General features: G+C 36.3%; 56 protein-coding genes and 1 tRNA gene. 40 read left to right on the forward strand and 17 right to left on the reverse strand.

The features are described from left to right. Window positions 1-68: 68 nt before the first annotated feature. The 23 genes from J2Y40_RS04730 (at window position 69) to gcvP (ending at window position 19,411) form a co-directional block, all read left to right on the forward strand. A complete protein-coding gene (locus J2Y40_RS04730; RefSeq protein ID WP_309997433.1) occupies window positions 69-416 on the forward strand; it encodes a VOC family protein in 348 nt (115 codons plus the stop codon). 173 nt (window positions 417-589) lie between these two features. Then, window positions 590-994 carry a glyoxalase superfamily protein gene (locus J2Y40_RS04735; RefSeq protein ID WP_153393359.1) on the forward strand — a complete coding sequence of 135 codons (405 nt, stop codon included), beginning with the start codon at window positions 590-592 and terminating at the stop codon, window positions 992-994. Between the two features lie 95 nt (window positions 995-1,089). Beyond that, window positions 1,090-2,301, forward strand: coding sequence for a DUF763 domain-containing protein (locus J2Y40_RS04740; protein ID WP_153393356.1), 1,212 nt, complete (start codon window positions 1,090-1,092; stop codon window positions 2,299-2,301). Between the two features lie 222 nt (window positions 2,302-2,523). After that, on the forward strand, window positions 2,524-3,114 hold the full coding sequence (locus J2Y40_RS04745) for a Crp/Fnr family transcriptional regulator (RefSeq protein ID WP_153393353.1): 591 nt from the start codon (window positions 2,524-2,526) through the stop codon (window positions 3,112-3,114). Window positions 3,115-3,191: 77 nt separating this feature from the next. After that, the gene (locus tag J2Y40_RS04750; protein ID WP_309997438.1) at window positions 3,192-3,599 is read left to right on the forward strand and encodes a VOC family protein; all 408 of its coding nucleotides are present in this window, start codon (window positions 3,192-3,194) and stop codon (window positions 3,597-3,599) included. A 45-nt stretch (window positions 3,600-3,644) separates the two neighbouring features. Next, window positions 3,645-4,055, forward strand: coding sequence for a VOC family protein (locus J2Y40_RS04755; RefSeq protein ID WP_309997440.1), 411 nt, complete (start codon window positions 3,645-3,647; stop codon window positions 4,053-4,055). Window positions 4,056-4,406: 351 nt separating this feature from the next. Next, entirely contained in the window at window positions 4,407-4,868 is a 462-nt protein-coding gene (locus tag J2Y40_RS04760) for a hypothetical protein (protein WP_153393345.1), read from the forward strand. Window positions 4,869-5,012: 144 nt separating this feature from the next. Next, window positions 5,013-5,537, forward strand: coding sequence for a DinB family protein (locus tag J2Y40_RS04765; RefSeq protein WP_153393342.1), 525 nt, complete (start codon window positions 5,013-5,015; stop codon window positions 5,535-5,537). A 3-nt stretch (window positions 5,538-5,540) separates the two neighbouring features. After that, entirely contained in the window at window positions 5,541-6,317 is a 777-nt protein-coding gene (locus J2Y40_RS04770; RefSeq protein WP_153393339.1) for an alpha/beta fold hydrolase, read from the forward strand. Between the two features lie 74 nt (window positions 6,318-6,391). After that, window positions 6,392-6,823, forward strand: coding sequence for a VOC family protein (locus tag J2Y40_RS04775; protein WP_309997443.1), 432 nt, complete (start codon window positions 6,392-6,394; stop codon window positions 6,821-6,823). 74 nt (window positions 6,824-6,897) lie between these two features. After that, a complete protein-coding gene (locus tag J2Y40_RS04780) occupies window positions 6,898-7,311 on the forward strand; it encodes an SRPBCC family protein (RefSeq protein ID WP_153393333.1) in 414 nt (137 codons plus the stop codon). Window positions 7,312-7,346: 35 nt separating this feature from the next. Then, entirely contained in the window at window positions 7,347-7,595 is a 249-nt protein-coding gene (locus J2Y40_RS04785) for a DNA-directed RNA polymerase subunit alpha C-terminal domain-containing protein (RefSeq protein ID WP_309997445.1), read from the forward strand. A 103-nt stretch (window positions 7,596-7,698) separates the two neighbouring features. After that, complete coding sequence (locus J2Y40_RS04790; RefSeq protein ID WP_309997446.1) at window positions 7,699-8,565, forward strand: VOC family protein; 867 nt, start codon at window positions 7,699-7,701, stop codon at window positions 8,563-8,565. A gap of 92 nt (window positions 8,566-8,657) precedes the next feature. Further along, complete coding sequence (locus tag J2Y40_RS04795; protein WP_309997448.1) at window positions 8,658-9,491, forward strand: SDR family oxidoreductase; 834 nt, start codon at window positions 8,658-8,660, stop codon at window positions 9,489-9,491. A gap of 73 nt (window positions 9,492-9,564) precedes the next feature. Further along, the gene (locus tag J2Y40_RS04800; RefSeq protein ID WP_309997450.1) at window positions 9,565-9,993 is read left to right on the forward strand and encodes an SRPBCC domain-containing protein; all 429 of its coding nucleotides are present in this window, start codon (window positions 9,565-9,567) and stop codon (window positions 9,991-9,993) included. A 63-nt stretch (window positions 9,994-10,056) separates the two neighbouring features. After that, window positions 10,057-10,497, forward strand: coding sequence for an SRPBCC domain-containing protein (locus J2Y40_RS04805; RefSeq protein WP_153393317.1), 441 nt, complete (start codon window positions 10,057-10,059; stop codon window positions 10,495-10,497). 245 nt (window positions 10,498-10,742) lie between these two features. After that, window positions 10,743-11,201 (forward strand): DoxX family protein, encoded by a 459-nt coding sequence (locus J2Y40_RS04810; RefSeq protein ID WP_153393314.1) that lies wholly within the window; start codon window positions 10,743-10,745, stop codon window positions 11,199-11,201. Between the two features lie 335 nt (window positions 11,202-11,536). Beyond that, a complete protein-coding gene (locus J2Y40_RS04815; protein WP_309997455.1) occupies window positions 11,537-13,543 on the forward strand; it encodes a S9 family peptidase in 2,007 nt (668 codons plus the stop codon). Between the two features lie 175 nt (window positions 13,544-13,718). Then, window positions 13,719-14,297 carry an RNA polymerase sigma factor gene (locus tag J2Y40_RS04820; protein ID WP_153393308.1) on the forward strand — a complete coding sequence of 193 codons (579 nt, stop codon included), beginning with the start codon at window positions 13,719-13,721 and terminating at the stop codon, window positions 14,295-14,297. A 13-nt stretch (window positions 14,298-14,310) separates the two neighbouring features. Then, window positions 14,311-14,643 (forward strand): hypothetical protein, encoded by a 333-nt coding sequence (locus J2Y40_RS04825; protein WP_153393306.1) that lies wholly within the window; start codon window positions 14,311-14,313, stop codon window positions 14,641-14,643. A 91-nt stretch (window positions 14,644-14,734) separates the two neighbouring features. Then, complete coding sequence (locus tag J2Y40_RS04830) at window positions 14,735-14,992, forward strand: hypothetical protein (RefSeq protein WP_153393303.1); 258 nt, start codon at window positions 14,735-14,737, stop codon at window positions 14,990-14,992. Between the two features lie 276 nt (window positions 14,993-15,268). Next, a complete protein-coding gene (locus J2Y40_RS04835) occupies window positions 15,269-15,916 on the forward strand; it encodes a DnaJ domain-containing protein (protein ID WP_309997458.1) in 648 nt (215 codons plus the stop codon). A 636-nt stretch (window positions 15,917-16,552) separates the two neighbouring features. Next, window positions 16,553-19,411: an aminomethyl-transferring glycine dehydrogenase gene (gcvP, locus tag J2Y40_RS04840; RefSeq protein ID WP_153393297.1), complete on the forward strand. Its 2,859-nt coding sequence runs from the start codon at window positions 16,553-16,555 to the stop codon at window positions 19,409-19,411. 94 nt (window positions 19,412-19,505) lie between these two features. Here the strand turns inward: gcvP and J2Y40_RS04845 are convergent, their stop codons facing one another. The 8 genes from J2Y40_RS04845 to J2Y40_RS04880 form a co-directional block, all read right to left on the reverse strand. Beyond that, on the reverse strand, window positions 19,506-20,078 hold the full coding sequence (locus J2Y40_RS04845) for a hypothetical protein (protein ID WP_153393294.1): 573 nt from the start codon (window positions 20,076-20,078) through the stop codon (window positions 19,506-19,508). Between the two features lie 47 nt (window positions 20,079-20,125). After that, a complete protein-coding gene (locus J2Y40_RS04850) occupies window positions 20,126-21,043 on the reverse strand; it encodes a DUF4274 domain-containing protein (RefSeq protein WP_309997461.1) in 918 nt (305 codons plus the stop codon). 302 nt (window positions 21,044-21,345) lie between these two features. After that, window positions 21,346-21,576 (reverse strand): hypothetical protein, encoded by a 231-nt coding sequence (locus J2Y40_RS04855; protein WP_309997463.1) that lies wholly within the window; start codon window positions 21,574-21,576, stop codon window positions 21,346-21,348. A gap of 212 nt (window positions 21,577-21,788) precedes the next feature. Beyond that, a complete protein-coding gene (locus J2Y40_RS04860) occupies window positions 21,789-23,255 on the reverse strand; it encodes a S41 family peptidase (protein ID WP_309997465.1) in 1,467 nt (488 codons plus the stop codon). A 293-nt stretch (window positions 23,256-23,548) separates the two neighbouring features. Then, window positions 23,549-23,728 (reverse strand): hypothetical protein, encoded by a 180-nt coding sequence (locus J2Y40_RS04865; RefSeq protein ID WP_153393282.1) that lies wholly within the window; start codon window positions 23,726-23,728, stop codon window positions 23,549-23,551. Window positions 23,729-23,839: 111 nt separating this feature from the next. Then, window positions 23,840-25,285 (reverse strand): hypothetical protein, encoded by a 1,446-nt coding sequence (locus tag J2Y40_RS04870; protein ID WP_309997467.1) that lies wholly within the window; start codon window positions 25,283-25,285, stop codon window positions 23,840-23,842. A gap of 95 nt (window positions 25,286-25,380) precedes the next feature. Next, on the reverse strand, window positions 25,381-26,115 hold the full coding sequence (locus J2Y40_RS04875; protein WP_309997469.1) for a YggS family pyridoxal phosphate-dependent enzyme: 735 nt from the start codon (window positions 26,113-26,115) through the stop codon (window positions 25,381-25,383). Next, window positions 26,112-26,831 carry an ATP-binding protein gene (locus J2Y40_RS04880; protein ID WP_309997471.1) on the reverse strand — a complete coding sequence of 240 codons (720 nt, stop codon included), beginning with the start codon at window positions 26,829-26,831 and terminating at the stop codon, window positions 26,112-26,114. The genes J2Y40_RS04875 and J2Y40_RS04880 overlap by 4 nt, the downstream gene beginning before the upstream one ends. Window positions 26,832-28,117: 1,286 nt before the next feature. On the opposite strand from J2Y40_RS04880, the gene J2Y40_RS04885 reads away from it, so the two are divergent. Continuing rightward, window positions 28,118-28,453, forward strand: a complete 336-nt coding sequence (locus tag J2Y40_RS04885; protein WP_309997473.1) for an SMR family transporter — start codon at window positions 28,118-28,120, stop codon at window positions 28,451-28,453. A 183-nt stretch (window positions 28,454-28,636) separates the two neighbouring features. Here the strand turns inward: J2Y40_RS04885 and J2Y40_RS04890 are convergent, their stop codons facing one another. Then, window positions 28,637-29,611 (reverse strand): DUF6268 family outer membrane beta-barrel protein, encoded by a 975-nt coding sequence (locus J2Y40_RS04890; protein WP_309997474.1) that lies wholly within the window; start codon window positions 29,609-29,611, stop codon window positions 28,637-28,639. Between the two features lie 4 nt (window positions 29,612-29,615). Continuing rightward, window positions 29,616-30,044: a hypothetical protein gene (locus tag J2Y40_RS04895; RefSeq protein ID WP_153393265.1), complete on the reverse strand. Its 429-nt coding sequence runs from the start codon at window positions 30,042-30,044 to the stop codon at window positions 29,616-29,618. Window positions 30,045-30,238: 194 nt separating this feature from the next. Between J2Y40_RS04895 and J2Y40_RS04900 the strand changes: the two genes are divergently transcribed. Then, a complete protein-coding gene (locus tag J2Y40_RS04900; RefSeq protein WP_153393262.1) occupies window positions 30,239-31,315 on the forward strand; it encodes a sensor histidine kinase in 1,077 nt (358 codons plus the stop codon). Beyond that, on the forward strand, window positions 31,312-32,034 hold the full coding sequence (locus J2Y40_RS04905) for a LytTR family DNA-binding domain-containing protein (RefSeq protein ID WP_309997477.1): 723 nt from the start codon (window positions 31,312-31,314) through the stop codon (window positions 32,032-32,034). The genes J2Y40_RS04900 and J2Y40_RS04905 overlap by 4 nt, the downstream gene beginning before the upstream one ends. Window positions 32,035-32,224: 190 nt before the next feature. Here J2Y40_RS04905 and J2Y40_RS04910 read toward each other — a convergent pair whose 3' ends face one another. Further along, window positions 32,225-32,962 (reverse strand): DNA-formamidopyrimidine glycosylase family protein, encoded by a 738-nt coding sequence (locus J2Y40_RS04910; RefSeq protein ID WP_309997478.1) that lies wholly within the window; start codon window positions 32,960-32,962, stop codon window positions 32,225-32,227. Window positions 32,963-33,032: 70 nt separating this feature from the next. On the opposite strand from J2Y40_RS04910, the gene dgt reads away from it, so the two are divergent. Continuing rightward, window positions 33,033-34,388 carry a dGTP triphosphohydrolase gene (dgt, locus tag J2Y40_RS04915; protein ID WP_153399802.1) on the forward strand — a complete coding sequence of 452 codons (1,356 nt, stop codon included), beginning with the start codon at window positions 33,033-33,035 and terminating at the stop codon, window positions 34,386-34,388. Here dgt and J2Y40_RS04920 read toward each other — a convergent pair whose 3' ends face one another. Further along, a complete protein-coding gene (locus J2Y40_RS04920) occupies window positions 34,389-35,150 on the reverse strand; it encodes a hypothetical protein (protein ID WP_153393254.1) in 762 nt (253 codons plus the stop codon). Between the two features lie 91 nt (window positions 35,151-35,241). On the opposite strand from J2Y40_RS04920, the gene J2Y40_RS04925 reads away from it, so the two are divergent. Then, entirely contained in the window at window positions 35,242-36,174 is a 933-nt protein-coding gene (locus tag J2Y40_RS04925; protein WP_153393252.1) for an SPFH domain-containing protein, read from the forward strand. A gap of 184 nt (window positions 36,175-36,358) precedes the next feature. Here J2Y40_RS04925 and J2Y40_RS04930 read toward each other — a convergent pair whose 3' ends face one another. After that, window positions 36,359-36,970, reverse strand: a complete 612-nt coding sequence (locus J2Y40_RS04930; RefSeq protein ID WP_309997481.1) for a DUF4377 domain-containing protein — start codon at window positions 36,968-36,970, stop codon at window positions 36,359-36,361. A 265-nt stretch (window positions 36,971-37,235) separates the two neighbouring features. On the opposite strand from J2Y40_RS04930, the gene J2Y40_RS04935 reads away from it, so the two are divergent. Then, window positions 37,236-37,694, forward strand: coding sequence for a lipocalin family protein (locus J2Y40_RS04935; RefSeq protein WP_309997483.1), 459 nt, complete (start codon window positions 37,236-37,238; stop codon window positions 37,692-37,694). A 426-nt stretch (window positions 37,695-38,120) separates the two neighbouring features. On the opposite strand, the gene J2Y40_RS04940 is transcribed toward J2Y40_RS04935, so the two are convergent. Beyond that, window positions 38,121-38,465, reverse strand: coding sequence for a DUF962 domain-containing protein (locus J2Y40_RS04940; protein WP_153393246.1), 345 nt, complete (start codon window positions 38,463-38,465; stop codon window positions 38,121-38,123). Between the two features lie 129 nt (window positions 38,466-38,594). Then, a complete protein-coding gene (locus J2Y40_RS04945; protein ID WP_153393243.1) occupies window positions 38,595-40,271 on the reverse strand; it encodes an APC family permease in 1,677 nt (558 codons plus the stop codon). A gap of 175 nt (window positions 40,272-40,446) precedes the next feature. Between J2Y40_RS04945 and J2Y40_RS04950 the strand changes: the two genes are divergently transcribed. The 3 genes from J2Y40_RS04950 (at window position 40,447) to J2Y40_RS04960 (ending at window position 45,600) form a co-directional block, all read left to right on the forward strand. Further along, entirely contained in the window at window positions 40,447-43,410 is a 2,964-nt protein-coding gene (locus tag J2Y40_RS04950) for a tetratricopeptide repeat protein (RefSeq protein ID WP_309997486.1), read from the forward strand. Window positions 43,411-43,482: 72 nt separating this feature from the next. After that, on the forward strand, window positions 43,483-45,252 hold the full coding sequence (locus J2Y40_RS04955; protein ID WP_153393237.1) for a TonB-dependent receptor: 1,770 nt from the start codon (window positions 43,483-43,485) through the stop codon (window positions 45,250-45,252). Window positions 45,253-45,528: 276 nt separating this feature from the next. After that, a tRNA-Arg gene (locus tag J2Y40_RS04960) sits at window positions 45,529-45,600 on the forward strand. A gap of 152 nt (window positions 45,601-45,752) precedes the next feature. Here J2Y40_RS04960 and J2Y40_RS04965 read toward each other — a convergent pair. Together J2Y40_RS04965 and J2Y40_RS04970 are read right to left on the reverse strand one after the other, a co-directional pair. Then, window positions 45,753-45,989, reverse strand: coding sequence for a hypothetical protein (locus J2Y40_RS04965; protein WP_153393234.1), 237 nt, complete (start codon window positions 45,987-45,989; stop codon window positions 45,753-45,755). Window positions 45,990-46,014: 25 nt separating this feature from the next. Beyond that, on the reverse strand, window positions 46,015-46,164 hold the full coding sequence (locus J2Y40_RS04970; RefSeq protein WP_185151938.1) for a hypothetical protein: 150 nt from the start codon (window positions 46,162-46,164) through the stop codon (window positions 46,015-46,017). A gap of 209 nt (window positions 46,165-46,373) precedes the next feature. Here J2Y40_RS04970 and J2Y40_RS04975 point away from each other — a divergent pair, with 209 nt between their 5' ends. From J2Y40_RS04975 to J2Y40_RS05010, 8 genes are all read left to right on the forward strand, one after another. Then, window positions 46,374-48,341, forward strand: coding sequence for a hypothetical protein (locus tag J2Y40_RS04975; protein WP_309997490.1), 1,968 nt, complete (start codon window positions 46,374-46,376; stop codon window positions 48,339-48,341). Between the two features lie 65 nt (window positions 48,342-48,406). After that, window positions 48,407-50,317: a hypothetical protein gene (locus tag J2Y40_RS04980; RefSeq protein WP_309997492.1), complete on the forward strand. Its 1,911-nt coding sequence runs from the start codon at window positions 48,407-48,409 to the stop codon at window positions 50,315-50,317. A gap of 641 nt (window positions 50,318-50,958) precedes the next feature. Then, window positions 50,959-52,068: a hypothetical protein gene (locus J2Y40_RS04985; RefSeq protein WP_309997494.1), complete on the forward strand. Its 1,110-nt coding sequence runs from the start codon at window positions 50,959-50,961 to the stop codon at window positions 52,066-52,068. Next, window positions 52,065-53,162 carry a hypothetical protein gene (locus J2Y40_RS04990; protein ID WP_309997497.1) on the forward strand — a complete coding sequence of 366 codons (1,098 nt, stop codon included), beginning with the start codon at window positions 52,065-52,067 and terminating at the stop codon, window positions 53,160-53,162. The genes J2Y40_RS04985 and J2Y40_RS04990 overlap by 4 nt, the downstream gene beginning before the upstream one ends. 3 nt (window positions 53,163-53,165) lie before the next feature. Continuing rightward, window positions 53,166-54,476, forward strand: a complete 1,311-nt coding sequence (locus J2Y40_RS04995; protein WP_153393219.1) for a hypothetical protein — start codon at window positions 53,166-53,168, stop codon at window positions 54,474-54,476. A 63-nt stretch (window positions 54,477-54,539) separates the two neighbouring features. Further along, the gene (locus tag J2Y40_RS05000) at window positions 54,540-55,790 is read left to right on the forward strand and encodes a hypothetical protein (protein ID WP_153393216.1); all 1,251 of its coding nucleotides are present in this window, start codon (window positions 54,540-54,542) and stop codon (window positions 55,788-55,790) included. 32 nt (window positions 55,791-55,822) lie between these two features. After that, the gene (locus J2Y40_RS05005) at window positions 55,823-56,131 is read left to right on the forward strand and encodes a hypothetical protein (RefSeq protein ID WP_153393213.1); all 309 of its coding nucleotides are present in this window, start codon (window positions 55,823-55,825) and stop codon (window positions 56,129-56,131) included. A 38-nt stretch (window positions 56,132-56,169) separates the two neighbouring features. Beyond that, window positions 56,170-57,636: a hypothetical protein gene (locus tag J2Y40_RS05010; RefSeq protein WP_309997500.1), complete on the forward strand. Its 1,467-nt coding sequence runs from the start codon at window positions 56,170-56,172 to the stop codon at window positions 57,634-57,636. Window positions 57,637-57,671 lie beyond the last annotated feature (35 nt).

Raw genomic sequence — 57,671 nt, forward strand, 5'->3', positions numbered from 1 at the left:
GAGCCTTGCCGAAGCTTACTTTCAGCAGGGCTTTTTTTGACCTTGTTAATTCTAAAAACAGAATGAAAATGGTAAAAAGAATCGTAGCCAATATAAAAACAGAAGATTCTTCAAAAGCTGATCTTTTTTATCAGGACATTTTAGAACTTGATGTATTGATGGATCATGGCTGGATCAAAACTTTAGGAACCAATGAAGAATCAAAGATTCAGATCAGTTTTGCTGTTCAGGGCGGTAATGATACGGAGGTTCCCGATCTTTCCATTGAAGTGGATAACATTGAAGAAATCTACCATAAAATGATAATGTCCGGATTTGAAATCGTCTATGATATGACCGACGAAGATTGGGGTGTACGCCGCTTCTTCGTTAAAGATCCGTTTGGTAAAATAGTTAATATCCTTGAACATCAGTAAGCCAAATTATGAATGTCCCTTATAAGAGGTATTAAAGCATTCTGGCCAGCAATTGCTGATTGCGCTTCCTGCTCAGTGAAACGTCGCTGCAGGCAAAAATATCCACCAATTAATTAAAGAAAATAGTAATCCTCCCGTTAAAAAAAAAGAAAATTCTATTATAATTATTTATTATGAAAGCAACACAAATCATCCCTATTCTCAGAATCTTCGATTACAAAAAAGCGGTAGAATTTTACGTTGACTGGCTTGGATTCGAGATTGTCTGGGAGCATTATTTTGGTGAAAATACTCCTGTTTATATGGAAGTAAAAAGAGAAAATATTATTTTCCATTTAAGCGAGCACCACGGAGACGGTTCCCCCGGAGTTAGAGTGGCTGTCTGGGGAGAAGGGGTTCCTGCCTATCATAAAGAGCTGATTGATAAAAAGTACAAATACAACCGTCCGGCTCTTGAAAAAACATTCTATAATGCAGTATCTTTTACAGTTATCGATCCTTCCGGAAATAAAATCACTTTCGAGGAAGAATATAATGAAGAAAAACATAAAGATCTGGCATTCTATTCGGCGGGTTGATAGAATTTGAGGTTTCTTTTGCCGGACGTAACAGGTTATCCAAATCATAAAAAATCCGGAATATTAAAGTTAACTTTGAACCTTTAAATTAAAAGATGAAACGTTCAGGAACTGCAGATTTACCCTTACACTATGGAAAAGTACCACCATGGCTGTACGAACGTATGTCTGTTCTTGGCCTTTCCATCATAGAAGTGATCCTGATGGATTATGGTAAAGATGAGGTACTCCGCCGGCTGGCAGATCCGTTCTGGTTTCAGAGTTTTGGCGCAGTGATGGGAATGGATTGGCATTCCTCGGGGATTACTACGTCTGTGATGGGGGCATTGAAACGTTCCATTAATCCTAGCTCACAGTCATTGGGACTGTACATCTGTGGTGGAAAAGGCAAGTTTTCAAGAGAGACCCCTTCTGAATTAATTCAGATTGCAGATAAAACGGGTCTGAACGGACATGAACTCGTTAAAGCCAGCAAACTTTCCGCTAAAGTAGATAATACAGCCATTCAGGATGGCTATCAGCTGTATCTGCATAACTTTATTCTGGCAGATAACGGAAGCTGGAGTGTCGTTCAGCAGGGAATGCACGAATCAGACGGAACTGCCAGACGTTACCACTGGCATTCGGAAAATGTAAAATCTTTTGTAGAAGAGCCTCATACAGGAATCAACGGAATTTCAAGAGGAAAGATTCTTAACCTTACGGATGCAGAGGCTTCAGGAAACAGAAAAGGGATTCTGGATATTTCCCACACTGATTCTATAGAGGTGATGAAAGATTTTTCAAGACTTATACTTCCTGAGCATCATGATGTGCGGGCTTCAGATGTTGATTTGAAACGTCTCGGCGCTCTTTTATATGTTACCCGCGAACAGCAGCCTCAGAATTTTGAAGATCTCCTGATGCTGGAAGGAGTGGGACCAAGAACCATGCAGTCTTTAGCTCTGGTTAGTGAAGTGATTCATGGTGCACCCTCAAGATTTGCAGATCCCGCCAGATTCTCCTTTGCACACGGAGGAAAAGATGGGCATCCGTTTCCGGTTCCGACGAAAATCTATGATGAAAGTATAAGTATCCTCAGAAAAGGAATTGAAAAATCAAAACTTGGAAATTCTGATAAGCTGAATACTTTAAACAAACTTCACCAAATCGTTACCCAGACAGAACAGGACTTCATTCCTGATTTTGATATTCAGCAGGTAATTGAAGAAGAAAGACAGAATTCATGGAGGTTCGGAGGAAAAACGGTTTTGGGGGATGCACAGAAACCTCAGAATCCTAAGCCGATCCAGCTTTCATTATTTTAATGTATAAGATATTTCTGATATATTAAAATAAATATATGATGAGATTAAATATGTTTCAAGCAAATCTGTTTAATTATTAGAAAGATTATTAAATAATTTATCCTGCTGTATTTAAGTTGATTAAAATAAATTTTATTGAATTTTCATTAAATTGTTTAATTTTTTACATTTCTGGTTCAATTAAAAGTCATATTTTTAAAGACTTTAAAAATTTAGACACCAATGACCAGCAAAGCCTTAGAAATCTGCTATGATTTTCCCTTTTTTATGCAGGAAGAACTTGAAGAAATATTTCAGGCTCATGAAAAAGTATCATTCCAGAAAGGAGAAAGTATTCTTATTGAAGGCAAAACTGCCAATGAATATTATATCCTTGAAAAAGGGCTGGCCCGCTCATTTGTCAATGATTTTAACGGAAATGAAGTAACTACCCATTTCTTTGCAGACAATGAGATCATCATCGAAGTCCTTTCATTGTTTCAGAGAATTCCGTCTCAGGAAAATATTGTCTGCATCACCGACTGCGAATGCTGGAGATTCGATTATGAAACCTTTCAGGAGCTTTTTCATAAAATACCCAACCTCAGAGAGTGGGGAAGAGCATGGATGTCTAAAGAACTGTTTACTTATAAACAGCGTTCCGTGGAAATGTTTACCCTGTCCGCTACCAGGCGTTACCTTAATCTCTTAGAAGAGAAACCGCTCGTTGTGCAGTATGCTCCTCTGAAGCAGATTGCTTCCTATCTTGGGGTTACAGATACTTCCTTAAGCAGAATCCGTAAAGAATTGGTCTCTCATCCTAAGAAAAATTAAATCTTGCCTTATGGCAAGTTGACTTTCATTGAAGCTTGGTAATTTTGGTTAAAAGTTAAACGCTAAAAATTACAAAAATGAAAGTCAGTCAAACCTATGTAAACCTTCCGGTAAAAGACGTACAGAAAACCAGAGATTTCTGGAACAAACTTGGCTTTGCCATCAATGAGCCGTTTTCTGATGATAAGGCAGTATGTGTTATCATAAAAGAAGACACATATATCATGTTCTTAAAAGACGATTATTTCCAGACTTTTTCAAATAAACCTGTTCCCAAAGGAGATACATCCGAAGTACTATTGGCTTTGGGACTGAACAGCCGTGAAGAAGTTGATCGTATTGTAAATTCAGCCGTGGAAAATGGAGCTACACAACATGAAGAACCGCAGGACTATGGATGGATGTATCAAAATTCTTTCTGGGATCTTGACGGACACGGATGGAATATGACTTATGCTGATATGTCCCAAATGCCCACAGAATAATCCGAAAGATTTTACTTTTCAAAGTTAAACACTAAAAATTACAAAATGAAAATCAGTCAGATTTATGTCAATTTACCCGTAAAAGATGTACAGAAAACCAGAGCATTCTGGACGAAGCTTGGTTTTTCCATCAACGAACAGTTCTCAGATGATAAGGCGATATGTGTAATTATGAAAGAAGATCATATATACACTATGTTTCTGAAAGAAGAATTTTTTCAAACATTTACCAACAGGCCTTTTGCTAAAGGAGATACCACCCAAGTGCTTCTTGCAGTTGGAGTAGACAGCCATGAAGAAGTAGACCGTATTGTGAATACAGCCCTTGAAAACGGAGGTTCAAAATACAGCGAACCACTGGATTATGGGTGGATGTATCAGAGTGCCTTTGCTGATATAGATGGCCATCAGTGGGAAATAATGCACGGAGATGTTTCCCAGATGCCTACAGAATAACTCATCATCTATAAGATTTTCTTACAAAATCAAAATAATCCGCAAAACAAAAATCTGTTGGATTTGCGAGAATAAAATCATCACAAAAATCTGAGAACTCTGTGACATCTGTGGGAAGCAAAAAATATAGCTTATGTATTGAAAAGTACAATGCCGCATGGGTTTTAAAAATTGCAATGCTTTTAAGACACAAGAAAATTAAAGGTTTTCAGCAATTATTATAGAACAAGATAATCCAAAATCATTCGTGCATCCGTGGCGTAAAACTATTTATAACGAAGCAATTCAAAAGATTTTTTCAGTTACAGAAAGAAAAATGATCACAATCACCAAGAGCAAAAAGTATCAATTATGGAAACAAAGTCAAACGATATTGAAATTATAAAAAGACAGACATCCGCTACTTACAGGATAGTCTCTTTAAATACAGAAGGAATAACGGATGAAGAATCCATGATTTTCCCTAATGATGAAGCCAACTGCATGAACTGGATTTTAGGACATCTGATTTATATAAGAAATGCCTTTCTGAATATATTAGGTGAAGAATCAGTCTGGGATAGTGAAAAGTTCTCATGCTATAACAGAGGAGAAAATCCTTTGGATAGAAAAGATAAGTTTGTCACTTTTGAAGAACTGAAATCTTATTTTAAAGAATCTCAGAATAGGTTGGAAAGTGCTCTTAATATGATAGAACATTTCAAACCTGGTACCATTAATGATATTGCAACTTTATCACTGCATGAAATTTATCACGGAGGACAGTTCGGATACCTCAGAAGAATCCTGGGAAAACCTGGGGCAATAAAATAGAGCAAAAAAAGCTGCCTAATCTGCCGGATCTGCCGGAAAATAAAATTATCACAAAAATCTGAAAAATCTGTGGAAAGCAAAAATATACCACAACAGATTGCAGGTCTATAAAATAAGTTATTATTAAAACTAAAAAATACAAAAATGGACACGCCAAAATCAAAAAAAATGGAACTCATTATTCCTGCTTACAGGATGCATTCCCAGAGTTTTATGAATGTTCTGGAGGGAATTTCGGAAGAAGATGCTCTGAAAAGAATTGAAGGAAAAACCAATCATATCGTCTGGATGGCAGGAAACTTTGTGAATATGCGGTACGGCCTGGGCTGGGTTCTGGGACTTCGTGACGAAGATCCTTATGGTGAACTTTTTTTCCAGGGCAAAACATTGGATGAAAGTTTTAATTATCCGAGCCTCGCAGATCTGAAAAAGAGTTTTCATGAAATTTCTCCGAAAGTCTATCAGAAACTGTGGGAAGTATCTGATGAAGAGCTGGATGAAATCTTTGAAATCGGAATGAATGTTCCGTTTATTAAGGAAACAAAGCTCAATTTTGCAGGAATGTGCATCGGACGTGAAGATTACCTGTGCGGACAGATCGGATTGATGAGAAGAATTCTGGATTATCCGGGAATGAATTACGATGTAGATGAAAATCTAAAATACTGATCAATGGAGCCCAACGAAAAAGGATATAAAAATGTCAATGGGATCCGTATGTATTATGAGATCTACGGTGCCGGAAAACCTCTTATATTGATTCATGGAGGCGGTTCTTCTATCTTATTCGATTTTAAGGAAGTTATCACAAGACTGAACGGAAAATTTCAGCTGATAGGAATTGATCTGCAGAACCATGGGATGAGTGAACACCGCGATATTCCCGAAACCTTCGAACAGGACGCCCATGACGTAGCTGCCGTATTGAAAGAACTTCAAATTGAAAAAGCCGCATTCTGGGGATTCAGTAATGGCGGAAATACCGTCATGCAGATCGCTCATCTTTATCCCGAAATCACCGAGAAGCTTATTGTAGCCTCATCTTTTTTTAAGAAAAGTGGTATGATGGACGGTTTCTTCGAAAGTATGGCGGAAGCTACTCTGGAATCGATGCCAGAATCTCTAAAAATTAACTTTCTCAATCTGAATCCCGATTTTTCAAAGCTTGAAAACCTCTTTGATAAAGACAGCAAAAGAATGCAGACTTTTGAAGACTGGGATGAAAAAATTCTCTCGGGTATAGAAGTTCCCGTATTATTCGTCAGCGGTGATAAAGATGTGATGAAGCCGGAACATGTGGTGGAAATGTGGCGTTTGGTAAAAGGTTCCCAACTGATGATTCTGCCAGCAGGACATGGTTCTTATATGATGGCAGACTTTGAAGGAAATACAGATTCTGATCTCGTAGATCTGACTGTGCATGAAATAGAAAAATTTTTAAACTCTTAAAAACAACCAATGGCTCAATTATTTTGTACCGTTGGAACTAAAAAAATCAATAACAATTTTAAAACTTAGAAATTATGGCTAAATTAAATCCGTATTTAAATTTTGATGGGAAAGCAGAAGAAGCGTTCACTTTCTACAAATCTGTTTTCGGAGGAGAATTCCAGGGAGAAGTTCACAAAATGGGAAACGCCCCTGGAACGGAGAATCTTTCTGAGGAAGAAAAAAACAGAGTAATGCATATTGCACTGCCTATTGGTAGCGACCTGCTGATGGCTTCGGATATTGTTCCCGGATTTGGGCAGACCCTTACGGTTGGAAACAATAATTATGTATCTATTTTTCCGGATTCCAGAGAAGAAGCAGACAGACTGTTCAAAGGGCTTTCTGAAGGCGGAAATGTAGAAATGCCTATTGAAGACCAGTTTTGGGGAGACTATTTCGGAAGCTTCCAGGATAAATATGGTGTTCATTGGATGGTGAACTATAATGAAGAATATTCAAAATAATCTTATATTTAACTAAAATTATCAAGGGACGGTTCATGCCGGACCGTCCTTACTAAACATTAAAAAATAGAACTATGGACCCGATTAAAATAGACATCACAATTTTAGCCCCGGTAGATAAGGTCTGGAATTATTTTAATGAACCCAAACATATTACAAAATGGAATTTTGCCCATGAAAGCTGGCAGTGTCCAAGTTCTGTTAATGATTTGAAAGTGGGAGGAAAGTTCAAAAACAGGATGGAGGCAAAAGATAAAAGCTTCGGGTTTGATTTTGAAGGAACCTATGATGAGGTTATTCCCAATGAAAAAATCAAATATCATATGGAAGACGGGCGGAAGGTAGACGTTATTTTTGAGAAAATAGACGAAAATACAACCAAAGTCACTGAAATTTTTGATCCTGAGAAACAAAACTCTGTGGAAATGCAGCGGGAAGGCTGGTACGCCATTCTCAATAATTTCCATAAATATGTTGAAAACCACTAAAATACCCGTTTGCAATCATGATAAACTTAGTTATAATGGCCCAATGTTTAAGCTCTGTTTGTGCCGTTAGTCATGTTGTTAAAAATGATAATTTCCTGCAGGGAATCCTGGCAGCACCTGCAAGAAGAGCTTTGGAAAGAGAAAAAATAGACTCTTTGGAAAAGCTTTCGGATTATTCTGAGGAAGACATCCGGAAACTGCATGGTTTTGGTAAAAATGCTATGGATAAGCTGAAGAGCTACATGAAAGAACATCAGGTTTCTTTTAGAGATATTTATATCTGAAACCATTATTAAATCTGAATAAAATAGTCATGCTGCCTAATTATCTGTAAGGAATTCAACGGCATGACATATAAAACTATATCATCCCCCTAAATTTAAACTTATGAACAACGATATTTTTCCATGCCTCTGGTACGATGGAGATGCAAAAGAATCCGCTGAATTTTATTGTGACGTATTTAACGGAAAGATCACGGCAGACACTCCTGTTGTTATGAATATTGATCTGTTTGGCCAAAAACTGATGTTGTTGAATGGTGGACCGCATTTCAAAAAAAATCCTTCTATTTCCTTTATGGTCATCTGCACTACCGAAGACGAAGTACAGACCTACTGGGATAAACTGATGGAAGGAGGAATGGCCCTGATGCCTCTGGACACTTATTCATGGAGCAGCAAATACGGCTGGGTACAGGATAAATACGGAGTGACCTGGCAGATATTCCTTGGAGATAAACCAACAGAACAGAAAATAATTCCTACCTTAATGTTCATTCATGAGAATAACGGAAAAGCAATGGAGGCAATGGAATTTTACACCAAAACTTTCCCCAATTCAAGCATAGGAAATATTCTCAGATATGGCGATGGAGGAGAAGGACATTCAATTCCGGAGCCCGCAGAAAATGTACAGCATGCCCATTTTACCATTGATGGTTACAGCTTCTTCTGCATGGATAATTCCTACGATCATCAGTTCGATTTTAATGAAGGGATTTCCATGGTTGTCATGACTGATGATCAGGAACAGACTGATCATTTCTGGAATATCCTTATCTCTGATGGAGGAAGAGAAAGCATGTGTGGCTGGCTGAAAGACCGTTATGGAATGAGCTGGCAGATTGTTCCTGAAAAATTGATCCAGCTGATGAGCGATCCTGATCAGGAAAAAGCCCGGAAAGTAGTTCAGGCGATGATGAAAATGCAGAAAATCGTGATACAGGATCTGGAAAACGCTTATAATTCTTAAGGAAAAGATAAAATTTTCTTTTTGTGACTGCAGTTTTCTTCAGATCTTCCTTTCGGCTTACCGTTTGATGCAATTAAGATAAAGATTTGCTTATGAAAACACAGAACAAGTCACAATCTAAGTCAAAAGTCCCTAAGGAAGGATTATTTCCTGAGATTATAAGGAATGATTATCTGGGAAGCAGAAAGCTGGCTGATAAAAAAGCTGTCATTTCCGGTGGAGACAGTGGAATAGGACAGGCTGTAGCCGTTCATTTTGCACGGGAAGGCGCAGATGTAGCCATCATTTACAAAGAAAGTGATGATGACGCAAAAGAAACCAAAAGACTGGTAGAAAATGAGGGCCGGAAGTGCACTCTGATTAAAGGAGATCTTACCCGAAAAGCATTCAGAGAAAGATGTGCGGAGAAAATAAAGAACTTATGGGGAAACCTGGATATTCTGGTTAATAATGCCGGAATTCATACCTCAAAAGATACCCTTGAAAAGATCTCGGATAAGCAGATACAGAAAACCTTTGAAACCAATATTATCTCTATGATCTCACTTACAAGGCTTTTTTTGCCGGTAATGAGAAAAGGAGGGAGGATCATCTGCACGACGTCTGTTACGGCTTACCGCGGAAGTGATCACCTGATTGATTATGCAGCTACAAAAGGAGCGATTCTCTCTTTTATCAGGTCATTATCCACCAATCTGGCAGAAAAGAAAATTCTGGTTAACGGTATTGCTCCCGGACCAATATGGACCCCGCTCGTAAAAGAAACCCTTGATGATCTTTCCACATTTGGGAAAGATACCCCGCTGAAACGGGCGGGCCAGCCTTCTGAAGTTGCGCCGGCTTATGTTTTTCTCGCTTCAAAGGATGCAGAGTACATCACGGGAGAAGTCATTCATATTAACGGAGGTGACTTTGTGGGAGGATGAGCGGCTGGAAACTTTTATTAATATTAAATGCCGTATCTCTGAAAACCCGATATTTAAAATTTAAAAAATAACAATGGAAAAATTATCATTCAAAATACAGATTGAAGCACCCCCTGAAAAAGTATGGAATGTGCTTTGGGGTGAAATTACCTACCGGCAGTGGACAACTGCTTTCACAGAAGGTTCTTTTTATGAAGGGACACTGGAAAAAGGAAGCATTGTTAAATTTTTTGATCCGCATCAAAATGGGATGTACAGCCGTGTTGAGCAAAATATTCCGCATAAAGAAATGAAATTTCTGCACCTCGGAGAAATTTATAACGGAATAGAAGTTCCTCAGCAATGGGGAGATGCCACAGAAGCTTATCTGTTGGAAGAAACAGAGGATGGAACTGAACTGAAAACCGAAATTCAGGCTCCGGAAGAGTTCAAAAGTTTTTTTGAAGAAAAATTTCCTGCGGCCATGCAAATCGTTAAACATCTTTCGGAAAATCAGCTTTAAAAAACGAAGCAGATGGTCAGGATATTTACAGCTAATGTATTTCAAACCACAAAAATTTAAAATATGGAAACCTTATCGTACGAAACAGTAATCAATGCTCCGCAACAGAAAGTCTGGGATATTCTTTGGAATCCGGACACTTACACTGAATGGACCCAGTATTTTGGCCCGGAGTCTAAAATGACCTCGGACTGGAAAGTGGGCGGGAAAACTTATTTCCTTAATGCAGAAGGAGAAGGAATGGTTTCAACCATTGACAGTATAGAGGAACCCAATCAGATTATTTTCAAACATCTGGGAATGGTTGATAAAGAAGGAAATGAAGATACCCAAAGCAAAGAAGTAATGGAGTGGAGCGGGTGTTTCGAAAAGTATCTTCTGATTGATTTAGGAGGAAAAACAAAACTTCATACCGAAGTGCAGGTAGAAAAGGAATGGAGAGATCATTTGAATACAGGCTTTACAAAAGGCCTTGAAGTAGTAAAGAACCTTGCCGAAAAGTAATAACAGAATATTTAATACAATACTAACCTTGCAGACTTCAGAAACTGTGAGGTTTTTTGTTTTCTCTTAAAAATTTGAATACCAAATCCGGGATCAGGGGCGAAAACTATATATTGGGCAGAATTAATAAAAATAGATTCTCCCAGCTTTTGGAATTCATCCTCAATCTGTTCTTTATTGATCAAATAAGAACATAAATTAAATTTTAGCAGTATCTTCACAATCAGATATAAAGAACATTTTTCATGAAATTATTAGCCATTCTTTTCACAACTTTTATCCTTGCTCTTCTGATAACCTTACTATTTCAGGAAAAAGCAGATCTTGTATTTTCAGGAAACCTTGGAATGGCCGTGTTCATTATCTTCACCGGACTTTCACACTTTAAATTTCAGAAAGGAATGGTTATGATGATTCCCGATTATATACCAGGAAAACTATTTTGGGTATATTTTACAGGTGTTATTGAAATTGCGGCCGGAATAGGTTTAATGATTCCTCCTCTTCGTGAATTTACTGCCGTATCACTGATTTGTTTCTATATTTTGGTTTTTATAGCCAACATTCATTCATCCAGAAAACAGATCAATATTTTCAAAGCAGACTACACCGGGCCGGGGATGAAATATCTTTATACCCAGAGAATTCCGATGCAGCTGATCCTGATTGCCTGGACATGGTATTTTGGAATTTACCTGAATTGAGAGAAAGAATGCTTACGATAAGATTACGGCTGTAAAAGACACTGTGCTGCAATATGAAAATCTTAAAAACCTATATCTTGAAAAAGAAATTGAGAGGTGAATTTCTGAAATCCTATTTAATTGAATTTGAACCCGGAAATGAATAAGGTGTCTTTTCTCACTTTCTAATCCTTTAAAAAACTGCTTTTTCAATCCAAATTCAATTTTTTTTCATAAATTAGGGATAAATCATGTAACATTTTGATAGTGTGAAGAGTCTAACTAATAAGAAGCGTTTATTCTTTTATTGATTTAAAAGTGTAAATACAGATTATGGTTTAACTTAAAAATGATTTATGAATTTCAATGCTAAAATTTTCGGTGCGGCACAAATCGTACTATCTGCTATAATGATGAATGCACAAACTTCAACGACTAAGCTCCCGGGTGATCCCACTCTTCCGTCTTCCAAAGCCATTCTTGAGAAACTGGTTTCCTATGATAAAGGAAATTTTAAGTATAAAGTGGAAGATTATTTCGCAAGACCTAAAGCATCACAGTTTAAACTATCTCCTGATGGACAGTATCTTTCCTATAAAGAAAAAGACAAGGACAGCAAAAACCATGTTTACGTTAAAGATCTTAAAACAGGGAAAATTACCAAAGCTATCGTAGAAAAAGACGATCTCATTCAAAGTTACGGCTGGTTGGATAAAAAACGCCTTTTCTATACCCAGGATAAGGGAGGAAATGAAAATATCCATTTATATGCGGCTGATATTGATGGAAAAAACCTTAAAGATCTCACTCCGTTTGAAGGGATTACCCTGAATATTGTACGGCTGATTAAAGACACAGATTATGTGGTAGTGTCGATGAATAAAAATAACAAACAGATCTTTGAACCGTACAGGATTAATTTCAATACTGGTGAAATGACCCAGCTTTACGAAAACAAAGATGTGAATAACCCTATTGATGACTACCTTTTTGATAAAGACGGAAATCTAAGAGGATATTCAGTTCTTGAAGGTGGATTAACAACGAAAACGTATTATAAAGATCTGCAGACCGGAAAATTCAATCTTATCAAATCTACAGACTGGAAAGACAGTTTCAGTATTATCCGTTTTAATGATAATTCTAAAAATAAGGATGAAGCGTATGTGTACACAAATCTGGACAGCGATAAAGCAAGAATTGTATTGTATGATCTTAAGAAAAATACTGTCATTAAAGAAATCTATTCCAATCCGGTATATGATGCCGGCTCTATAAGTGTTGCTGGAAAAAGCAGGAATTATGAACTGGATTACATTAGCTACAGCGGGGTGAAAAGCGAAACGATTCCTGTAAGCAAATTTTATAAAGAAGTGGATGATCAGCTGAAAAAAGAATTCGGTGATAAAGAATTTGGAATTGTCTCTTCAGATGATAATAATGAAAAGCTTCTGGTGATTGTAAGCAGTGACAAGCTTTACGGAACCTATTATGAATATGATACCAAAACCAAAAAAACCAAGCTGCTTTACGATCTGATGCCCATGCTGAAAGAAGCTGATATGGCAGAAATGAGACCTATTGAATTTAAAAGCAGAGACGGCCTGACGATTCATGGATATATTACACTTCCGAAAGCAGCTCTTGAAGGTAAAAAAGTTCCTATGATCGTTAATCCTCACGGAGGTCCTCAGGGAATCCGGGATGAGTGGGGATTCAATCCGGAAGCACAGCTTTTTGCCAGCAGAGGATATGCAACTCTTCAGGTAAATTTCAGAATTTCAGGTGGATATGGGAAAGAGTTTCAGAAAGCAGGTTATAAGCAGATCGGAAGAAAAGCAATGGATGATGTGGAAGACGGCGTAAAATATGCGATCGCGCAGGGATGGGCAGATAAAGATAAAATTGCCATTTACGGAGGAAGCCATGGAGGATATGCAACATTGATGGGGTTGATCAAAACTCCTGATCTGTATGCGTGCGGGGTAGATTACGTGGGAGTTTCCAATATATTTACTTTCTTTGATTCCTTTCCGGAATACTGGAAGCCTTATAAACAAATGGTAAAAGAGATCTGGTATGATCTGGACAACCCTGAAGAAGCGAAGATTGCGAAAGAAGTATCTCCGGTATTCCAGATTGATAAAATCAAGAAGCCGTTATTTGTGGTACAGGGAGCTAACGATCCAAGAGTTAATATTAATGAATCGGATCAGATTGTAAAAGGAATGCGCGCGAAAGGCTATGAAGTTCCGTACATGGTAAAATATGATGAAGGCCATGGATTTGGAAAAGAACCTAACAGAATTGAGCTGTATAAATATATGCTTGGCTTTTTTGCCGAGAATTTCAATAGAAAATAAGCAGAAATTTTTATAATGTTGAAAACGGAGAGTGTTGTATGCTTTCCGTTTTCTTTTTGTTTGTCTGATCAAATTTAAAATATAAAAGTACTGATGAATAAACCATTTTATCGTAGATCATAAAATTTTTTTAAATTTATTAAAGTAAAATCAAAAGGCAGTCCGTCATATCAGTATGGAGGTTGTCGAAGAAATAACAATGCCACAGAAGGATAAAGAAAGTATTATCTCACAGACCGTTTCAAAGTACGGAGGAAAGCTGATGTCTTATATTCGTCCTAAAGTGAAAAACACCGAAGATGCAGAAGATATTCTGCAGGAAGTGTGGTACCAGTTCAGCAGCATAACCAATCTGTCAGAGATTGTCAATGTCGGAGGATGGCTGTACAGGGTAACGGCCAATAAAATCACGGACCGTTACCGCAAAAAGAAAACAGAAAACCTGGAAGACTTTGTTTATGAAGATGAAGACGGAGAGTTTTCTATCAAAGATATTCTGCTGATGGATGACAGTGCCGGCCCCGAAATTAAAATGTTTCAGGACGAGATCTGGAAAAAGTTATTTGAGGCCCTTGACGAACTTCCCGAAAAACAAAGATTAGTCTACGTAGAAAATGAACTGAATGACAAAACGCTCCAGGAGATCGCTGATGAGCAGGGCGAAAATATCAAAACCATTATCAGCCGTAAAAATTATGCTGTAAAGCATTTAAGAAACAGGTTGAGAAGATTATACGAAGATTTAAAAAGTTAGTAAAAAAGAAATTATGAATCATAAACACAAAAAAGGCTGGATTTTTTTATTGTTATGTCCGCCGCTGATCCTATTGGCAGTTACCTGGATCGTTATGCTGCTTTGGAACTGCCTGCTTCCTGAAATTTTGGGTGTGAAATCCATTACATTCTGGCAGGCGATGGGAATTCTGATCCTAAGTAAAATTCTTTTCGGAGGATTTCATTTTGGAAAAGGAATGAGAGACTTTAAAGAAAGAAAAATGAGAGAGAAAATGGAAGGACTTTCTCCTGAAGAAAGAGAAAAATTCAAAGAAGTGTGGAGAAACAAATGTTCAGGAGGATTCTTTAACAGAAACAACGAATAATTTAAAAATTTTAAAGAAGTAGTAAAGTAAAATTAAAATTCATTCGTCTATATAAAAAACAAGAAGTAGTAAAATTTAAAATTTTGAAAAAATGAAAAATTCAGCATTAAAAGGAGCTCTTGGAGCATTAGCTGTTGTGGGTGTTGCATTAATCGCTAAAAAAGCAATACAAAGAAAAAGATTTATCAAAGGTATTTTTAATGAATACGGAATCAAGGAAAGATCACCTTTCGGACTGGCAGATAAGATCAGGGAAATGAATGATGAGCAGTACCAGGAACTGAAAGGGAAATTCAAAAAGGAATTTGCATCCAAATGCTGCAGAAAAGATCAGAACTGCGAAGCATAAAAAAGTAAAATACTAAATTGAAATTGTTTAATTCCGGCGCGGGAAGCGAAGCTTCCCGCGCCGGAATTTTTTTGTTACTAAAATGAATAGTTCTGAATTAATCTCAGAAACTGGATACTAATTACAAATCTACAAACCTAACAGGTCTTCAGGACCTGTTAGGTTTTAATGGATCAAACCCCAACTATATTTCAATAAAATATCATGAAAAAAAACTTTGTCATCTAAGAAATCTGTTCGGGAATAAAAACTTAATCCTTATTTTTGCATAGCTCAATGAAAGATTACTACTATTTTCTCGGGATTTCTCAGGATGCTTCGGAAGAAGACATCAAAAAGGTTTATAGAAAACTTTCTTTAAAATACCATCCGGATAAAAACGAAAATGATGATTTCTTTGCAGGCCGTTTCCGTGAAATTCAGGAAGCTTATGAAACGCTGAGTGATCCGGCCAGAAGAAAAGCATATGATCAGAATTTAGAGAGCCATCAGAAAAGCTTCAGGTATAATATTCCGCCGGCTATCAAAACTTTTACGGCGAATAAAATTCATGCTAAAAAAGGTGAGGAGATTATTATCAGCTGGCAGACAAGCAATGCCGATGTGGTGAAAGTGTTGCCTTTCGGGCTGGAAAAGCCTTATGGTGAGAGAATATTTAAGATCACAGAATTTAAAGACGGAAAATTCCAGCTGCTGCTTCATGCTACCAACTCACTGCTTCATAAAACGGTGGTACAGGGAATTACCATTACAGAAGTCTTTGAAAATGATACTGAAAAATTCAAAAATACGGTAGAGGAAATGTTTAAACCTCAGCCCAGAACATTGGCGAACAGATATGGCCAGCCGAAAATTGTAATGCTGATCTGGGGAATTCTTCTTTTAATAATTGCAGTTTATGTGCTTTTCAATAACTTAGTATAAATCAAGCCATCTTTTTTCTGCCGGGACATTTCTTACATCTTTTCCCTTTCTTGAATTTTTTACAGCAGGATTTCTTTTCACAGAACATATCTTCATTATTGAATGCATATACAGGAGATAAAGGCGGTACTTTAAATGGAACTATCATATTCATGGTACAAATATATTAATTTAGAATAAATATAATTAATAAAAATTCATAAATATTACAAAACCTGATTATCAACATGTTTATCATTGAAAGGACACTTCATTTTTCGGATAAAAATAACTTTTCCAGCGTTATGCATTCTCCAAAAATGATACTTAATTCCCTTGTTTTCTAATAAATGGTCATTAATAAAACTGATCAGCTAAAGATACCATACTGATGAGGATTATTCTATAAATTCATACAGATCTTGTAAATTATAGAAGTGGATGTAATAATATGTTCTGCATATAGGATAATCCTTCTTTTGGGAAACTTAGTAAAAGATGTTTTTGAGTTTTGTTTATTAAAATTATATTAAATTGTTCATTTTAAAATTCATATTTTATTTTTATTGAAATATTGATAATTTCAGATTATTGTACAATCCTGTAAAAAATTGTAATTTTACGAATCTTTTTTACAACAAAATCTAATAAATAAAAATGAATACAGAACAGTTTGTGAACCGCCACATTTCCCTTAATGAAGCCGATAAACAGGCGATGTTGGAAAAATTGGGCGTTTCAAGTATTGAAGAGTTAATTTCTCAGACTATTCCTTCTTCTATCCGTTTAGAGAAAGATCTGGAGATCTCGGAACCGCTTTCAGAATACGAGATGCTGAACCATTCGAAAGAATTGGCATCTAAGAATACTGATTATACAAGCTACATTGGTTTTGGTTACCATAATACGCTTTTGCCGTCAGCCATTCAGAGAAATATCTTTGAAAACCCAAGCTGGTATACGGCTTATACTCCATACCAGGCAGAAATTGCACAGGGAAGACTTGAAGCTCTTCTTAACTTCCAGACTGTAGTATGTGACCTTACCGGATTTACACTGGCTAATGCTTCTCTTTTAGATGAGTCAACAGCTGCTGCTGAAGCAATGCATATGTTCTTTAACAACAGAACAAAAGATCAGAAAAAAGCAGAGGCTAATAAGTTCTTTATTTCAGAACTGGTGCTTCCTCAGACGGTTTCTGTGTTAAAGACGAAAGCAGAAGGATTAGGTATCGAAGTGGTGGTAGGAGACCACAAAACCCATGCATTTGATGCTTCTTATTATGGGGTTTTATTACAATATCCGGGTAAAAACGGTATCGTTTTAGATTATACGGAAGATATTGTAGAATATAAGAAACTAGATTTACAGGTAGTTGTGGCTTGTGATCCGATGGCTTTGGTTAAATTAAAATCACCGGCTTCTATGGGAGCAGACTGTGCAGTAGGAACTTCACAGAGATTTGGTATACCATTGGGATACGGAGGACCTCACGCGGCATTCTTCTCTTGTAAAGATGATTATAAAAGAGATATTCCGGGAAGAATAATTGGAGTTTCCCAGGATATGTACGGAAGACGTGCATTAAGAATGGCATTACAGACCAGAGAACAGCATATCAAAAGAGAAAGAGCAACTTCAAACATTTGTACAGCTCAGGTCCTTTTAGCGGTAATGGCCGGAATGTATGCGGTTTATCACGGTCCAAAAGGATTAAATTATATCGCTGATCAGATCCACTTTAAAGCTAATGCTTTGAAAAACGGTCTTAAAGCTCTAGGATATCATACGGTGGAAGAGCCAATCTTCGATACGGTGAAAATCCTTTTAAATGAAGATGAAAAAGGAAGATTGATGAGAATGATGCTTGATCACAGACTGAACTTAAACTACTTCACAGAAGGAGTGGTAAGTATCGCGATCAACGAAAGCACAACATTGGATAAATTGAATTATTTAATGGCTTCTTTCGCCCAGTTTAAAGATAAGCAGACTTTCAAACTAGAAATCAAAGAAGGATACAGCATTCCTGAGGAGAACTTAAGAAAAGACGAGATCCTTACAGAGCAGGTATTCAATAAATATCACACCGAGACAGAATTGATGCGTTACATCAAGCGTCTTGAGAGAAAAGACCTTTCGTTAACCCATTCTATGATCTCTCTTGGCTCTTGTACCATGAAACTGAATGCAGCTACAGAAATGCTTCCATTGTCATGGGATAACTGGGGTAGTGTTCACCCGTTTGTACCGGTAGATCAGGCTGGCGGTTACCAGGAAATGATTCGTGAATTAGAAAAAGACCTTGCAGAAATTACAGGTTTTGCAGGAACTTCTCTTCAGCCGAATTCCGGTGCTCAGGGAGAATATGCAGGATTAATGGTCATCAGAGAATACCATATTTCAAGAGGAGAAGGCCACAGAAATGTAGTGCTGATCCCTCAGTCTGCACACGGAACCAACCCTGCTTCTGCAGCAATGGCCGGAATGAAGATTGTTGTCGTAAAGAATCTTGAAAACGGAGAAATCGATTTCGAAGATCTTAAAGCTAAGACAGAACAGCATTCTGAGAATTTATCATGCGTAATGATTACGTATCCGTCTACTTACGGATTCTTTGACGCTAATATTAAAGAAATTACAAGCCTGATCCACGAACATGGCGGACAGGTATATATGGACGGAGCCAACATGAATGCTCAGGTTGGATTCACAAGTCCAGGAAACATCGGAGCAGATGTTTGCCACCTTAACTTGCACAAGACTTTTGCTATTCCTCACGGAGGCGGAGGCCCTGGAGTGGGTCCAATCTGTGTAGCTAAACACCTGGTTCCATTCCTTCCTTCCAATGCCAATATCAGAATAGGGGCTAAAGAAGCCATCGACGGCATTTCTGCAGCACCTTACGGTTCAGGATTAATCCTTAATATTTCTTATGCTTACATTAAAATGTTAGGAACTGATGGTCTGAAAAAAGCGACAGGACACGCTATTCTGAATGCAAATTACCTGAAAGAAGTTTTAGCAGAGCATTTCCCGATCTTATATTCAAACGAAAACGGAAGAGTGGCTCACGAATGTATCGTAGATTTCCGTCAGTTCAAATCTTTAGGAATTGAAGTAGCTGATGTAGCGAAGAGATTAATGGACTACGGATTCCATGCTCCTACCGTTTCATTCCCGGTTGCAGGAACATTGATGATTGAGCCTACAGAATCTGAAAGCAAATCAGAAATCGACCGTTTCGCTGAAGCATTAATCTCTATCAAAAAAGAGATCGATGAAATTGCTAACGGTGAAGCAGATCAGGCTAACAACGTACTGAAAAACGCTCCTCACACTGAACAGGTAGTTGTTTCAGACTCATGGGACAAACCATACAGCAGAGAAAAAGCAGCATATCCGCTGGAGTGGGTAAGAGACCACAAATTCTTTGCTTCCGTATCCAGAGTAGACGAAGCGTACGGAGACAGAAACTTAGTATGTACTTGTGAGCCGATTGAAGCTTATATGTAATCAGAATTTTTTCTAGATATAAAAAACTCCCTTTCAGTAATGAGAGGGAGTTTTTTGTTATTGTAAACGAAGCAATGTGTCTTCTGGTATAGAATTATGAATTATTGTCTATAATTCCAGCCAGGGCGGTCACCACTTCATGATGTTTTCCGTCCGGATATTTACCTGAATAGTTTTGGTTTAAGGCTGAAGAAGTATAGTTGTTGTTATCCTGAAGCTCTTTTGTTAAATTAAAAATATAGTTAAGCTCTTTAGCTTCCTCAACATATTTTCCGGATGGGAAAAGATTTTCATATTTCTCTACTAAATCATTAGCAGGAATAAATTCCTGAGTAGCTGTGATCATAATTTTACAGAAACCTGCTTCACTGTCAATAAGAGATTTGTAAGAATCTACAGCGGATTCCCAGATGTTGTCTTCACACACATCAGCATCAAATCCATATTCTAGCGCTTTGGAGTAATGATTGGTAGCACCCCAGTAATCGCTTTTAGAGAGGTAAATCATTGCGCCGATCTGGTTGTGATAGATTGCTTTGTTGTCAGGGAATTTTTCCAGTAAAGCTTTAGAAATATGTAAAGCTTCTTCATAATTTCCGGCTTGAATAGTATTCGAAAGTGTCCAGAAATCATTTTTTTCTTCTTCTGATGTAAAATTGATAGCCATGGTTTTAGTTTAAATTGTTTTAGTGTTAATTGTAAATATAATGTTGTTTAAATTCGGGTTTTTTCTATTTTATCATTTTCAATTTCGTTTAAGTAGTCGATATACTTTACATTATTCCACATGATTGCCAAATCAAGCGGAGTTTTTTTAGATGAATCCTTAGCATGAATATCGGCGCCTTTTTCAATTAAAAGAATAATAATTTTTTTCATTGTATCATCAAAATAATCTTGATTTTCGGCAAACCAGCCTGCAATGCCATGTAAAATAGTTCTGCCAAATTCACCTTTTTGATTTATTTTTCCACCGTTTTCGAGTATCAAATTAATTGCTGGAATTTTTTTGTTGGTAACTGCACTCCAAAATAAAGGCATTTTATCATATTTTTTATTCAAATCATAGCCTTTTTCAATGAAATATTTAATTGCTTCTGTTTGCCCGCTGCCACAGGCAATTTTAATTGGATAAGAATAACCGTTATTGATTTTTAAACTGAAATCAGCACCTTCTTTTTCTAAGGCAAACATCTTATTAATATCATCACAATTTTTGCAGAGAGCCATTATTTGCTCATCAAATGGGTTGTTGTTAGGGAACAATACTTCTTTATAATTTATAGTTCCTTTTACCTCCTGAATAAGTTCAGCAGGAATGTTACCTAAAGTCTCAGGAATAAATTCTTTTTCCGGAGAAAATGAAATGATTTCAAAGTATTTGTTTGAAACGATATCTCCTGCTAATGACTTCAGAAATTCGAAGGCTGCCTTTTCATGAGACTCCATTTTTTCTATATCCGGATTATTGTAATAATAACCGGGATGTCCCCGCCAGAAGATCATTACTGCAGTTGCCTTATCACAATTACGGTCTCTTAAGACTTTTTCCAATCCATCCAGCCCATTATCCCAGTTATAGTAAAATGCTTTTTTAAATAGTGTTTTCGTTTTTGCTATCGATGTGGCCATATTTTTTTTCTTTCAGGTAATTCATTAACGTTGTGCATATATTTTTCCAACTTACTCAAATCATGACCTTCAAAACCATGACTAAATGGAATAGCGCTTTCTGTTTTGCTCTTTTTTCTAAATGTCTTAAAAAAAAATAAAGAATAACTCTTCATGGTCAAAAAAACGGAAAGGTTTTCCCATTAGTTTTTTGGCGAACCTGATCCTGAGGGCTTAAGACTAATATGATATTCATTTTCATCATCTGTATAGTCTTTAAGCGCTTAAAAAAAGCTCATGGTTTTAATTTTTTTATTGGTGAGTTAGTTGCTATTGGTCATTGCTTTCCACAAATCAATCAAAAGCTTTTTAAAAATGGGTGGTTTGCTGTTGGCTTCTTCCTGTGAAGAACCTGATGTTGCCTGTGATGATCCCGGTTTTCTGAATATAACGTAATCTGAAATATTACCCGGATTGGGTACATCGAATTTAACAAGTAAATCAATGTAGTCATTCTTTTTTTCCATGACCGCCATTTTCCATAATGTACTCATGTAGTAATTGGTTTTTGAGTTTTAATAGGTTATTATGCCGCATTCGTATTTACGTAATGTGCGGGTCCCAAAAATAAACAAATATTTTTCTTTTAACCCCGAATTAAAATAAATATTTGTTTATATGGTTGAATAATACAGTAAAATATTTCTTTTTGTATGGATTGTATTTAATTTTTGTATCAGATGTTTCAGTTATTTATTTCCAACATTTACTTACCGTTCAATACAGTATTCACATACTCTGTCCATTCATATACAGGAATACTTCGATCTAAATAAAAATCAGGCTGCAATCCTTTTCCGTCAATCGTAAAATCCGGGATACGCATGCTTCTTGAAAGTGAGTATCCTAATTCAAATTCTTTGCATGGAGAAGGAACAAAATACATGTTGGAAACGTCTAAAACACCAAATGTTGTTGTTCCGAATAATTTCACCTTTTTACTTTGCTTGGCTGCCAGTAGAAATTGTTCGTCCGTACTTCCGTTTCTTTCATTAATGATGATCCCTACATTTTTAGGATAAGGATAAACAGTATCATATTTGGTAATGCTGACTACACCCTCATTGAGATTCACAAATTTTCCAGGCTCTTTTTCCAGTTTGTCGAAGGAAGCTTTGGCCCATTTTTTATTTTCTTCATCAAATCCGTATTCAGGTTTGTTGATGAAATCCATCATTCTCTGATTATTTAGTTTTGTGGAAAGGAATTCCACGCCTACCGTTCTGATTGGGTTGGTGTAAATCAATGGAAGAATCTTGCTGTAACTGCCGTCACTTCCCCCTGTCCCGTTGCGGATGTCGATTATAAGGTTTTCTGTGGATAGAATTTTATCTCTGTTCGCAGCAATCACGCTATCAATTTTCTTTTTCTCAGATGCCTGAAAAGACGGGATTCTGAAATACAATGTCTTTTCATTGAGCTTTTCCACATAAGGTTTATTGGCGCTTACCGATTTGAAATATTGGTCATATTTCGGATCATCCTTAACTTTCGGATAAACCCTTGAAAGGCTGAAATCCCCGATTTGTAAATGATTTTTTCCAATCATGGTTATCTCTTTGGATTCCACGGCAGAATGGTCGCGCATATAAAAAATAGAATTTGTTTTACCATTAGAAAAATCAAGTTTCAGTTTCACCTGTCCTTTTGTCCAGGTTTCTGCGCCGGATTCTATGATTAATCCTACATATTGATCTCCTTTCTTTTTAATCCCGATTTTATAAGGTTCGGTTTCCCAGATTCCTTCATAATCATCAGCTTTCTTTTGATCCAGATACTTTTTGAAATCCTGGGCTTCTATTGGGAATGTTTCCCAATTGGCAAACTGATTTTCCTGTTTTGGACTGTTATCAGCAGGTTTTGACGATGTCTGTTTATTGATATTCCTTATCGCAATATGGCCGGAGCGGAAAAAAGTCATCCATTCATATAAAGCAGGTCCGCACTCAGTGAATGTTTTAATTGATTTTACTTTTTCTGCCGTTCTTTTATTATGGTCTTCGTAGGCCTGCTTTCCTTTCTGTTTCAATGCATATTCAAAGCCGGCATCATTTTCTTCAAATGTTTTTTTTACCCACTCAAAGTTTTTTGTACAATCACAGGTCTGGGCGTATAGAGATGTTGTTGTTAATGTAAATAAAGAAGAAATGAATATAGCTTTTAAGTTGTTCATGATATAGTTTATAAAAAAGACATCCGGCAGGTTTGAAATATTACATCTTCAGCGGTAAGTATGGATAAGATGTAATAAAGTATAGAAGTCAAATCGGCCTAAATTTAGTCAATTTCTACTGAAAAACAATTTTACAAATCAGAGAATTAATCTGGGATGGAGGAATAAAAGAAATTAAAAGTTTAATTTCATTGGGCTGAACAATGTGAAATCTTTACTTCTTGGTACTTGATTCACAAAAAATCACCTCTCATGTATTGAAAGGTGATATGAATTGATTGTGTCCTGTTATTTTACCTTCTTCTATAGCTGTATGCTATAAAAATGGCGATTCCCATTGCGAGAAAGGTGATCATTGAAATAGTTTCAATGGAAGCTTCACTTCTGTTCATTTGTGAAGGAGCTGGCCTGTCACATGAAAAAAAGAATAATGCCGTCATCAGAAGGCATCCAAAGAGTAGTTTTTTTGTCATAAGTGTATTTGTTTGGTTATTAATAAATTATGAGCAAAAAATGTACCGGATTTTTTACAGTTTGTGAATTATGATAAAGGAATTGAATCCATTCTTGCTAAAGGAGCATTACTACTGTATTTCTTTTAATAACTCCGGCATATCCTTAATACGGACTATCTTAGATTTGCTTTGTGATTCCTGAGCGGCCAGTTGTTCTTCTTTCTCATCAAAACCGGGAATGTTGCGGAGAATCTCAGATTTCATCCCATAAACATGAGGATCTGACTGATTAAGCTGTAATGATTTATTAATCTCTTTAAGAGCCAGCTTATAATTTCTTTGTTTGTACAGATAGATATGAGCTTTGGTAAAAGGGAGTCTGTAATCCTTAAGCTGCGATTCTTCAGCCTTATTAAGTATCTTTAAAATTTCTTCCGGTCTTGCTGTAGTGGTTTCAAAATCATTCTTATAATGCCAGATAGCCAGAGCTAAAAGCAAACGCGGTTCTTCAGGATATTTTTCCAAAGACTCCTTAATGTAACTTCCGATTTCTTTTGCATTGTAACTTATCCCATGGGTAGGGCCAAGAATGTCAATTAAATTATTAAATTCTTTCTCCTGATTTTTGAAGCCGTCAGTCCGATAAATCCGGTTCAGTAAAAAATAATGTTTGGAAACATTATATCGGTTAATAATATAACCTAAGCTGTTTTTGGGGAAATAATTTAAAGCAATTTCAGTAAGGCGGCGGGCTTTTTCGTAATTCTTTTTTTGAAAATAGAAATTGGCCAGATCATTAATTTTATCAAAGATATAGAGACCGTCCTCATTTTTCTTTTTATAAAGATCATAACTTTGCAGGATTAATTTTTTATAATAATTTTCGAGTCGTGGATCTTCATGTAGATAGGTCAGTAAATTGATTTTCTCATATTGATAGTAATCAAAAATCTCCCCGTTAGACTGAACACTTTCAATATTGCAAACAAACTCGATAGGAGAGATCATATCAATATATTTTAAAGCTTCACGTAAGTTTTCTTGTCTGCTGTCTTCAGTCAGGTTATAATAATAAGCTGCGAGGGAAATACAGATTTTTTTTTTCTTTTCGTCATTATTTGGGCTGGAAGCTGCTTGGCTGACATCATTAAGTGCGGTAAGATAGTCGCTCAAAGCATTTTTATTATCACCTGTAAGATAGTACAGCTTTCCCCGTAATAAGGTAAAATCAATTAAATTGGTGTTCCTTCCATATTCGTTAACTTCTGCTTTGTGATCAATTAATCGGTTAATATCTGCCAGGATCTTTTCATAGGTCCAGTTTTCGAAAATCTGGTTAAACTGAAAATTGGGTGTAGAAGAATAAGTTTGTTTTCCTCCTTTAGTGTAAATATCAAATTGAGGATTAAAACTGATGTTCAGCCGTTTCCAGATTAGTTCATCATTATTGGGATCCGTTTTCAGTTGTTGGGTGAATCTTTCAAAATCTGCCTGTCTCATGGTGAAGGTATATCCCGGTTGGGCAGATAATAATGTTGAAATGAACAGAGAAAATATAGCGATCAGCTTTTTCATTCAGTTTAATTGAATAGGTTATTACGTATTGGATTACGATTTTTCCTAAAGTTAAATGGGAATGTGTATTTCACTGATTTATTTAAAAGATAGAACTAACTTTTCCCTTCATCCCAATAATAGCTATCCGGATACACCCTTGCTCCAAAAACAGCAGTTCCCACCCGTACAATTGTAGAACCTTCTTCAATGGCGGTCTCCAGATCTCCGCTCATACCCATAGAGAGCTCTTTCATTTCCACGTTTGGAATATTCTCATGAATGATTTCCTGCTGCAGGTTTTTAAGGATTTTAAAACAACTTCTTACTTTCTCTGTCTCCGCACTGAACAAACCGATGGTCATCAGCCCTTTGATTTTTAAAGTACTGAATTCTGCAACTTTTCTGGTCAGTTCCAAAGCTTTGTCAGGATGAACTCCAAATTTGCTTTCCTCTTGCGAAGTATTCACCTGGATCAGAACCTCAATATTTTTTCCTTCAGATAAAAGTCTTTGATGAAGTTTCTCAGCCAGATCCAGGCGGTCGAGAGACTGAACACAAACTACATCATACTTCAGAATATCTTTAATTTTATTGGTCTGAAGATGTCCGATAAAATGATTTTCATGGAGAATATCTTTAAGTTCTTCGTACTTTTCTTTCAGTTCCTGTACTTTGTTTTCGGCAATTAAAGTTTCATCATTCTCCAAAGCAATTTTAATGCGGTCAGCAGAAACCGTTTTTGTTGCCAGAAGCAACCTCACTTCTTTAGGATCTCTGCCTGCTTTTTCACACGCTTTTTTTATCCTGTCATTGATGATACTGATGTTGTGGAGGATGTCTTCTTTCATGACTGTGAGATTTTCTGGCTTTCCAGTTTTTTGATCAGAGAAGATTTTACAGAGGTTAGTGCATAATCTTTAGCTTCTGCAAAAGAAATTTCATATTTCCGCTCAATATTCTGGAATTCTTCAGGGAATTTAGACAGAAGATCATCATAAAAAGTATCCAGAAACTCTGCAGATGGCATTGTATAATTGATTTTTAGCTGAAAACGTCGTAACAAAGCCGTATCAATGATTTCTGAATGATTGGTTGCGCATAGCAGAAGAGCATTTTCAGGGTAATAATCAATCAATTGGATTAATGTATTGACCAGTCTTCTCATTTCGCCTACATCTTTGTCATCGCTTCCCCGGGCTTTTCCTATCTGATCCAGTTCATCCAGAAAAAGAACCGATCGTTCCCTGGATGCTTTGTCGAATATCATTTTAATATTCTGGGAAGTTTCCCCGATGCGGGACGAAACAATATTGCTGAGATTCAGGATGATGATGTTTTTACCCAAAGCATTGGCTATTGCTTTAGCGGTCATTGTTTTTCCACATCCGGAATTACCCTGAAGAAGAATTTTGTTATTCACGGGAAGGCCGTATTCCTGAAGTTCTTTCACATATGTATGTTCTTTGATAAGCTGTACGAGCTGTTCCCGGTTATGAGCATCAAGAAATACATCATGAAGGCCTACCTGTTCTTTGTCCTGAATAATAAGGTTATACAGATTCATGTTGATTTGAAAAATGATTCTTACTACAGACAAAGATAAGGCTTTATTGAATGAAGTACAGGTCCTGAAAGAGAATAAAAGGGTAGTCCAGAGGAGAGATAAAAGAGGTCTGATTGATTGACTTTGGAAACAGGTTAAAAAATTTCCACTGTCTGGGTATGGCTGAAGTTTAGGACTGAAGAAGAACCGTCTGATCTATGCGGGTTTGGAAATTTTCGGGGTCAATCTTATTTTTTAGTGGAGGATTCCAGTCTTGAACTTTGGATACTTTTTTCAAGAAAAAACAATAATTTTCAACTTTCAGCTGAGCCTGATTCTATTTATTCTCAAATTCCATGTACCGCTCGGTATTTCCAACGTTTAAAAATAATTTCAAGATATAAGAAAAGCCGTGCAAAAGCACGGCTAAACTATTGGGATATATAAAAATTTGTTATGAAGTTCAGTTTGAAGTTATGTTTTTGGGCCCTTTTACTCCAAGTGAGTAAAAGAGCGGATCTGATATAATCAGATTAAAAACATAAACAATACAATTAATATAGTTGTTCTATAGGCTCTCAGCTTTAATAGAACTTAGTTTCTTTCTTCTCTCTTTACAGTTGCGAAATAAGAAGAAAAAACTACTAAACATGTTGCGATGCCAATGTAAGTTACCATTTTGTTTTATTTTTAATTATTTGACTTTTTTTTATCAATTTTACAATTGCAATATTACAACTTTCAAATCACGTGCCAAAGCAAATAATCATGATGTATATCAGTGTGTTATATTCAAATATTCTTAATTTTTAATGAATTTTTATTTACATTAAATTAATGTATTATTGAAAATTTATTAATATCTTTATTAGCTTATCCGTAAGTTTTTGTAAAAATGGTAACACTTTAAGTGCTTCTATATTAAAGTTGATAAAACAAAAAATAAGAAATGCGATGCATAATACTGATGCATAAAGAAAATTTTAAACAAGAGAATTTCATCAGATGGTGATTTTTTATGTTAAGAAAATTTATTCTTTCTCCTGGAAATTGGTTATTTTAAACTTCTGTTACTGACAGTTTTTATGACATCTTTTTTGAATTTATTGTCACAGATCATTGAAATAATGTCATACTTCTGGCAGGCTGTCAGTATTTTAAACAAATTTTAAGGGGTAAATTCTCAATCTGTCTGCCAGCAAAATGAAATAGTTCATGCATTTCATACTATAGAAACCCTTCTTCAAAATTTGTTGGCTACTAGGGAAAGAAAACAGATTTCATTATTTTTGTACAAAATCATCCTTATGGGCCGCAGTTATATTTTTCTTGCTTTAGCAATTGTATTTGAAATCATCGCAACCAGTTTTCTGAAAAAATCTGAAGAATTTTCAAAGCTATGGCCTTCTGTAGTTACTGTAATAGGATATGCTGCTGCATTTTATTTCCTGAGTATTACGCTCCGGCAGATTCCGGTAGGGATAACCTATGCAATCTGGTCTGGGGTAGGAATTGTTTTTATCACCCTTATTGGTGTAATTGCTTTTAAACAGGTTCCCGACCTCCCAGCAATTATCGGTATTGCCCTGATTGTTATTGGGGTTATTGTTATTAATGTGTTCTCAAAGATGGGAACGCATTAGATATAGTGCGATGATAAACTTAGGGGTAATAGGTAATAGGTAATAGGTAATAGGTAAGGCAGTTAAGTTTATTGGTCGGGTTTTTCAGTTTGTTATAAAGATCGGGCGGTGATCTTCTTTAGAAAAGTAATGGTTGACGGATTATTTTTTTTGGAATTTTCTGAAAATTTCCCTGAGTTGGCATTACTTTGTCCGAGGTTTTCCAAATGGATTATAGGAAATTCCGACATCGAGGTAAAATGACGGCTGATATTTCGCTTCAAAAATATAGTCTTTAAAAGATTCCTCTTTGTCAAAAACTCTTGCTCGTGGGACAGCCCTGATTCCTGTTTTTAAAATTCCTACAAAGTTTCCACCAAGGTTATGTTCATACATCGCTCCCGAATTGATCTCAACCTGCCGAAATTCGTAAGTCCTGTTATTGCGGTACAGGTAAAAATTAGTATTGTCCATTTCTGTTCCCAGGGAGATCCTTCCATTGGCGAAAATATCTTTTCGGATCAGCATTTTTTTCGGAAGAAGAATATCGAGAACCCATCCGTTATTAAATTTGTTTTCATAAGTAAAGATGGGGAGCACCGGAATCTGTGCACTGGGATCAATAAAACCGGCAATACCGATAATCATTTTTGTTTTTGGTGTTGCTTTCAAAATCACTGAAGCTGTTACTGTTCCCCGGGCTCTTTCAAAATGCTGATTACTTCCATCTACAGAAACTGAAGCCGTATAAATGGCTGTTTTATTAAATAACCTTGAAAAATAATTAAAATTCACAGCCTCAGTATGATAATGAAAGTTTTTTTCCTGTTTTCCGGCTCCGGGCTCTACAGGATGTTCCGTATTCATTGAGGTGTAGCGGTAATTGAGAGAGGTACCCAGCAGCCAGTTTTTCTTTTTGATAAAATAAATATTGGCTCCGGCTCTTATCTGCTGAAAGCTTTTTACTCGATTGTCTGGCAGATCTGCACCCTGAAGCTCTGATGAAAACTTATAAGGTGCAGTCTGGGTAAAATCTACAATAAGATCGCGGTTCTGTGGAAATTTATCGGCAAAAAATGCCCTTACTTTTAAAGGAATACTGTCTTTTTTCTGAGCATTTACGATACTTTTAAAAGGAAAGATGGCAAGCGGAAAAAGAACTCTTCTCAATGTTTTCATGGTTTTATTTTAGTTGTTGGATGGCAGACTGGAAAAAATTGAACCGAAATATCCTGTCATAAAATATTTCAATGCTGTTCTCGATGATGAAGTTGGTATAGCGGGCGCTTCCAGCTGTCAGGTCCTCTTCTACAAAAACAAACCAGAGCTCTTTGAGTTCATTATATCTTTTGAATTCCTCAAATGCATTCCAGTCAAACGGCGTGGAATGTTTCATGTCATAAAATAAAATACCTTTCCGGATCCCTTTTTCTTCTATAATATTAATAGGATGGTGGATGTAGTTTAGGATTTTGAGATGTTCATGATAACATTCTGCAAAATGATGAAGATCAATAAGCTGTATTACTTTTTCTTCCTGTTGGGATTCTGTCATATAAAAACATTCTAAAGTGATTTCCTTTGCTAATTCCTGAAAAACGGCTAATTCCATAAGCATAAATTGAACAGGACAAAGAAATACAGAATAGACATGCTCCTGAATCTTTTTATACGAAACCGCTTTTATTTTATACGAAATCAGAGTGCGGGAAAATTGGTATAATAAAATACAGGGTTGGTATAATATTATATGAATAGTTTTCGTTATTCTCTATTTTTGTTCCAGTATTCATCACTCCGGAAAATATGAAATTAAGCAACTACAGATTCAAAGAAACACTTGTTATGGATTTTCTGACAGAAGGCCGGTTCAGACTTTCCAGACACCTGTTGTTTTTAATTTTCTTTTTTCTCCTGTTGTACAGTGCCAGGTTCTGGCATTGGTATTCTGGTATATATCAGTATTATATTCTCTTTTTTGTATATATAATGTTGATTACGATGGTTTACATTAATATTTATGTCCTTGTGCCCAGGTTCTTTTTCAGAGCAAGATATATTACCTATCTTATATTGCTGGTTTTAATGGGAGTGATTGGGCTAAACCTGATCGGATATGGATTTAAAACCCTGTTTTCCGATTTTAGGATTGTCAACATAAAAACAGAAGGTGAAAAGGGCAGTATCTATGAAGGTGTTCTGATGTGTGTACCCATCATTCTGACCACAACAACCGTAAAGCTTCTGCAAAAATGGATTCATGATAATAAAAGAATTATGGAACTCAGCAACCTTACCCTTCAGATGGAACTGAATGAACTCCGGAATCAGATTAATCCGCATTTTCTTTTTAATATGCTGAATAATGTGAAAGCACTGACCCGGACAGATCCGGAAAAAGCATCCACGGTGATCGTCAAACTCTCGGAATTCCTTAGGTATCAGCTTTATGAAAACAGTGAAGAAAAAACTTTGCTGACCTCAGAAATTGATTTCCTTTCCAATTTTCTTACTCTGGAAAAGATAAGAAGAGAGAATTTTTCCTTTGATATTGAAGCTGATACAGAAAACAAGGCTTCGAAAAGTGTTTTTATTCCTCCTAATTTATTCACTACTTTTGTTGAAAATGCTGTAAAACACAGTGCAGACATCAGTGGAAAAGATTCTTATATCAGGATCATCATCAGGGTTGAAAATAAAGAATTATTCTTTACATGTATTAATTCCAGGGATCCTAAATTCATCATATCCAACGAAAAGTACAGCGGACTGGGGCTTGCCAATATTAAAAGAAGACTGGAGCTGTTATATGGCAGTACATTTGATCTGAAGATTGCTTCCGGAGAAAAAGAATATACCGTAAATTTAAAAATTCCTGTATGAACTGTATTATAGTAGATGATGAACCACTGGCAAGAGCAGAAATGCGCTCATTGATCAACGAAATTTCAAAAATTGAGATTCTTGGAGAGTTTTCTAATGCCCCGGCTGCACTGGATTTTCTTAAAACCAATGATGCCGATCTTATTTTTCTGGATATTGAAATGCCAATGGTTACCGGACTTGAGTTTGCCGAAATGCTGCCGGAAGGAACACTGGTTATTTTCACAACAGCGTATTCCCAATATGCTCTCAAAAGTTACGAGCTGGAAGCGGTAGACTATCTTCTGAAGCCTGTTGATCCTAAACGACTTGAAAAAGCAATAGGGAAAGCTATTTTGTACAGCGAACTTTTATCTAAAAATACCATAAAAAATACGGTAGAATCCAATACGGAAGACTTTCTGTTCATTAAGGCAGACCGGAGATTTTATAAAATTAGTTTTTCGGATGTTAAATTTATTGAGGGATTGAAAGACTATGTTGTGATTCATACCCGCCAGCAGAAGCTTATCACGGCCATGAACCTGAAAACCATCCATCAGAAAATTTCATGTGAAGCTTTTTTAAGGGTCAGCAAATCTTATGTGGTGAATGTTGATTTCATTGATTCATTTGATAACCATAATATCTATATTGATGAATCTGAAATTCCGATAGGAGAGGTCTACAGATCAGGGTTCTTTACAAAATATGCAGGTGGGTTCCTGAGTTCTGACTAGCGAGTTCTGTGCAGTTAAAATGCTAAGGCTTTTCTGTGATTAAAAAATCTCCCACAGATTCTTCAGATGACACAAGTCTTTCTGTTTTAATTTTCCCGTAAATCCAGGATATTTTGCAAATCTGAAAAAAAATCTGCATCATCTGCGGGAATATGAAGGATGGAAATTGATTTTTAATCTAATAGTAATATCAGGAATAAAGCTTTTGGTCTTTTTCGCAGTAAAAGCTTCTTCGTTTTCCTAAGCCTGTTTGCTTTTTAATCAGTTTCAGTCCACATTTCGGACAGATTGTTTTCGTGTGGACCAGCCAGTGCTTTTTTAAAACAAATTCCTTTTTCCATTCCAGAAAATCAAAACTGTAGTTTCGGGCTTCAGCAATAAGGTCTTTCCGTTTTTTAGCCGGCAGTTTTCCTACAAGGCTTTCCGGTTGTACTCCGATTCTGAAAAGAACTTCATTTTTGATGATATTTCCTACTCCGGAAAAAATATCCTGATTCATTAAAGCATCGCAAACCATCATTCCCGGTTTTGCTTTCAGTTTCTGCTCCGCTTTTTCAGGGTTCCACTGATCGCTCATAACATCAGCTTCCCAGTCAATAGAAGACAGAAATTCAGAGTCAACAAGTTTTACAGAGCAGGTGTAAAAATACATGCTTTCTGACTGAAAGTGCAGTGATAAACGGAGGCTTTTATCCGGTTTGGTCTGTTCATCAGTACTATAGGAACCAAACATCAGCAAATGAATCCGGATTGCATGTTTCCTGAATATAAGGTAGGTCTGCTTCCCGAAAGTACGGATGTCCAAAAGAATCTGATCAATCAGAGGATCTTTGTCGAATTGAGCGTTACCCGAAGCTTCTGTCACGGTTTTCCCGACAAAATACTGCAGGCTTTCTTTCATGATGAGTATGGATGGACCTTCAGGCATAATTTTGCTTTTCAATAAAAATTCAAATACTATTCCGTAAAAATAAAATTTGGAGTAATTTTGAAAAATGATGAACTTAAACCAGATTTTTACCAATCAGCGTACAGGGAACAATCCACATACTAAAGCTTCAAGAACTGATTTTCAGAGAGATTTCGACCGAATTATTTTCTCTTCCGCTTTCAGAAGATTACAGAATAAAACCCAGGTTTTTCCTCTTCCCGGAAGTGTTTTTGTACACAACCGGCTGACTCACTCGTTAGAAGTATCATCGGTAGGAAGAAGTTTAGGAAGCATCATCGGAGAATTTATTTCCGAAACCTATAAAAATGAGTTGACAGAAGACTCCAGAAATTTCTATCTTCATAATTTAGGAAATGTAATTGCGGCGGCCTGTTTATGTCATGATGTGGGAAACCCTGCTTTCGGACATTCGGGAGAAGATGCCATTGCGAGCTATTTTGAAAGAAATGAAAAAGACCTGAAACCGAAATTCAATGAAAAAGAATGGGCTGATCTGGTGAATTTTGAAGGAAATGCCAATGCCATAAGAGTGTTGGCACAACGCCAGCAGGGAAAAGATGAAGGCGGGATTCAGCTTACATTTTCTACCTTAGCCAGCATTGCAAAATATCCCTGTGAAGCGGTGGCTAAGAAAAAAGGAATTATACACCGGAAAAAATTCGGGTTCTTCCAGAATGAGAAAGATCTGTTTTTAGAGATTGCCAAGGGTACGAGTCTGATTACAGAAAGTTCGGAACCATATATTTTCAAAAGACACCCGTTTGTATGGCTGGTAGAAGCTGCAGATGATATTTGCTATAATATTATTGATATGGAAGATGCCCACAGGCTGGGAATTGTATCAACCGCCGACTGTGAAAACCTGTTTTTCGAATTGGTGAAATCAGAAAGCAATGATATGGGCCGGGTGAAAAACAAGCTGGCTTCCATCTCCAATGAAAATGAGAAGATTTCTTACCTGAGAGCGAAAGCCATTAATGCTTTAATCAATAAATCGCTTGAGATTTACAGGAATAATTTCGAAACCATTCTTGAAGGAAACCTGGATAAAGCCCTTCTGGATGTTTACAAAGCTGACAACAGGGCACTGCACGATATTGAATCTTTCTCCATTGAAAAGATCTATAACCACAAAGCGGTCGTAGAGATTGAAAATGCCGGTTACAACGTAATGTATGAGCTTCTCGATCATTTTATTCCATCCATTCTGAAACCGGAAGATGAAAGAAAATCCTATGATAAAAAAGCCCTGAAACTCCTTCCGAGACAATTTGTGTATGAAGAAGGAACCGATTACCAGAAAGTTCTTGGAGTAATTGATTTTGTTTCAGGAATGACCGATAATTTTGCCACCGACCTTTACAGAAAAATCAAAGGGATTGATATCGGAATGACCGTTTAGTTAAAGCTGAAAAGGTATTTTTAAAATCAGGATATTATTTTGAGAATCAGGAGAATATTCATATTTTCCCGAATAGTCGTTTGAAATCGGGTAAACGGCTTTGACAGATAATTCGTCGTTGATCAACTCAAAGACTATTTTTTTGATGAGCAGGCTGTTTACTCCGCTGTTTTTCAGATAAAAAGCTTTAGAGAAATTTCCTTTAGCAATAAAAACAGCCTTCTTACCTTGTGCAATAAATGTTTCTATTTCTGAGATGAAAAATTCTCCTTTCAGATCTTTATTGGTTACAAAAGGTGCCAGCATCTGTAAAGGAAAAGAGAGTGCTACTTTATTCTTATCATAGATATCAAGGTTTGATTCCAGAGTGTCAAAGTCCCTGTTGGTTTTCTGGCTGCCTTCTTTCTTTCCAAAAGCCTCGGTATAAGTGATCTGAATATGTGTTTTTTTATCACCGAGTAGCTGTAAGGTAATACCGGTAGAAAGAAAGTTTTCAATATTTTGCTGCAATGGAATAATTTCCAAACCTGAAAATGAACTGATACCATTCGGGCTGCTGCTGAAAGAGTAGTTATTATAGTATGTTTTTTGTCTGATTCTTAAGAGTTCTTTGATCAGATTGGTCTTATTATAAATGAAATAATTGTATTCATGTTCTTTGTTATTTAAAAACAGATTATCCAGATGCGGGTAATAAGGCTGATGCTGCTGTGCCTGTAAGCCGGAAATTGCCAGTAGTAAAGCTAATAGAATAATTTTCATGGTATAGTTTAAGGTTATTAGTCGTAAATATAGCAGATTTAAAACTAAAATTATTTTATCTTTATCATAACTAATACTTAAAAATTAAACTATGAGTCTTTATTTAGCACCCATTATTTTTTTCGGACTGATTATTTTATTTGCTTCATTTTTTGTGGTTAAACAGGAAACAGCGGCTATTATTGAGCGTTTCGGAAAATTTCAGACTGTGAGACATTCCGGGCTGCATCTTAAAATTCCGGTTATTGACCAGATCGCCAAAAGACTGAATTTGAGAATTCAGCAACTGGATGTTATGATCGATACCAAAACACTGGATAACGTATTCATCAAAATGAAAATATCGGTTCAGTACCAGGTGATCAGGAATCAGGTAGGAGACGCCTATTACCGTCTGGAAAACCCGGAAAATCAGATTACCTCTTTTGTATTTGACGTTGTTCGGGCTGAAGTTCCCAAGCTAAAGCTGGATGATGTTTTTGTAAGAAAAGATGACATTGCAGTAGCGGTAAAAAGTGAACTTCAGGAAGCAATGAACAGTTACGGATATGATATTATTAAAGCTCTGGTAACCGATATTGATCCGGATGAACAGGTAAAACATGCCATGAACAGGATCAATGCAGCAGAAAGAGAAAAAACAGCAGCAGAGTATGAGTCTGAAGCTCAAAGAATAAGAATTGTAGCGGTAGCCAAAGCAGAAGCTGAATCTAAAAAACTTCAGGGGCAGGGGATTGCAGATCAAAGAAGAGAAATTGCTAAAGGTCTTGAGGAATCTGTGCGGATGTTGAATAACGTAGATATCAATTCTCATGAAGCATCTGCTCTGATCGTCGTTACACAGCACTACGATACCTTACATGCCGTAGGAGCAAGTAACCGGAGTAATCTTGTCCTTCTTCCGAATTCACCAACTGCGGCAAGCAATATGCTGAACGATCTGGTAGTGGCGATGACTACTGCCAATACCGTAGGAGAAGCCACTAAAGGAAAATATCCGGAACCACCTCAGAAAAACTCTTAATCTAAGAAATAAAGCAGAGAAAGGATAAGAAGGAAGTTCCTGAAGAACTGAAAAATAAATACATTTAAATTGTGTTGATGAAGTCAATAAAATAGCTGTTTAATATTCTGATCCGACACTAACTTCCATTCTCATTTTTCCAGCTTCCATCAAAAACGCCCGGCGAAGCCGGGCGTTTTTTTAATTATTTTTTAGTTTTAGAAACCTGTTCTATCAGGGTATATTTTATAGAAGAAGCATCAGCCGGAGGATTGGCAATTTTCTCTGTTTTCACTTTCAGAACATATTCATATCCAGGCTCGTAAGTGAATCCTTCAATCTGAGAGTAGAAATTAGTCCAGCTTTCTGAAGCACTCTCTTTTACCTGCATGCATTTCATACGTCCTGCCCCGGCAGAGCAGTCTACAGTTTGAGCTCCTACGATTAAGGTTTTTTCACCGGCATTGGCTGTATTTTTCTTCGTTTTGGAAACTTGTTTTACCAATGTATATTTTATAGAGGATCCGTCAGCCGGAGGATTGGCGATTTTTTCTGTCTTCACTTTCAGAACGTATTCATATCCAAGTTCGTAGGTGAATCCTTCAATGTTGGTGTAGAAGTTAGTCCAGTTTTCTGAAGCTTTTTCTTTTACCTGAAGACATTTCATTGGAGCTACTCCGGTACAATCGGCAGTTTCCGGTCCTACAATGAATGTTTTTTCATCGGCTCCTGCTGCATTGGCTGTTGTACATTGCGTTACGGTGAATAATGCTAGTGCAGGAACAGCTCCTTTTAGAATGGTTGTGATACTTTTCATAAACTTATTTTAAGGCCTAATTGACAATTACCATGCCGAAATTTTTTCTATAGATTTTCTCTGGTTCATTAATTTTTAACGATTTAATTTTAATATTCTTAATATTTTAACCAAAAGAAACAATTGTATAGAATTAAACAACATTAACGTGAATGTGGAGTAAAGAAATTAAAGTGTACCTATGGCCCTTTCTTGTAATTCGAATATTCCTCCCTCATAAGACAGTAATATTATTGTATCTTCGTTTTTCAAAATAAAAAGATCAATGAGGAATAGAATTGGAGCAGGTATATTGTTTTTTACAGCGGTTTTTCTGTGTAATGCACAAAAAATAAAAAAAGAGGATGTTATCGGATTCTGGAAACTGAAAGAGGCCGGATTTTATGAAGAGGGTAAAAAAGTGGTGAAAGATTTTGATGATTGCCGTTTGATGAGGAATTATTCCATCAGAGAAGACGGGTTTGCAGTTTATAACCGTATAGAAGGAAGTTCCGGGAATTGTACACCAACTGAGCCAAGACTTTCTTTCTGGAAAATAACTGAAAACAGGATTCAGTTTTATGTGGGAGATCAGGTTCTGGAAGAGTCTGTTGTTACTTTAAATAAAGATAAAACGATTACATTATCTTCCTATATCCCTGAGAATATTAAAGTTGCTGGAGATACCTTAGCAGAAAAAGTAATCAATACTGTTCATTATGATATTCTTGAAAAGCAATATTAATCATACGCATTAAATTTTGTAAGTATGAATAACATTACAGTTATTTATCTTATCAATCTGCTTGTCATTTTCCTATACTTTTTGAAAGAGGCTCAGGCTTTACATTTCAAAAAAAGTATCAATACAAACAGATTCCCCACAGATTGCACAGAATACACAGATTTTAGGGTTTTTAATTCTCACAGATCTTCGCAGATTCACCGCAAAGTCGCAAGGCTTTTAATGATTATGCTGCTTTTAGGGCGCAAGAAAACCGAAGATTTTCAGTAAGCTTTTATAACTCTGACTAATTAGCTGAAGGCTGGTCTACAGCTTCATCGAATCACCAGAGTTGAATCTACACTTTGCTGCCTGAAATGTGCTTTGCCTATAAATGAACTTTGCGTTTCAAAAAAACAGCAAATTTTCACACAAAATTCAATAGCATTATAATTTGGTGGATTCTTTCGGTTTGGCTTCAATACCTGTGAACTTCTGTTTTCCAATCAATAATTCAAAAAATAGCCTGAAATCCGAGATTAAGGACCATAAAGGATATCTGAAAGTAGCCGGTTTATTTTTTTCAATAACAGCATGACTGAACCATGCAAAACCGTATCCAAAGATCGGAATGTACCATAAAAATCGTTCTTTTCCGGAGCTGATGACATACCAGATGACCACAAAGATAAGCAGGGTTCCGATAAAGTGAAAAATTCGGGTTCCCATTTTCCTGTGCTCAGTAAGATAGAACTGATAAAATTCTCTGTAAGTTTTTATTCTTTCTGACATGGTGATGTAGTTTGATGTTGTTCAGTAAGTTAAAGCAATAATTCTGCCGATTTTGTATAGCGTTAAAAAGTAAAAGGGCGAAACTGCAGATCTGCCTTTTCGCCCTTTTTATTTTCTGAAATATATCGTTTATTTTATTTCTTTTCGAAGCTTACTGTTTCTGTAGCCATAGCCGAAGTAAATTACCATTCCTATGGCAAACCATAATCCGAACCAGAACCAGTTGTCGTGGCTCATTCCGGTAAGAAGATAAAGACATGAGCTTAAGCCGATCAGCGGGATCAGAGACAGATTCTTGATAAATGTAACAATACACAAAACAAGGTTGATCAGGATAAAGAAGAAGATCGAAGCTCTGAATTCACCTTCTTTGGGATCTTTCCAGTTCATAAGGTTATCGAAAAACTCCGGCTGCCAGTAATAGAAAGCGGCTAATCCACCAATGAAAATGACAGGGAAAATAATCTTTCCGTTTACATACGGAAGGTGAAATCTTCCTTTAATTTTTTCTTTGGCCGGAAGAAGCAATACTCCTGCACAAACTAATACAAATGCGAATATCGTTCCTATACTGGTGAAATCCAGGATGAAAGTTTTATCGGTAAATAAAATAGGGATTCCTACTACAATTCCTGTTACAATAGTGGCGTAAGAAGGTGTTTTATATTTAGGATGTACTTTCTGAAATCTCTGAGGCATCAGTCCGTCACGGCTCATCGCGTACCAGATTCTCGGCTGCCCCATCTGGAACACCAAAAGTACAGTGGTAATAGCAACGATAGCCACAAAAGAAACAACAAGTTCCATCCATGCTACATTGGCATTGGTTTTTTCAAATATAAAAGAAAGAGGATCTCCAACTCCGTCAAACTTCCTGTAATCTACCATTCCTGTAAGAACAAGGGTCAGGGCGATATAGATAAAAGTACACAGAACAAGAGAGATGATCATTCCTTTAGGTAAGGTTTTCTGCGGATCTTTGGTTTCTTCAGACAGTACACTTAAAGCATCAAAGCCAATGTAGGCAAAAAATACCCCCGAAACAGCACTCATTACTCCGGCAAAACCATTAGGCATAAAGGATGGTGTTCCTGTTACCGGGCTGACTGGAGTCCAGTTTTCGCTATTTACATATGCACAACCAACAAGTATTACCAGTACAATAACAGCCAGTTTTAAGATCACAAGAGAGTTGTTGAAATTCTTACTTTCTTTTACACCAACATAGCAAAGCCAAGTAATCAAGCCATTAATGACCAAAGCCGGAATGTCTACGATAAACTTCAGGCTTCCGATTAGCGGAGCGCTTTTCCATGCATTGAGTAACTCTTTATTTTCAGAACCGTTTTGGAAAGCTTTCCGGGCTTCAGTATAACTGCAGGTAAGATAATCAGGAATGTGCATTCCGAGACGCTCTAAAAAGCTGGTGAAATAATCAGACCATGAAAAGGCCACGTAAATATTGCCGAAAGAATATTCCATGATCAGTGCCCAGCCGATAATCCAGGCAATAAGCTCCCCGAAACTGGCATAAGCATAGGTGTACGCTGAGCCGGCCGTAGGGATTCTGCTGGCAAATTCAGCATAACATAACGCTGTAAATCCGCAGGCAAATCCACATATCAAATATAGAAGGATAACACCGGGACCTCCTCTGAAAACGGCTTCACCTAAGCTGCTGAAACTTCCTGCACCTATGATGGCCGCAATACCAAAAAATACAATGTCCCATACTCCCAATACCCTTAAGAGACCCGTTGAGGTGTCCGTATCTGAGTAGATTTTTCTTCTAAAAAGTTGATTCATCCAATAACTATATTTGATTTGAAAAAAAACAAAAGTAATGATAATTATAAAAGTATGTTAAAAAATAGCTAAATTTTCCATATTTTTCCTTAAACTCCCGCCGCAGACTTGTTTAAGCAATAAGTTTTCAATACTTTCGTTGATATAATAGACTAATTTTTTTATTCAAAAAAGAATGAAATCAAAAAAAATACTTTTAGCGGCTGCGGTCATTTATTTCGGAATTTCCGATGCTCAACAGTCTCAATATTTTACACAGAAAGAAAATTACAGATTCAATCTAGCTGAAAATCTTTATCAGACCAAAATATACAATGCTTCCCAATATGAATATGCAAGACAATATTTCTACAATCAGAATTTGTCACGTTCAAAAAAAGAGGCAGCACAGTTTTTTGATAATGTGATTGGGGTTATCCTTCAGAAAAATCATGCTGAAGAAGGATTAACGGCTTTCATGAAAGAATATCCGAATTCTGCTTATTTTGCTCAGGCCAATCTTCCGTTGGCGGATTATTATCTGGCTAAAAAAGATTTTGACAAAGCGTTGGAAACCTTGAAAAAGGTGAATCAGTATCAGCTTTCAAAAGAAGAAAATACACAGTATATTCTGAAATTGGGGTATGCCAAGTTCATGACCGGTGATTCTAAAGGGGCTACTGATGCTCTGGAAGAAGCCTATAAAACGGCTGATCAGTCGCAGAAAGGGGATATCGCCTATATGCTGGGACATCTTTATTATTCCAACAGGCAGAATGACCGGGCTTTCCAATATTTTGACTCTGTAAAAGACGACCCAAAATTCTCCAAGCTTGTCCGTCCTTATTATGTACAGATGTACTATAATGATAAGAACTATGATCAGGCTATTACTGAAGGGAATGCATTGCTGAACGAAAATATTTCTGAATCTTATAAAGCAGAAGTTCACAAGATCATCGGGGAAAGTTATTTCATGAAAAATGATTACACTTCGGCCTATCCGCATCTGAAAGACTATTTAAATGTACAGCAGAACCCGTCTGAAAATGACCTGTATGAAATGGGTTTTGTCGCAGCTCAGCTGAAAAAATATGATGAAGCGGTTTCTTATTATAACCAGCTTCTTAACAGTAATTCTGCGCTGGCTCAGAATGCTTACTATCAGTTAGGAAATGCTTATCTGGCGGTAGATAAAAAGCAGGAAGGCCTTTCCGCATTCCGTTCTTCTTATCAGATGGATTATGATGCAAAAGTAAAAAAACTGGCTCACGAACAGTACGCCAAGCTTAGTTACGATATCGGAAACCCGTTTGAAAGTCCGTCTGCGGTAATTCAAAGCTATATCAACAACAACCAGAATGATGCGAATGCTCCGGAAATGAGATCGCTTCTGGTAAAATCTTATCTGTATTCCGGAAACTACCAGGAAACCCTGAACGCTATTGATAAATTACAGAGTTCTACTCCGGAGATCAACAAGGTGGATCAGGAGGTTTCTTATCTTTTAGGAACGGAAGAATTCAACAAAGGAAATTATGATGAAGCGGAAAAATATTTCCTCAGAAGTTTAGGATTCAGCATCAATAAAGAATTTTATAACAGGGCATTATACTGGCTGGGACAGGTGTATTACCAGAAAGGAAATTACCCGTCTGCCATTGTACGCTACGAAAAACTGTTGAATGAAAATTTCCCTGAAAAGCAGCAATTATCATACGATTTAGGATATGCTTATTTCAAATCCAAGAAATTTGACCAGGCAGCAACTTATTTCAAGCAGTATCTGAACAATCCAAAGCCTGAATTCAAGAATGATGCGGAACTTCGTCTGGCAGATATTCATTATGCTAACAATGATCTGAATGAAGCGATTGCTATTTATGATAAAAATGAAGATGCTACAGATTATACCTTGTATCAGAAGGCTATGGCTTTAGGATTTAAAGGTGATACACAGGCTAAGATCACGAATATGAAGAACCTTTTATCCAAATATCCAAGTTCTGAATATTATGATGATGCGCAGTACGAAATAGGAGCAGCTTATGCAGCTCAGGATGATTATACCAATTCCAATGATTATTTCGGAAAGGTAATTAAAACGTCTTCGGATAAAGATCTTATTGCTAATGCTTCTATATACAGAGCGCAGAATTATATCGACCAGAATCAGAATGATAAAGCGCTTTCTGAACTGAAATCACTAGGAGAGCAGTATAAAAATACAGCGTACGCCAGCAAGATCGTTCAGGCTGCCAAACCTATTTTCACGAAAAACGGAGATGTTTCCGGATATGAAAATTTTGCTAGAAATATCGGGGTGAATGTGGATGCTTCTGAAATCGATGAGATCAACCTTTCAACAGGAAAACAATATTTCACGAAGAAAGATTATAAAAATGCAATTTCTTATTATGAGAAGTACCTGACCCAAAATCCTACAGGTGAGGGACTGTACCAGGCGAAGTATGAATTAGGAGAAAGTTATTACCAAACCAATAATTCAACTAAAGCTTTACTTGTTTTGCAGGAAGTGGCTGGAATTCAGAATGATTACCAGGATGATGCACAAACTCGTTTAGCTCAAATCTTTATCGCGCAAGGAAATACTGCTGAGGCTAAGAAGTACCTTGAAAACATCAAAAATTCTTCAGATGTCGGCATTAAAAACTACGCCAATGTTGAGCTGATGAAGCTGTATGCGGATGAGAAAAACTTCTCTCAGGCTGAAAAGCTGGCTGATGCTGTGATTGCCAATACGAAAAACTCTGCGGCAGTTATTGAAACTGCTAAAGTGATCAAAGCAAGAAGTTTGATGAATTCAGGGAAAGATAAAGATGCCCAGGCTTCGTATACTTCTCTTGAGAAATCATCCAATACATCGGTAGCTGCAGAAGCATTGTATGCAAAAGCGTACTATCAGAATAAAGGAAAGGCTTACAAGTCTTCTAATGAGACAATCTTTAAGCTGGCCAATAACTATGCATCAGAAGACTATTGGGGAGCTAAAGCACTGGTGCTGATGGCGAAAAACTATGTCGGACTGAAAGATAATTACCAGGCAAGCTATACCTGCGATCAGATCATTGAAAATTATAAAGATTTCCCTGAAATCGTAGCAGAAGCAAAAGAGGTTAAAAAGCAGATTAAAAAGTAAAAATGCAGTATCCTGTTCATGTAAACAGCCGTTGAAGGACTTTTACGTGAACACATAAATACACTCATAGTAATGAACAGAAAAATTCAATTATTATCCATATTATTCTTAGGGGTTTCGTCAGTAGCGTTCTCCCAGATCAAAGAAGAAAAACTGATTCTTAATAAGAAAAGAGAGCCGGAAGTGAAGAAGATCGAGAAGAAGAAAACTTCTGTAGAAACAATTAAGAATTATCCGCCGGAAGAGAAATCCCAGAATCCTGTAAAATATACGATTACAGATGTTCCTGCTGTTTCAGATTTTAAAACTTCTACCATTCAGGGGCAGGATGTAACTCCAAAATTTGAAGGAACGGCTCAGAATAATTATCTGCAGTTTGGAATGGGTAATTTCGGGAAGATTCTTGCGGATGCCAATATTTCCAAAACGCTTGAAAATAAGCTTGAAGTAGGGGCAGATTTCCATTTCCTTTCTACATTAGGTCTGAAAAAAGAATATGCATGGGATTCCAAGCAGAGTTCTACAGCGATCGGAGCTTACTTAAATTCATATGGTGAAAAAGGGAAATTTAACCTGAATGCACAATATGGACTGGATAATAACAGATATTACGGGATTTATGCCCTGGAGCCTTCTGCAGATGTTGATCTGAAACAGAGAGTCAACCAGTTCAAAGTAAACGGATATTATGATTTTTATTCGAATGAAATTCTGAATGACATCAGGGTAAAATCATCCTTCCTGAAAGATCATTTTGATGCTCAGGAAAACCAGGTATCCATTTTGGCGAATCTTTCCAAACATGCGGTGGAGATTGGAAAATCAGGAATCAATCTGAATGCGGATCTTGGAGTAGGTCTTGAAGCCGTAAAAACTGATTTCGGCATCGAAGATAAGAATTCATCCAATTTTGTAAATACCAATTTACTTCCGAAAGTAACGTTCAGAAAAGGAGATTCTTATTTGACGTTAGGATCTTCATTTGCTTTCCTGAATTCCAAGAATTCAAACGATTACTTTGCCCAGCAGAAAAATAATAAGACGTATTGGTTCCCACAGGCTGAATTCCAGTTTGCTGCTGCGAAAGAATTTAAATTCTACGGAGGGGTAGACGGTGGTTTGAAGCTGAATACATACGGAGATATGTTACAGGCTAATCCATTCATTCTTTCTGACCAGTTTTTAAAGCCTACAGAGACGAAATATCACTTTTATGTAGGATTGAGAGGAGATATTGATGAAACGTTCAAATACGACTTCTCTGCGGGTTACGGAAAGATGAGGGATATTATGTTCTTCCAGGCGAATAACCTTTTCAATAATACCTATTCGCTGAACCGTTCTGCCTATGATTTTGCCAATACATTCTCTGCCGTATATGATGACGGAAATGTAAGTGACATCAAAGGAAGTGTACAATATTTCCCGCTTGAAAATCTTATCCTTGATGGTGAAGTACGATTTACGAAATACGACCTGAAAAACTATGAGGATATTTATAACGTTCCTTTAGTGAATGCAAGCATCGGAGCGAAATATACGATGCTTGACAAAAAACTTCTTCTTGGATTTAAGGGAATTTTTGCAAGTGACAGAACGACTAATTCATTTGGTTTTGAAGGAGTAGCAGCGCCATCAGGAATGGTATTCCAGTCTACAGAAAACAGAAATGATAAAGTAGGCGGTTATGCTGATCTGAATCTTTCCGCAGAGTATAAAATCCATAAGAACTTTAGTGTTTTCGCTCTTGGAAACAACCTGCTGAGCTCTAAATACCAGACTTATAAAGGGTATAAAGTACTGGGAGCACAGATCCTGGGAGGGGTGAAAATCACTTTCTAAGCTTTAAAGAAATTTTAAAATAGATGAACCTTACATTTTCGGATGTAAGGTTTTTTCTTTTTTGATACATCAGTTTGTAAAATATTGATATGTAAATGTTTGTAGCAGTTTGTTTTTGTATTGAAACAGTTGTAAAGAACTTTCACTTTACGGTAATAAAAAGGATTTTAGAATTAAGCTTCTATAATTAGGGGAAATTGTAAAAAAATCATTATTTTCGCACTCGAAATCATAAGCAGCAGGCTGTTTTCAGTCTTTAATACTGCTCATGAATCTGGCTGCATAGTTTAATGGATAGAACTTCGGATTTCGGCTCCGACAGTGAGGGTTCGAATCCTTCTGCGGTCACTTTTAGCCCCTGTTTAGGGGCTTTTTTTATTTACGACCCCGGATATCCCAAGAACTTATAGCTATTTGCTGTTTTAAGCTATCTTCTGAATTATATTTACTAAAGAATAGCCTTTTTTGTTCCCTTTTAAAAACATACAACAATTGGTGTTTTATTCATCAGAAGTAGGAATTCTCTCTGAAAATTGAGGATAGTCAGGATTTTGAATATCGAAATGTACATCGGATGGCTCGCTACTTTTTGTATATCTCCAACACCAGAATTCTACTCCAGAATTGATTAAGTAATCAATCCATAATAGAAGCTTTTCTTCGTTCTCACTCCATTTAACAAAGTAATAACCGCTTTCCGTTGGTCTTTCATTTGTAAGTTCTACATGGTCAAACATAAGTTTATAGTTTTTTTTGTTATTCTTAGATCATGTAAATTACTATTGCACAAATATCTCCGGCCGTTGCAGAGAATTTTATATCATGAATATCAATATCATTGGTTGATAAAAAGAAATTGATTTTTTCCTCCAGTTTTGTAATGTCGCTGTCTACGAAAATTTTTACTCTCATGGTTTAAATTTTAATTGTTTCAATATGCAATATATAGAAAATCGCCGGATTTTATTTTTTAATAATTTGTTGTTCTTTATTTTGGACGGATGATTTCAATCTTGAATTTTTGAATATTTTTGCTTTAAGATAAAAGTATCATAAAAGCTTTCTGCAAAGAATTAGAACTAATAATTAATTAGCCATCAAAAAATTAAGCAACAGGCAAAATGAAAGAGAATCATCAAACAAATAAACCATTGGAAACAGACGAAGAAATTAAAAAAATAGAAGACATTCTAGGTATAAAACCTGGGCAAGACCATGAAAAATCAGATTATTTAACAACATTAAAGCTCAACGATGTAACAATTGATGATTTCTCCAAATTTTTGCCCTATCTCAGTAAGGTAGGAAGAGTAGATCTCACCAACTGTATCATTCCCAGTTTTTCCGACTTATTGAAGCTGGATCATTGCAGTTATTTTTATCTTGATAATGTAACATTCAAAAATAATGGTAGCAATATCATAAGGGACTTTCCGCATGATGTTCGCTTTTCCAATATGAGCTTTGATGCCTGTTGTCTGAATGGTATGCAGGCATCGGGATCAACAAAGATATTCAGGCATCTCTTTATTAAAAACTGTCATATTGATAATATTCAGGAGCTGAGCAATATCGGAGGACTGTATTCCTTAGAATTAGACAAAATAACCTTCACCTGTCATTCAAAAAAAATAAAAGAGAAATCTATCAGCATGATCGATGTTTCCAACTCGCAGTTTGATGATATTTCTTTTATACCCTTTAAAAAATCGGTAAGAAATATTGATTTTAAAAACTGCAGGATAGGAAGTTTTGAAGGAATTTCGGGATTTGAGAAGCTTGGAGAAATGGAGATAGACAGCGATACCATCGTTGAAGATACAGAGGGACAGGAAAATCCTTTTAATAAAGAAATGATCTGCAGTTTCGTGAAGGGGGAAAAACCATTCAGCTTAAGAAATGTACTGTCTCTAAGAAATTATATCAATGAATTACATTTTACCGGTTTTAAAGAAAAAACGATTGATGATCTGGGGAAATTTGAAAAGTTAACCAGCCTGTCATTGGGCAAATCCATATTGTATGTGGACGCTTTTTTACCTATTGCCAGACAAATCAGGAAAATAGAACTCAGAGACTCTGTCATCAAAAAACATACTTATTTCAAACACTTTTCTAATCTGACAGGTTTTGAATTAGCATGTTTTGAAAAAGAAAATGCAGATGTCCGGAGCTTTTTAAAACTGCTTCCTCTGAAAAAGCAGCTGAAAGAACTGGTGTTTTATGAAAGAGATGAATTACGGAATAGGCTGAAAACCTACCCGGTCGGACAGTTTACAGCCCTGGAATCTTTAAAAATCGGTTTTGAAGTTTCAGCGCAGACCGTTGAATCCATTCTGACTTTAAAAAAGCTCAAAAGGCTGTATGTAAGTATTAAAAAGACAAAACAGACTTTCGATATAGGAAGGTTAAAAAAGCTTGAGTTTTTAACTCTTATCTTAGCGGATATCTCAACAAAAGTACGTTTCACCGGATTTGAGCATCTGAAACGCTTACAGTCACTGGGGATCATCAGTGACAGAAAATTTGATCTTAAGACACTTCCAAAGATGAAATCTTTAAAAAGATTGAGCGCTTCTGGCTATGATTGCCATATTAAAGGGATGAATCGATTTCCTAATTTGGAATTTCTGAAACTTCACGGAGCAATGAAACTGGAGCTGAAAACCTTGAAAAAGCTGAAAGTTTTGGACCTTCAAAATAGTGAAATTAAAGATTTTTCTTCGTTCGAAATACAACCTTCCCTTGAAAAATTAGATTTGTCAGGTCTTCAGGGAAAAATTAATTTAGAAAGGATATCGAAATTTCCTAATCTGAAATGGCTCACCCTCTTAGAAAGTTATGAGGTAGATGATATTTCAGGCTTAGAACCTTTAAAGAAATTAGAACGTCTTGATTTATACAGAACAAAAGTGACAGATATACGCGTGCTGAATACTTTGCCGGATTTAAAGGAAGTCAATATAGCAGTGAGCAATTATGGAGAATTAAATTTAGAATCGCAGCTGGACCGTCCGGAAATAGCTATTTACAGTGGATTACCATTGCGTAATTTATCAATTTGGAAAAAGGATAAATTCGGGATTTAAAATCTTCTAAGATATTCATCACAGACTAATTAAGAATAAAACAAAACCATCAACTCAATATACCATTGGAAACAGACGAAGAAATAAAAAAAATAGAAGAGATTTTGGACATCACCTCTCAGGAGGGTGGCAAGAAGCCTGCCCCTATCAGAAGATTAGAGCTCAAAGATGTAACAATTGATGATTTTTCCAAATTTTTGCCCTATCTCAGTAGGCTGACCACTTTATATCTCACCAACTGTATTATTCCCAGTTTTTCTGATTTATTGAAATTGGAGCATTGTCATTATTTCTATCTGGATCATGTGACGTTCAGAAATTATGACAGCACAGTAATAAGGGATTTCCCGGGTGAGATCCGTTTTTCCAATATGAGTTTTGATGCCAGCTGTCTTAGAGGTCTCCATACATCGGTGGACAAAGTGGTTAAGGAGCTTACAATCATAAATTGTCATATTGATAATATTCAGGAGCTGAGCAATATCGAAGACCTGTACTCACTAAGTCTCCATAAGATAACCTTTACTTACAAACCAAAAAAAATAAAGCAGGGATCTATCAGAAGTATCCATATTTCCGATTCACGGTTTGACGATGTTTCCTTTATACCCTTTGATCAATCGGTATCTGATATTAGTTTCAATAATTGCTGGATAGGGAGCATTGCCGGACTTTTGGGGTTTAAGAAGCTTGAGGAAATCGGTATAGATACCGATACCACCGTTGAAGACACAGAAGAGCATGAAAATCCTTTTAATAAAAAAATAAGCTGTCATTTCGCGACAGGGGAAAAACCATTCAGTTTAAAAAACGTATTATCCCTTAAAAACTATATTAATCAATTACATTTTACCGGTTTTAAAGAAAAAACAATTGATAATCTTGGGAAATTTGAAAAGGTAGACCGTCTGCTATTTGATGAGTCCAGGTTTTATGCAGATGCTTTTTTACCCATTGCCAGGCAGATCAGGAGAGTTGAAATGAGCAACTCTGTCATCAAAAAACATACTTATTTCAAACATTTTCCCAATCTGACGAGCTTTGAATTCAGATGTCATGAAGACAATCATATACAATCCCGGAATTTTTCAAGACTGCTTCCGCTAAAGGATCAGCTGAAAGAGCTGGATTTTTATGAATCCCTTGAAAGTCCGGCAGCCTATCCGGTCGGACAATTTACAGCCCTGGAAACTTTAAAAATGGGTGCTGAAGTTTCAGTAGAAACCGCAGAGTCTGTCCTGACCTTAAAAAAGCTGAAAAAATTAGAGCTCAATGTTGAAAAAACGAAGCAGACTTTCGATATAGGAAGCTTAAAAAAGCTGGAGTTTTTAATTTTTAATTCAAGAGTTGGTTTCACCGGATTTGAACATTTGAAACGCTTAAAATCTTTGGAAATAGTGAATGAAAGTAAATTTGATATTACCACATTTCCCAAAATGAAATCTTTAAAAAGGTTGAATTTTTATGGGCATAATGGTAAAATTAAAGGGTTGAACCTGTTTCCTAATTTAGAATTCCTTCAGATTCATGCAGCGGGGAGACTGGAGCTGAAAACCATGAAAAAGCTGAAAGTTCTGGACCTGCAAAGTAGTAAGATGAAAGATTTTTCTTCGTTTGAAATCTTACCCGCCCTTGAAAAATTAGATTTATCAAATCTTCAGGATAAAATGAATTTAAGAGGGGTATCGAAATTTCCCAATCTAAAATGGCTCACCCTCTTAGAAAGTTATGAGATAGATGATATTTCAGGCCTAGAACCGCTAAAAAAGCTCGAGCGTCTTGATTTATACAGAACAAAAGTGACAGATGTGCGGGTACTGAACACTCTGCCCAATTTAAAGGAAGTTAATATAACAGTGGAGAATTATGGAGAATTAAATTTAGAATCGCAGCTGGACCGTCCGGAAATAGCCATTTACAGTGGATTACCATTGCGTAATTTATGGATTTGGGAAAAGGATGAATTCGGGATTTAAAAAGGCAATGATGTACAGATGTTTATAATGATCAGATAATAGAGCTCCAAAATATTCAGGTTATATTAAGTGTTATAACTGATGATCAATGTATAAATTTCCATAAGAAAATGATGTTATTTAAGTTTTTTAAGTGCTCCGTAAGAGTACTCTGTTCATAGAATTTGATAGATGATCTAAGGTGAGCTCCGTAGGAGCGACCTGATAATTATATTGATTAATATGCTGTTCTTAAAATAAAGCGGAATTATTCATCAACTTTGCGTTATTTTTTTTATTAGAAACAATTCAGATCTATTGAGTTATGACAATGTAAACCGTATGTAATCAAATATATATAAATTATGGTGAGATTTAAACAGGCTCTTACAATATATTCCGGCCCAATTATTTTCCAATACCGGTTTTTTGCTTTTATGAACGGTCTTCCCAACGAATATCTTTTATATCATAACGAATATGCATTTGAACAAAAGTTTATTTCCAGGCTTAATTTTAATTGATATATTGTGCTCCCGTTTTACATAAGTTTAAAAATAAATAAAAAGTAAAACAATAATTAAAAAAAATAATATCAATCCTGTATTAAAGAGGGTGTTTTTTTAAGATATCTTAAGTTGAGGATTAGCCAAATAAAAACCATGAAAACCAAATTGTACTTATGCCTGTTAATGGCAGTAGTAAGTTCTATTACAGTATCTGCACAGACAATGTCTCTGGCAGATCAATTCATAAGCTATTTCAATAATTATCAGAAAAAAGAATTAGCGATGATGACAACGTCCGATTTTAAATTCAAAAATGAATCTTCGGATGAGATTTTAAACAGATATGACTTTTTTACCTTTTATTTTGATGATTCTGAAACGTTGCTTTCCAAATATAAGATTATTAAAAAAACGACACAAAAGGATAAAACCTATTATGTGGTAGAAGAACAGTCACAGTTTTTTAAATTGCTCGACGTTAAATTTCCGAAATGGAATATGACCATCACCACAGTAGAAGGAGAAGTAGATGAAGTTGCGCTTACACCAACAGAGGGCTATGATGCTTATATGACGGAACTGAAATCCAAGACAGAAAAGTTTGACGCCTGGATGACTGAGCATTATCCAAAGGTGGATTTGGAAGAATTAACAGATCCGTTCCTCATTCTGGAATATTTGAATAAATACGTTCAATCCAAAGGAATTTCTTTATCCGGTTTGCAGAAATATGATGAGTCTACCGGTATACCAGAACTGTTAACAGATAAAGATTCAAAGTTTGACAACATGGCCTGCGTGCATCAAAATAAATTGACGGAAGCCGAAAGAACCTCTTTTTATCCTTTCAATAAAGCTAAAAAAGTACTCTTAATCTCCTTTACGGATAAAGATAAAGAATTGAATTATTATGCTGAAACTCCCAGAATAACCGATTTGGCAATCGCTCAATCGACTAAACAGCTTAATAAAGTCGATATTAACAGATTAACTGATATATTTTATAATTACGGGTATAAAAAATTGGAAATGACGGTTCGTCAGAAATACGATTGTCCTGAATTTAAAAATGCAATAGTTTTTCTAGATGAGAATGACAAACCTTTTGAATACATAGCACTGTCTTTTGATTGCGGTCAGATTGAGTTCAGTTCCCGAAAAATGAATTATGGCCAGGAATGCAATACCAAAAGAGAATTTCTGGAAGTGTTTTTTGTTTCCAAAGGAGTTGATATCTTTCCACAAACCCTTAAAAAACCATGAAAACCAAATTATATCTATGCCTGTTAATGGCAGCAATAAGTTCTATCACAGTATCTGCACAGAAAATGAGCACGGCAGATCAATTTCTAAGCTATTTCAACAACTATCAGAAAAAAGAATTAGCCGGTATGCTCACCCCTGATTTTAAATTCAAAAGAAAATTTTCAACAGTAATTACAGATAGAAAAGAATTTTTAAACAAATATTTAGAAGATTCCGAAACGTTAATTGCGAAGTTTAAAGTGATTAAAAAACCGGACGGAAAAAATCAAAACTATTATGTAGTAGAAGACCAGTCACAATATCTGAAACTGCTTGATGTAAAATTTCCTAAATGGAATATGACCATCACCACAGTGGCAGGAAAGGTAAGCCAGGTGATGTTGGCTCCTACAAATGATCATGATAATTACGTTACGGAATTGACTTCAAAGACAGAAAAATTTAATTCCTGGATGAATGATAATCACCCGGAAGTTGATTTGGAAAAACCAACAGACCTGTCTCTGTCTCTGGAATATTTAAACGAATATATTGAGTCTAAAGGCATCCTTTTATCTGATCTGCAGCAATATGATGAATCCACCGGAGCAGTTGTAACCATATCAGATAGCAATTCATTATTTGACAACATGACCTGTATGCATCGTAATAAATTGACGGAAGCTAAAAGGGCGTCTTTTTATCCCTTTAATAAAGCTAAAAAAGTACTGTTAATTGCTTTTAATGATAAAGACTGGAAACTGGATTATTATGCTAAGTCTCCTAAAATAATCGACATTTCAAAAGCAATATCGTCTAAACAGCTTAACAAAGTCGATCTTAATACATTAACTGATTTATTCTATAATTATGGGTATAAGAAAATGGAGCTGGTAAAAACCATCAGTCAGGAATTTGATTGTTCTGAATTAAAAAATGCAATCGTATTTCTTGATGAAAAAGGTAACCCTTTTGAATATATAGCATTCGCTTTTGATTGCGATAAAATTGAGTTCAGTTCCCAAAAAATCAGTTATGGTGATGAATGCACTACAAAAAGAGAATTGCTAGAGCAGTTTTTTATTTCTAACGGAATGGAAACCGGTGAATAAACTATGAAAAAATATATTATTCTTGCTACATTTCTGGCCGGATTGCCGGTATTGGCACAACAAAAAACCACTTCTAAGGCTAAAACTATTTCCCCGCGGATCAATATAGGAGCGCCAAACCCCAGAATTCTGGATAAGGCGATTAAAGAATATCCTATTTATTTTAAAGGATTCTCGGTGGTAATACAGGATGAGGCAACTGATGAACTGGGCAATCATATGCTGGTCGGACGAATCAAAGCATTGGAAAAAGACGAAAAGAAAAGAGATCCGCTCATCAATAAAGCAATAGATTTTTCAGTCGGATTTTATGATGATCGTGATATTATCATTTCAACTGATCAAAATTATAAAATTTTAAAGGTTAGGCCCACCTATCGGGCACAGACAATCAGCTATAATACAAAGCTTAAAAAATTTATCATTGGGGGCAATGAGTACGGTTACGGGAATTCAAAGGAGAGTTATGTCAGGAGATGGCAGCCTATGATTACAGTGGTGAATCTGGAACAGCACGGTGCTGCTTATGCTATTAAAAATGATTATTCCTGTTACCTGAAAGATTTGATTATTGAAGGAGATAAAATTCATGTTTTAGCTGCTTCTGAAGAAATCAGATATAATGAGAAGCTTGAAATCATTACTGTTGATCTGAATAAATTTCATGCTGATAAAGAAGCTTATTTACCTGAAATCTTAGATCCGATTTCCCATATCATCTCTGTAAATAATGATGTTGGTGGAATGGATATATCAGAAATTTCAAAGGTGGGCTCAGACTATTATTTTTCTACTTCTAATCTGGACCAGACTAATATGAAATACAAAACATATGTTTTCAAGTTTGATGGCAGAACCCTCCAAGATCAGACAGAGTTTAAATACTTTAATGATCATATATATTCCGATCCGGATTTGGTAAAGCTTAGCGGATTCTATATTGGCTCTTCAAACGACCCCATTTTTTTAACCCAGAGAATTGGGTTTAACGAAATGAATCTGACGAAAACAAATACCGATTTTTATATTAAAAAGAATATTAAAATTAAGTTATCTGATTATATCGAATGGGCAGAAATAGTAGTATTTACCAATGGTAACATCGTAGTGCTTTCACAAAACGAAAACAAAGTTTGGGAATATTCTGTTTATAATTCAGATTTGGTATTCACTAAAAAAATTAATTCCGGTCTCTCAGGAAATTATTATCCGGGAAAATTAAAAATAGCGGATGAACATACGGTGGAATGCCTTTTTTATGATACAAAAGGATTGAAGAATAATGCTGTGATACAACATGTTGCCGTAAACTAGCTTCAACGTAGTCCGAAAAGTTATTCTAGACTGGAATTTATTTAATATTAAAAAATAATTACAATGTCATCACTCTACGAAGTTGGTGTTATAAAACGCCAGGAATCAAAAATTCAAATCAGTGTTCAGGTTATTCATCCTGACAGCAATTACATTAATGCTTCGCCGGGATTTGCATTAATGCTGCTTTATCGTAACGTTAATAACGATTCTCCTATAAAAAAAGAAGTTGATTTTGATGATACCCTTGATGAATCATGGATGAGGGAAAATGCACGGGCTTTTATCCAATCGGTGGATCTGAAAATGGGGAAACCCAACAAAAGAGGGTGGAAGAATGGAGTTCTGGATATCACGGTAACACATCCTGCATGGCTGGAGCACCTGAAAGATATGAAGTATTGGGATTCAGCAGCATTTGATCCGGCACGGGAATACGATGCCTGCGAACCCAGATTTCCCATTAAGGACGAAACCCCTGTTGCTCCTTCAGACCTGACTTCAAAAGAAGGTTTTATGCCCATTTGGAAGTATATGATACCGGATTACCTGCTCAAAACCCCGAAAGATATTTTGTGGTTTCCTACATTGGGAGAGAAATATTATAAGGATTCCAATACGATGATTACCGATTTGTCTGACGAAAATCTGCAAAAGTGGGAGGGAACCCTTGTGAGAACAACAAAGTCATTTGGTATTTTACACAAACGTGAAACAGATTGGGGGATCATAAAGTGCGGCAGTGGTAGCATGGGATCTTCCTATATTGATGGCGAAATGACTCAAATGGTTTTGAACCCCAAGAAAAAGAATGGCTATGCAAGCTCTCCTGAATCTATTTTGAGATGGGGCAGACCTGTAGTGTATGAAACAGCAATCAATGGCGATACTATTTCTTTCAAACTGATGATCATGAGTGAAGATGATGACCGCATATTCCTGGAAACAAAAATGAGTGTGCTGAAGTTTATGCTAAAACGATTGGAATCCTTTTCCGGTAAGGAGTACCAGATAGAGGGACCTTTGTTTGAGAAACTAAACGCCATTATAAAAGAAAAAGACATTAGAGATACCCACACACTCTATCTCAGACACAGGGAGATCGCGGAACAGTTCATTGTGAGCTCAAAAATAGAAAAAATAAGGGATGTACCTTATCCGGACTTTTATCAATTGAGCAATGAAGAAATTATAGATCTCTATTCTTTTGAAAAATGGCCGGCTTATGAAATAACGGTTAAAGTAACAGATGCAAAGTGGCTGGAGCAATATCCTTTAGAGCCATTTTCTTACATTTTTAGTGAATATGATTAACAATAACCAAAACCTAATAAAGAAAAATAAACATGGAAAAAGCAGAAAAATTATCAGGCGACCAGCTTAAAGAAGTAAAAGAAATTCTTGCCAATACTGCAGTTGGAGAATTAGTGGAAGGTGAAGACTTTGCTGATTTAGCCTATACAAAAGTGGAATTCGGATATATTTATCTGAGAGAAGGTCATTATGAATCATTATTTAAAATGATAACAGACAGGAAGACCGTCTTTTTTGCAGCACAGCGTGGAAGCCTTATGCGTTTACAGGATGCCTTTACAGAAGCACAGTTCGAGGGAACTGTTGAGCAGATGAAGGCATTTCATGGCGACTGGCTATAAAAATTAAAGAATAAATGTTTTAAACTAATAATAAAATTATGAAAAACAATCATTTAAACTCAGAAGAAGCACAGAATACGTTGGCAGAAATTTCTGAAAAACTGCAGCCTTTGTTGGTGGGGGGAAGGGAGTATTTTACAGAAATTACAAAAACAAAGTATGGAAGTACGGGAGGAACGGTGAAATTTCGCGAAAATGGTATTGTATACAATAGTAACAGTTCCAATGAAATCGAAGAACATTTGGATAAAATAGAAGAAACAAGACTGCATTCACTGATTGATTTCTTTCCTGCTCATTCCAAAGTGAGATTCACGTTCAAAAAAGGAGAATCTATTGTGGCAGAAGAGTATACTGTTACCATGTATCTGGAAGATATTAAATACAGCATTGAAAACGAATCTTACCGGGATGAAAAAACCATCAAAAGTGAAATGCTGGCCCGTTTTTGCCAGGAAGCAGATGAATTGGGAATGTTTATCGACTCCACTGTGTATTATGATGATTCAACGATGCGTTCTTTTGATTTTATGAGGAACAGTAAAGATTTAGAATCCATTTATCACCTTGTTGGAGGAATGGAAGCCTTTTATTTCAAGTATGAAAACGGAAAAATAGAAGCACAGTCGGTTCCTGCATTCGAAGAACATGGATTAAGCCTGCTTGCCATTGATCATATTGAAGTAGAACCGGAATACAAAAAACGGCAGGATGCCTTTAAGCAAGGTGTACAGTTGCGTCAAGATTTTTTCCGTTCACTGGGAACTTTGGACGACCGTATTATTTATCTGCGTGTTGGTGGTTTCAGGGATTATTCATGGCCTGAAGACAGCACGGTACATAATTCCTGTAAAATGCGTGTCATTCACACTCCGGAAACAACTATATTGATAACAGACGGTTTATCGGATATTTATACTTCGTCACGTGATGATGCAAATCTGCAATATAACGGTATCGGAGCTGAATTTTATATGGAATTCTACGGAGACATTCCTTTTGAAGTGATGCATAAGCATTTTGCTATGGCCTTGATCAACAGTACTTCTCAGGTAGCCTTAGGTCATGGGGATATCAAGAACCTGATGCTTGCCCACCAATATTTTACCGTTGAGTTTACGGAAGATAACATTGAATTGTGGGTAAACCGTGAGAATAATGAAAACCATAACCTCAGAAGCTTTTTAACGCCCGGAAAATTCTTAAAAGATGGCAGTCTGGGAATAATGCTGGGAATGGAGTCTAAATTGGTTCCGCAAAAAGTGCAGCTTAACCTGGAAGAAGTTTTAATGATTTCTATCAAACCTTTTGATGCTAAGTGGCTGAAAAGAACAAAACTCAGAAGTAAAGATAACGACATCGTCAATGCCGCAAAAGGAGAGATTATTCAGGGATGGAAAGATAGTGGAGAAATGAATCTGGTTCCGCTGACTTACCAGCCGGAATATATTCAGACCGCACCGGAAGCCCAGGGAATGATTCTTGCCCCTTTGTTTCCTTTTTAACAACAATTAATTATTCAGGCCCATTCTTATTCTTT

The organism is Chryseobacterium sp. 2987 (genome assembly GCF_031456375.1).
In the GTDB taxonomy this organism is placed as follows: Bacteria; Bacteroidota; Bacteroidia; order Flavobacteriales; family Weeksellaceae; genus Chryseobacterium; species Chryseobacterium vaccae.

Excerpts from the sequence above, each read along its gene's own strand:
- J2Y40_RS04730 (WP_309997433.1), top strand. The coding sequence starts at position 69 with ATGGTAAAAAGAATCGTAGCCAATATAAAAACAGAAGATTCTTCAAAA.
- J2Y40_RS04735 (WP_153393359.1), top strand. The coding sequence starts at position 590 with ATGAAAGCAACACAAATCATCCCTATTCTCAGAATCTTCGATTACAAA.
- J2Y40_RS04740 (WP_153393356.1), top strand. The coding sequence starts at position 1,090 with ATGAAACGTTCAGGAACTGCAGATTTACCCTTACACTATGGAAAAGTA.
- J2Y40_RS04745 (WP_153393353.1), top strand. The coding sequence starts at position 2,524 with ATGACCAGCAAAGCCTTAGAAATCTGCTATGATTTTCCCTTTTTTATG.
- J2Y40_RS04750 (WP_309997438.1), top strand. The coding sequence starts at position 3,192 with ATGAAAGTCAGTCAAACCTATGTAAACCTTCCGGTAAAAGACGTACAG.
- J2Y40_RS04755 (WP_309997440.1), top strand. The coding sequence starts at position 3,645 with ATGAAAATCAGTCAGATTTATGTCAATTTACCCGTAAAAGATGTACAG.
- J2Y40_RS04760 (WP_153393345.1), top strand. The coding sequence starts at position 4,407 with ATGGAAACAAAGTCAAACGATATTGAAATTATAAAAAGACAGACATCC.
- J2Y40_RS04765 (WP_153393342.1), top strand. The coding sequence starts at position 5,013 with ATGGACACGCCAAAATCAAAAAAAATGGAACTCATTATTCCTGCTTAC.
- J2Y40_RS04770 (WP_153393339.1), top strand. The coding sequence starts at position 5,541 with ATGGAGCCCAACGAAAAAGGATATAAAAATGTCAATGGGATCCGTATG.
- J2Y40_RS04775 (WP_309997443.1), top strand. The coding sequence starts at position 6,392 with ATGGCTAAATTAAATCCGTATTTAAATTTTGATGGGAAAGCAGAAGAA.
- J2Y40_RS04780 (WP_153393333.1), top strand. The coding sequence starts at position 6,898 with ATGGACCCGATTAAAATAGACATCACAATTTTAGCCCCGGTAGATAAG.
- J2Y40_RS04785 (WP_309997445.1), top strand. The coding sequence starts at position 7,347 with ATGGCCCAATGTTTAAGCTCTGTTTGTGCCGTTAGTCATGTTGTTAAA.
- J2Y40_RS04790 (WP_309997446.1), top strand. The coding sequence starts at position 7,699 with ATGAACAACGATATTTTTCCATGCCTCTGGTACGATGGAGATGCAAAA.
- J2Y40_RS04795 (WP_309997448.1), top strand. The coding sequence starts at position 8,658 with ATGAAAACACAGAACAAGTCACAATCTAAGTCAAAAGTCCCTAAGGAA.
- J2Y40_RS04800 (WP_309997450.1), top strand. The coding sequence starts at position 9,565 with ATGGAAAAATTATCATTCAAAATACAGATTGAAGCACCCCCTGAAAAA.
- J2Y40_RS04805 (WP_153393317.1), top strand. The coding sequence starts at position 10,057 with ATGGAAACCTTATCGTACGAAACAGTAATCAATGCTCCGCAACAGAAA.
- J2Y40_RS04810 (WP_153393314.1), top strand. The coding sequence starts at position 10,743 with ATGAAATTATTAGCCATTCTTTTCACAACTTTTATCCTTGCTCTTCTG.
- J2Y40_RS04815 (WP_309997455.1), top strand. The coding sequence starts at position 11,537 with ATGAATTTCAATGCTAAAATTTTCGGTGCGGCACAAATCGTACTATCT.
- J2Y40_RS04820 (WP_153393308.1), top strand. The coding sequence starts at position 13,719 with ATGGAGGTTGTCGAAGAAATAACAATGCCACAGAAGGATAAAGAAAGT.
- J2Y40_RS04825 (WP_153393306.1), top strand. The coding sequence starts at position 14,311 with ATGAATCATAAACACAAAAAAGGCTGGATTTTTTTATTGTTATGTCCG.
- J2Y40_RS04830 (WP_153393303.1), top strand. The coding sequence starts at position 14,735 with ATGAAAAATTCAGCATTAAAAGGAGCTCTTGGAGCATTAGCTGTTGTG.
- J2Y40_RS04835 (WP_309997458.1), top strand. The coding sequence starts at position 15,269 with ATGAAAGATTACTACTATTTTCTCGGGATTTCTCAGGATGCTTCGGAA.
- gcvP (WP_153393297.1), top strand. The coding sequence starts at position 16,553 with ATGAATACAGAACAGTTTGTGAACCGCCACATTTCCCTTAATGAAGCC.
- J2Y40_RS04845 (WP_153393294.1), bottom strand. The coding sequence starts at position 20,078 with ATGGCTATCAATTTTACATCAGAAGAAGAAAAAAATGATTTCTGGACA.
- J2Y40_RS04850 (WP_309997461.1), bottom strand. The coding sequence starts at position 21,043 with ATGGCCACATCGATAGCAAAAACGAAAACACTATTTAAAAAAGCATTT.
- J2Y40_RS04855 (WP_309997463.1), bottom strand. The coding sequence starts at position 21,576 with ATGAGTACATTATGGAAAATGGCGGTCATGGAAAAAAAGAATGACTAC.
- J2Y40_RS04860 (WP_309997465.1), bottom strand. The coding sequence starts at position 23,255 with ATGAACAACTTAAAAGCTATATTCATTTCTTCTTTATTTACATTAACA.
- J2Y40_RS04865 (WP_153393282.1), bottom strand. The coding sequence starts at position 23,728 with ATGACAAAAAAACTACTCTTTGGATGCCTTCTGATGACGGCATTATTC.
- J2Y40_RS04870 (WP_309997467.1), bottom strand. The coding sequence starts at position 25,285 with ATGAAAAAGCTGATCGCTATATTTTCTCTGTTCATTTCAACATTATTA.
- J2Y40_RS04875 (WP_309997469.1), bottom strand. The coding sequence starts at position 26,115 with ATGAAAGAAGACATCCTCCACAACATCAGTATCATCAATGACAGGATA.
- J2Y40_RS04880 (WP_309997471.1), bottom strand. The coding sequence starts at position 26,831 with ATGAATCTGTATAACCTTATTATTCAGGACAAAGAACAGGTAGGCCTT.
- J2Y40_RS04885 (WP_309997473.1), top strand. The coding sequence starts at position 28,118 with ATGGGCCGCAGTTATATTTTTCTTGCTTTAGCAATTGTATTTGAAATC.
- J2Y40_RS04890 (WP_309997474.1), bottom strand. The coding sequence starts at position 29,611 with ATGAAAACATTGAGAAGAGTTCTTTTTCCGCTTGCCATCTTTCCTTTT.
- J2Y40_RS04895 (WP_153393265.1), bottom strand. The coding sequence starts at position 30,044 with ATGGAATTAGCCGTTTTTCAGGAATTAGCAAAGGAAATCACTTTAGAA.
- J2Y40_RS04900 (WP_153393262.1), top strand. The coding sequence starts at position 30,239 with ATGAAATTAAGCAACTACAGATTCAAAGAAACACTTGTTATGGATTTT.
- J2Y40_RS04905 (WP_309997477.1), top strand. The coding sequence starts at position 31,312 with ATGAACTGTATTATAGTAGATGATGAACCACTGGCAAGAGCAGAAATG.
- J2Y40_RS04910 (WP_309997478.1), bottom strand. The coding sequence starts at position 32,962 with ATGCCTGAAGGTCCATCCATACTCATCATGAAAGAAAGCCTGCAGTAT.
- dgt (WP_153399802.1), top strand. The coding sequence starts at position 33,033 with ATGAACTTAAACCAGATTTTTACCAATCAGCGTACAGGGAACAATCCA.
- J2Y40_RS04920 (WP_153393254.1), bottom strand. The coding sequence starts at position 35,150 with ATGAAAATTATTCTATTAGCTTTACTACTGGCAATTTCCGGCTTACAG.
- J2Y40_RS04925 (WP_153393252.1), top strand. The coding sequence starts at position 35,242 with ATGAGTCTTTATTTAGCACCCATTATTTTTTTCGGACTGATTATTTTA.
- J2Y40_RS04930 (WP_309997481.1), bottom strand. The coding sequence starts at position 36,970 with ATGAAAAGTATCACAACCATTCTAAAAGGAGCTGTTCCTGCACTAGCA.
- J2Y40_RS04935 (WP_309997483.1), top strand. The coding sequence starts at position 37,236 with ATGAGGAATAGAATTGGAGCAGGTATATTGTTTTTTACAGCGGTTTTT.
- J2Y40_RS04940 (WP_153393246.1), bottom strand. The coding sequence starts at position 38,465 with ATGTCAGAAAGAATAAAAACTTACAGAGAATTTTATCAGTTCTATCTT.
- J2Y40_RS04945 (WP_153393243.1), bottom strand. The coding sequence starts at position 40,271 with ATGAATCAACTTTTTAGAAGAAAAATCTACTCAGATACGGACACCTCA.
- J2Y40_RS04950 (WP_309997486.1), top strand. The coding sequence starts at position 40,447 with ATGAAATCAAAAAAAATACTTTTAGCGGCTGCGGTCATTTATTTCGGA.
- J2Y40_RS04955 (WP_153393237.1), top strand. The coding sequence starts at position 43,483 with ATGAACAGAAAAATTCAATTATTATCCATATTATTCTTAGGGGTTTCG.
- J2Y40_RS04965 (WP_153393234.1), bottom strand. The coding sequence starts at position 45,989 with ATGTTTGACCATGTAGAACTTACAAATGAAAGACCAACGGAAAGCGGT.
- J2Y40_RS04970 (WP_185151938.1), bottom strand. The coding sequence starts at position 46,164 with ATGAGAGTAAAAATTTTCGTAGACAGCGACATTACAAAACTGGAGGAA.
- J2Y40_RS04975 (WP_309997490.1), top strand. The coding sequence starts at position 46,374 with ATGAAAGAGAATCATCAAACAAATAAACCATTGGAAACAGACGAAGAA.
- J2Y40_RS04985 (WP_309997494.1), top strand. The coding sequence starts at position 50,959 with ATGAAAACCAAATTGTACTTATGCCTGTTAATGGCAGTAGTAAGTTCT.
- J2Y40_RS04990 (WP_309997497.1), top strand. The coding sequence starts at position 52,065 with ATGAAAACCAAATTATATCTATGCCTGTTAATGGCAGCAATAAGTTCT.
- J2Y40_RS04995 (WP_153393219.1), top strand. The coding sequence starts at position 53,166 with ATGAAAAAATATATTATTCTTGCTACATTTCTGGCCGGATTGCCGGTA.
- J2Y40_RS05000 (WP_153393216.1), top strand. The coding sequence starts at position 54,540 with ATGTCATCACTCTACGAAGTTGGTGTTATAAAACGCCAGGAATCAAAA.
- J2Y40_RS05005 (WP_153393213.1), top strand. The coding sequence starts at position 55,823 with ATGGAAAAAGCAGAAAAATTATCAGGCGACCAGCTTAAAGAAGTAAAA.
- J2Y40_RS05010 (WP_309997500.1), top strand. The coding sequence starts at position 56,170 with ATGAAAAACAATCATTTAAACTCAGAAGAAGCACAGAATACGTTGGCA.